The 51,769-nt window shown below is 60.9% G+C and carries 58 protein-coding genes, 1 pseudogene and 1 riboswitch; of the genes and pseudogenes, 27 read left to right on the top strand and 32 right to left on the bottom strand.

Annotated elements, in window-relative coordinates; all coding sequences use genetic code 11:
• The 4 genes and pseudogenes from ACIY1O_RS13455 to flhF all read left to right on the top strand — a co-directional run.
• Nucleotides 1-748: pseudogene (locus tag ACIY1O_RS13455) on the top strand (methyl-accepting chemotaxis protein); the annotation flags it as partial.
• A gap of 138 nt (nucleotides 749-886) precedes the next feature.
• Complete coding sequence (flhB, locus tag ACIY1O_RS13450; protein WP_397475605.1) at nucleotides 887-2,047, top strand: flagellar biosynthesis protein FlhB; 1,161 nt, start codon at nucleotides 887-889, stop codon at nucleotides 2,045-2,047.
• Nucleotides 2,044-4,158 (top strand): flagellar biosynthesis protein FlhA, encoded by a 2,115-nt coding sequence (gene flhA, locus ACIY1O_RS13445; protein ID WP_397475604.1) that lies wholly within the window; start codon nucleotides 2,044-2,046, stop codon nucleotides 4,156-4,158. Before flhB ends, flhA begins: the two co-directional genes overlap by 4 nt.
• Nucleotides 4,155-6,500 carry a flagellar biosynthesis GTPase FlhF gene (flhF, locus tag ACIY1O_RS13440; RefSeq protein ID WP_397475603.1) on the top strand — a complete coding sequence of 782 codons (2,346 nt, stop codon included), beginning with the start codon at nucleotides 4,155-4,157 and terminating at the stop codon, nucleotides 6,498-6,500. Before flhA ends, flhF begins: the two co-directional genes overlap by 4 nt.
• Before the next feature lie 12 nt (nucleotides 6,501-6,512).
• Here flhF and ACIY1O_RS13435 read toward each other — a convergent pair whose 3' ends face one another.
• From ACIY1O_RS13435 to flgA, 3 genes are all read right to left on the bottom strand, one after another.
• Nucleotides 6,513-6,986 carry a flagella synthesis protein FlgN gene (locus ACIY1O_RS13435; RefSeq protein WP_397475602.1) on the bottom strand — a complete coding sequence of 158 codons (474 nt, stop codon included), beginning with the start codon at nucleotides 6,984-6,986 and terminating at the stop codon, nucleotides 6,513-6,515.
• A gap of 25 nt (nucleotides 6,987-7,011) precedes the next feature.
• A complete protein-coding gene (gene flgM / locus ACIY1O_RS13430) occupies nucleotides 7,012-7,290 on the bottom strand; it encodes a flagellar biosynthesis anti-sigma factor FlgM (protein WP_397475601.1) in 279 nt (92 codons plus the stop codon).
• 113 nt (nucleotides 7,291-7,403) lie between these two features.
• On the bottom strand, nucleotides 7,404-8,117 hold the full coding sequence (gene flgA / locus ACIY1O_RS13425) for a flagellar basal body P-ring formation chaperone FlgA (protein ID WP_397475600.1): 714 nt from the start codon (nucleotides 8,115-8,117) through the stop codon (nucleotides 7,404-7,406).
• 148 nt (nucleotides 8,118-8,265) lie between these two features.
• Between flgA and flgB the strand changes: the two genes are divergently transcribed.
• From flgB to ACIY1O_RS13360, 13 genes are all read left to right on the top strand, one after another.
• Nucleotides 8,266-8,673, top strand: a complete 408-nt coding sequence (gene flgB / locus ACIY1O_RS13420) for a flagellar basal body rod protein FlgB (protein WP_397475599.1) — start codon at nucleotides 8,266-8,268, stop codon at nucleotides 8,671-8,673.
• Nucleotides 8,674-8,693: 20 nt separating this feature from the next.
• Nucleotides 8,694-9,110: a flagellar basal body rod protein FlgC gene (gene flgC, locus ACIY1O_RS13415; RefSeq protein WP_397475598.1), complete on the top strand. Its 417-nt coding sequence runs from the start codon at nucleotides 8,694-8,696 to the stop codon at nucleotides 9,108-9,110.
• A gap of 11 nt (nucleotides 9,111-9,121) precedes the next feature.
• Nucleotides 9,122-9,817 carry a flagellar hook capping FlgD N-terminal domain-containing protein gene (locus ACIY1O_RS13410; protein ID WP_397475597.1) on the top strand — a complete coding sequence of 232 codons (696 nt, stop codon included), beginning with the start codon at nucleotides 9,122-9,124 and terminating at the stop codon, nucleotides 9,815-9,817.
• A gap of 72 nt (nucleotides 9,818-9,889) precedes the next feature.
• A complete protein-coding gene (locus ACIY1O_RS13405) occupies nucleotides 9,890-11,356 on the top strand; it encodes a flagellar hook-basal body complex protein (protein WP_397475596.1) in 1,467 nt (488 codons plus the stop codon).
• A gap of 8 nt (nucleotides 11,357-11,364) precedes the next feature.
• Nucleotides 11,365-12,117, top strand: a complete 753-nt coding sequence (locus ACIY1O_RS13400; RefSeq protein WP_397475595.1) for a flagellar basal body rod protein FlgF — start codon at nucleotides 11,365-11,367, stop codon at nucleotides 12,115-12,117.
• A gap of 42 nt (nucleotides 12,118-12,159) precedes the next feature.
• Nucleotides 12,160-12,945, top strand: coding sequence for a flagellar basal-body rod protein FlgG (gene flgG, locus ACIY1O_RS13395; RefSeq protein WP_397475594.1), 786 nt, complete (start codon nucleotides 12,160-12,162; stop codon nucleotides 12,943-12,945).
• A gap of 21 nt (nucleotides 12,946-12,966) precedes the next feature.
• Nucleotides 12,967-13,656 carry a flagellar basal body L-ring protein FlgH gene (locus ACIY1O_RS13390; RefSeq protein WP_397475593.1) on the top strand — a complete coding sequence of 230 codons (690 nt, stop codon included), beginning with the start codon at nucleotides 12,967-12,969 and terminating at the stop codon, nucleotides 13,654-13,656.
• A gap of 50 nt (nucleotides 13,657-13,706) precedes the next feature.
• Entirely contained in the window at nucleotides 13,707-14,813 is a 1,107-nt protein-coding gene (locus ACIY1O_RS13385) for a flagellar basal body P-ring protein FlgI (protein WP_397475608.1), read from the top strand.
• Nucleotides 14,814-14,822: 9 nt separating this feature from the next.
• Nucleotides 14,823-15,806 carry a flagellar assembly peptidoglycan hydrolase FlgJ gene (gene flgJ, locus ACIY1O_RS13380; protein ID WP_397475592.1) on the top strand — a complete coding sequence of 328 codons (984 nt, stop codon included), beginning with the start codon at nucleotides 14,823-14,825 and terminating at the stop codon, nucleotides 15,804-15,806.
• Nucleotides 15,807-15,958: 152 nt separating this feature from the next.
• Nucleotides 15,959-17,602, top strand: coding sequence for a flagellar hook-associated protein FlgK (flgK, locus tag ACIY1O_RS13375; RefSeq protein ID WP_397475591.1), 1,644 nt, complete (start codon nucleotides 15,959-15,961; stop codon nucleotides 17,600-17,602).
• 68 nt (nucleotides 17,603-17,670) lie between these two features.
• On the top strand, nucleotides 17,671-19,221 hold the full coding sequence (gene flgL, locus ACIY1O_RS13370) for a flagellar hook-associated protein FlgL (RefSeq protein ID WP_397475590.1): 1,551 nt from the start codon (nucleotides 17,671-17,673) through the stop codon (nucleotides 19,219-19,221).
• A 3-nt stretch (nucleotides 19,222-19,224) separates the two neighbouring features.
• Complete coding sequence (locus ACIY1O_RS13365; RefSeq protein ID WP_487047374.1) at nucleotides 19,225-20,610, top strand: methyl-accepting chemotaxis protein; 1,386 nt, start codon at nucleotides 19,225-19,227, stop codon at nucleotides 20,608-20,610.
• On the top strand, nucleotides 20,610-21,125 hold the full coding sequence (locus tag ACIY1O_RS13360; protein ID WP_397475589.1) for a hypothetical protein: 516 nt from the start codon (nucleotides 20,610-20,612) through the stop codon (nucleotides 21,123-21,125). Before ACIY1O_RS13365 ends, ACIY1O_RS13360 begins: the two co-directional genes overlap by 1 nt.
• Before the next feature lie 17 nt (nucleotides 21,126-21,142).
• Here ACIY1O_RS13360 and fliR read toward each other — a convergent pair whose 3' ends face one another.
• From fliR to fliF, 13 genes are read right to left on the bottom strand one after another with little or no spacing between them, the layout of a single operon-like run.
• Nucleotides 21,143-21,928, bottom strand: a complete 786-nt coding sequence (fliR, locus tag ACIY1O_RS13355; RefSeq protein WP_397475588.1) for a flagellar biosynthetic protein FliR — start codon at nucleotides 21,926-21,928, stop codon at nucleotides 21,143-21,145.
• A 24-nt stretch (nucleotides 21,929-21,952) separates the two neighbouring features.
• A complete protein-coding gene (gene fliQ / locus ACIY1O_RS13350) occupies nucleotides 21,953-22,222 on the bottom strand; it encodes a flagellar biosynthesis protein FliQ (RefSeq protein ID WP_397475587.1) in 270 nt (89 codons plus the stop codon).
• An 18-nt stretch (nucleotides 22,223-22,240) separates the two neighbouring features.
• Nucleotides 22,241-23,023 carry a flagellar type III secretion system pore protein FliP gene (fliP, locus tag ACIY1O_RS13345; protein WP_397475586.1) on the bottom strand — a complete coding sequence of 261 codons (783 nt, stop codon included), beginning with the start codon at nucleotides 23,021-23,023 and terminating at the stop codon, nucleotides 22,241-22,243.
• A complete protein-coding gene (gene fliO / locus ACIY1O_RS13340; protein WP_397475585.1) occupies nucleotides 23,020-23,391 on the bottom strand; it encodes a flagellar biosynthetic protein FliO in 372 nt (123 codons plus the stop codon). The genes fliP and fliO overlap by 4 nt, the downstream gene beginning before the upstream one ends.
• Nucleotides 23,392-23,395: 4 nt before the next feature.
• The gene (gene fliN / locus ACIY1O_RS13335) at nucleotides 23,396-23,920 is read right to left on the bottom strand and encodes a flagellar motor switch protein FliN (RefSeq protein WP_397475584.1); all 525 of its coding nucleotides are present in this window, start codon (nucleotides 23,918-23,920) and stop codon (nucleotides 23,396-23,398) included.
• On the bottom strand, nucleotides 23,913-24,923 hold the full coding sequence (gene fliM, locus ACIY1O_RS13330) for a flagellar motor switch protein FliM (protein WP_397475583.1): 1,011 nt from the start codon (nucleotides 24,921-24,923) through the stop codon (nucleotides 23,913-23,915). The genes fliN and fliM overlap by 8 nt, the downstream gene beginning before the upstream one ends.
• Nucleotides 24,924-25,394, bottom strand: a complete 471-nt coding sequence (locus tag ACIY1O_RS13325) for a flagellar basal body-associated FliL family protein (protein ID WP_397475582.1) — start codon at nucleotides 25,392-25,394, stop codon at nucleotides 24,924-24,926. It abuts the gene before it with no gap.
• A 25-nt stretch (nucleotides 25,395-25,419) separates the two neighbouring features.
• On the bottom strand, nucleotides 25,420-26,739 hold the full coding sequence (locus ACIY1O_RS13320) for a flagellar hook-length control protein FliK (RefSeq protein WP_397475581.1): 1,320 nt from the start codon (nucleotides 26,737-26,739) through the stop codon (nucleotides 25,420-25,422).
• Nucleotides 26,740-26,758: 19 nt separating this feature from the next.
• Nucleotides 26,759-27,202, bottom strand: a complete 444-nt coding sequence (gene fliJ, locus ACIY1O_RS13315) for a flagellar export protein FliJ (RefSeq protein ID WP_397475580.1) — start codon at nucleotides 27,200-27,202, stop codon at nucleotides 26,759-26,761.
• Nucleotides 27,195-28,655 (bottom strand): flagellar protein export ATPase FliI, encoded by a 1,461-nt coding sequence (fliI, locus tag ACIY1O_RS13310; RefSeq protein WP_397475579.1) that lies wholly within the window; start codon nucleotides 28,653-28,655, stop codon nucleotides 27,195-27,197. The genes fliJ and fliI overlap by 8 nt, the downstream gene beginning before the upstream one ends.
• Complete coding sequence (fliH, locus tag ACIY1O_RS13305; RefSeq protein ID WP_397475578.1) at nucleotides 28,652-29,416, bottom strand: flagellar assembly protein FliH; 765 nt, start codon at nucleotides 29,414-29,416, stop codon at nucleotides 28,652-28,654. The genes fliI and fliH overlap by 4 nt, the downstream gene beginning before the upstream one ends.
• On the bottom strand, nucleotides 29,409-30,416 hold the full coding sequence (gene fliG / locus ACIY1O_RS13300; protein WP_397475577.1) for a flagellar motor switch protein FliG: 1,008 nt from the start codon (nucleotides 30,414-30,416) through the stop codon (nucleotides 29,409-29,411). The genes fliH and fliG overlap by 8 nt, the downstream gene beginning before the upstream one ends.
• Entirely contained in the window at nucleotides 30,403-32,079 is a 1,677-nt protein-coding gene (fliF, locus tag ACIY1O_RS13295; RefSeq protein WP_397475576.1) for a flagellar basal-body MS-ring/collar protein FliF, read from the bottom strand. Before fliF ends, fliG begins: the two co-directional genes overlap by 14 nt.
• Before the next feature lie 311 nt (nucleotides 32,080-32,390).
• Between fliF and fliE the strand changes: the two genes are divergently transcribed.
• On the top strand, nucleotides 32,391-32,723 hold the full coding sequence (gene fliE, locus ACIY1O_RS13290) for a flagellar hook-basal body complex protein FliE (RefSeq protein ID WP_397475575.1): 333 nt from the start codon (nucleotides 32,391-32,393) through the stop codon (nucleotides 32,721-32,723).
• Here fliE and ACIY1O_RS13285 read toward each other — a convergent pair.
• The 6 genes from ACIY1O_RS13285 to ACIY1O_RS13260 form a co-directional block, all read right to left on the bottom strand.
• Nucleotides 32,720-33,034, bottom strand: coding sequence for an EscU/YscU/HrcU family type III secretion system export apparatus switch protein (locus ACIY1O_RS13285; protein WP_397475574.1), 315 nt, complete (start codon nucleotides 33,032-33,034; stop codon nucleotides 32,720-32,722). The two genes, fliE and ACIY1O_RS13285, sit on opposite strands and share 4 nt — an antisense overlap.
• Nucleotides 33,031-34,290: a flagellar hook-length control protein FliK gene (gene fliK / locus ACIY1O_RS13280; RefSeq protein WP_397475573.1), complete on the bottom strand. Its 1,260-nt coding sequence runs from the start codon at nucleotides 34,288-34,290 to the stop codon at nucleotides 33,031-33,033. Before fliK ends, ACIY1O_RS13285 begins: the two co-directional genes overlap by 4 nt.
• Before the next feature lie 28 nt (nucleotides 34,291-34,318).
• Nucleotides 34,319-34,654 carry a flagellar protein FliT gene (locus ACIY1O_RS13275; protein WP_397475572.1) on the bottom strand — a complete coding sequence of 112 codons (336 nt, stop codon included), beginning with the start codon at nucleotides 34,652-34,654 and terminating at the stop codon, nucleotides 34,319-34,321.
• Between the two features lie 62 nt (nucleotides 34,655-34,716).
• A complete protein-coding gene (gene fliS / locus ACIY1O_RS13270; RefSeq protein ID WP_397475607.1) occupies nucleotides 34,717-35,145 on the bottom strand; it encodes a flagellar export chaperone FliS in 429 nt (142 codons plus the stop codon).
• On the bottom strand, nucleotides 35,145-36,524 hold the full coding sequence (fliD, locus tag ACIY1O_RS13265; RefSeq protein ID WP_397475571.1) for a flagellar filament capping protein FliD: 1,380 nt from the start codon (nucleotides 36,522-36,524) through the stop codon (nucleotides 35,145-35,147). Before fliD ends, fliS begins: the two co-directional genes overlap by 1 nt.
• Nucleotides 36,525-36,638: 114 nt before the next feature.
• A complete protein-coding gene (locus tag ACIY1O_RS13260; RefSeq protein WP_397475570.1) occupies nucleotides 36,639-37,031 on the bottom strand; it encodes a flagellar protein FlaG in 393 nt (130 codons plus the stop codon).
• A 188-nt stretch (nucleotides 37,032-37,219) separates the two neighbouring features.
• Between ACIY1O_RS13260 and ACIY1O_RS13255 the strand changes: the two genes are divergently transcribed.
• The 3 genes from ACIY1O_RS13255 to ACIY1O_RS13245 all read left to right on the top strand — a co-directional run bounded on the left by ACIY1O_RS13255 (nucleotide 37,220) and on the right by ACIY1O_RS13245 (nucleotide 38,952).
• Nucleotides 37,220-37,981: an RNA polymerase sigma factor FliA gene (locus tag ACIY1O_RS13255; protein ID WP_397475569.1), complete on the top strand. Its 762-nt coding sequence runs from the start codon at nucleotides 37,220-37,222 to the stop codon at nucleotides 37,979-37,981.
• A 129-nt stretch (nucleotides 37,982-38,110) separates the two neighbouring features.
• Nucleotides 38,111-38,743, top strand: a complete 633-nt coding sequence (gene ribA / locus ACIY1O_RS13250; protein ID WP_397475568.1) for a GTP cyclohydrolase II — start codon at nucleotides 38,111-38,113, stop codon at nucleotides 38,741-38,743.
• On the top strand, nucleotides 38,740-38,952 hold the full coding sequence (locus tag ACIY1O_RS13245; protein WP_397475567.1) for a hypothetical protein: 213 nt from the start codon (nucleotides 38,740-38,742) through the stop codon (nucleotides 38,950-38,952). The genes ribA and ACIY1O_RS13245 overlap by 4 nt, the downstream gene beginning before the upstream one ends.
• Before the next feature lie 56 nt (nucleotides 38,953-39,008).
• On the opposite strand, the gene dbpA is transcribed toward ACIY1O_RS13245, so the two are convergent.
• The gene (gene dbpA / locus ACIY1O_RS13240) at nucleotides 39,009-40,364 is read right to left on the bottom strand and encodes an ATP-dependent RNA helicase DbpA (RefSeq protein ID WP_397475606.1); all 1,356 of its coding nucleotides are present in this window, start codon (nucleotides 40,362-40,364) and stop codon (nucleotides 39,009-39,011) included.
• A gap of 180 nt (nucleotides 40,365-40,544) precedes the next feature.
• Complete coding sequence (locus tag ACIY1O_RS13235) at nucleotides 40,545-41,435, bottom strand: pirin family protein (RefSeq protein ID WP_397475566.1); 891 nt, start codon at nucleotides 41,433-41,435, stop codon at nucleotides 40,545-40,547.
• A gap of 257 nt (nucleotides 41,436-41,692) precedes the next feature.
• Nucleotides 41,693-41,886: riboswitch (yybP-ykoY riboswitch) on the top strand.
• Nucleotides 41,887-41,893: 7 nt separating this feature from the next.
• Between ACIY1O_RS13235 and ACIY1O_RS13230 the strand changes: the two genes are divergently transcribed.
• The gene (locus ACIY1O_RS13230; RefSeq protein ID WP_397475565.1) at nucleotides 41,894-42,469 is read left to right on the top strand and encodes a TMEM165/GDT1 family protein; all 576 of its coding nucleotides are present in this window, start codon (nucleotides 41,894-41,896) and stop codon (nucleotides 42,467-42,469) included.
• A 24-nt stretch (nucleotides 42,470-42,493) separates the two neighbouring features.
• Here the strand turns inward: ACIY1O_RS13230 and ACIY1O_RS13225 are convergent, their stop codons facing one another.
• A complete protein-coding gene (locus tag ACIY1O_RS13225) occupies nucleotides 42,494-43,060 on the bottom strand; it encodes an NADPH-dependent FMN reductase (protein ID WP_397475564.1) in 567 nt (188 codons plus the stop codon).
• A 159-nt stretch (nucleotides 43,061-43,219) separates the two neighbouring features.
• On the opposite strand from ACIY1O_RS13225, the gene ACIY1O_RS13220 reads away from it, so the two are divergent.
• Nucleotides 43,220-43,678 carry a hypothetical protein gene (locus ACIY1O_RS13220; protein WP_397475563.1) on the top strand — a complete coding sequence of 153 codons (459 nt, stop codon included), beginning with the start codon at nucleotides 43,220-43,222 and terminating at the stop codon, nucleotides 43,676-43,678.
• Nucleotides 43,675-44,175, top strand: coding sequence for a CinA family protein (locus ACIY1O_RS13215; protein WP_397475562.1), 501 nt, complete (start codon nucleotides 43,675-43,677; stop codon nucleotides 44,173-44,175). Before ACIY1O_RS13220 ends, ACIY1O_RS13215 begins: the two co-directional genes overlap by 4 nt.
• 95 nt (nucleotides 44,176-44,270) lie before the next feature.
• Here ACIY1O_RS13215 and ACIY1O_RS13210 read toward each other — a convergent pair whose 3' ends face one another.
• The 7 genes from ACIY1O_RS13210 to ACIY1O_RS13180 all read right to left on the bottom strand — a co-directional run bounded on the left by ACIY1O_RS13210 (nucleotide 44,271) and on the right by ACIY1O_RS13180 (nucleotide 50,202).
• Nucleotides 44,271-44,837 (bottom strand): hypothetical protein, encoded by a 567-nt coding sequence (locus tag ACIY1O_RS13210; RefSeq protein ID WP_397475561.1) that lies wholly within the window; start codon nucleotides 44,835-44,837, stop codon nucleotides 44,271-44,273.
• A 198-nt stretch (nucleotides 44,838-45,035) separates the two neighbouring features.
• Complete coding sequence (locus tag ACIY1O_RS13205) at nucleotides 45,036-45,158, bottom strand: hypothetical protein (RefSeq protein ID WP_397475560.1); 123 nt, start codon at nucleotides 45,156-45,158, stop codon at nucleotides 45,036-45,038.
• A gap of 168 nt (nucleotides 45,159-45,326) precedes the next feature.
• Nucleotides 45,327-46,688: an MFS transporter gene (locus tag ACIY1O_RS13200; protein ID WP_397475559.1), complete on the bottom strand. Its 1,362-nt coding sequence runs from the start codon at nucleotides 46,686-46,688 to the stop codon at nucleotides 45,327-45,329.
• Nucleotides 46,689-46,704: 16 nt separating this feature from the next.
• Entirely contained in the window at nucleotides 46,705-47,517 is an 813-nt protein-coding gene (locus ACIY1O_RS13195) for a thiosulfate oxidation carrier protein SoxY (protein WP_397475558.1), read from the bottom strand.
• Between the two features lie 18 nt (nucleotides 47,518-47,535).
• Nucleotides 47,536-48,543: a YeeE/YedE family protein gene (locus ACIY1O_RS13190; RefSeq protein ID WP_397475557.1), complete on the bottom strand. Its 1,008-nt coding sequence runs from the start codon at nucleotides 48,541-48,543 to the stop codon at nucleotides 47,536-47,538.
• 6 nt (nucleotides 48,544-48,549) lie between these two features.
• Nucleotides 48,550-49,845 carry an NAD(P)/FAD-dependent oxidoreductase gene (locus tag ACIY1O_RS13185; protein WP_397475556.1) on the bottom strand — a complete coding sequence of 432 codons (1,296 nt, stop codon included), beginning with the start codon at nucleotides 49,843-49,845 and terminating at the stop codon, nucleotides 48,550-48,552.
• A 3-nt stretch (nucleotides 49,846-49,848) separates the two neighbouring features.
• Complete coding sequence (locus ACIY1O_RS13180) at nucleotides 49,849-50,202, bottom strand: c-type cytochrome (RefSeq protein WP_397475555.1); 354 nt, start codon at nucleotides 50,200-50,202, stop codon at nucleotides 49,849-49,851.
• Nucleotides 50,203-50,460: 258 nt separating this feature from the next.
• Between ACIY1O_RS13180 and ACIY1O_RS13175 the strand changes: the two genes are divergently transcribed.
• The 3 genes from ACIY1O_RS13175 to ACIY1O_RS13165 form a co-directional block, all read left to right on the top strand.
• Nucleotides 50,461-51,120, top strand: coding sequence for a TetR/AcrR family transcriptional regulator (locus ACIY1O_RS13175; protein ID WP_397475554.1), 660 nt, complete (start codon nucleotides 50,461-50,463; stop codon nucleotides 51,118-51,120).
• Between the two features lie 11 nt (nucleotides 51,121-51,131).
• Nucleotides 51,132-51,563, top strand: a complete 432-nt coding sequence (locus tag ACIY1O_RS13170; RefSeq protein WP_397475553.1) for a VOC family protein — start codon at nucleotides 51,132-51,134, stop codon at nucleotides 51,561-51,563.
• 12 nt (nucleotides 51,564-51,575) lie between these two features.
• Nucleotides 51,576-51,769, top strand: a 194-nt coding sequence (locus ACIY1O_RS13165) for an SRPBCC domain-containing protein (protein WP_397475552.1), incomplete at its 3' end; no start/stop codon positions are given.

Here is a 51,769-nt window from a genome sequence, read left to right as displayed (position 1 = left end):
GGTCGACTTCGAACGCATGGATGCCCGCATGGCCGAGACGGCCCAGACAGTGTCCCAGGTGAACGTGACCAACCAGGAAATGAACGAAGCCATTGCCCGCATCGCCACCCTTAGCGCCCAGGTTCAGAACCGCATGGTCACCATGAGCGATCAGGTGCACGGAGTACGCAACAAGACAGAAAGCCTGCAGCGGCAACTGACTGTGTTGCGCACCGGCGACACCTCGTTCGACTGGCTCGCCCAGGTGTTGCAGCATCTGCGCTCGTCCTGCGTCAAGCTGTTGCGGCAGGCGCACGAGCAGGGCCTGGATATTTTCGATCGTCAGTATCGGCCCATCGCGGGCAGCAACCCGTCGCGTTATCACACCTTGTATGATTCGGCCCTCGAGCCCATGGTGCAGCCGGTGCTTGACCGCATCCTGGCTGAGATTCCCTCGGGACACTATGCGGTGCTACTGGACGAAAATGGATACTGTCCTACGCATAATTCCCGATATTGTCAGGAACCTACCGGCGATGTGGCGCACGATACCGTTCATGTCAGACATAAACGCATCTTTGCGGATGATTTCAGCCTCGCTGCCGTGAAAAACCCAAGGGGCGTGCTTTGCCAAACCCATATGCGGGATACGGGCGAAATCATAACCGACCTGTCGCTGCCCCTTGACATCGCGGGCAGGCGTTGGGGCGCGGTGCGCCTGGGCGTCGACTACAACAGCTTTGACGAAAAATTTCGCGGCAAGGGGTAGTTGTTGCACCCCCCTTCGCCGGCCGGCTCCGGGTCGGGCGAATTAAGCCGGTTTCACCGCCTTGCTTCGGCGATCACGATGCGGCCCAAGTTACTAGAATCTACCGTGATTATGGGTAATTTGCGCGCGTGACACTAAATGGCTGAGGACAGCGACCTCGAAAAAACCGAAGCCGCCACCCCCCGGCGCCTTGAAAAGGCGCGTGAAGAAGGGCAGGTGGCGCGTTCGCGCGAGCTCAATACATTCATGCTGCTTGGCTGCGGCGTGGCCATGTTATGGCTTACCGGGGCCTTTCTTTACCGCTCACTCAATGGAGTGATAAGGGCCGGCTTATGGTTCGATCCACGCATCGCCAAGGACACGAGCGTCATGACAGCGACTGCGGCCCAATCTGCGTTCCAGGCTCTGACCGGGCTGTTGCCCATATTCGGTGCGCTTGTGGTGGTGGCTATTTTCTCGTCCGTGGCATTGGGCGGGCTGGTGTTTTCCTCAAAGGCGTTGCAGCCCAAGTTCGAGCGGCTGAACCCTCTTAAGGGTGTAAAGCGCATGTTCTCCGCCCAAACCCTGGTGGAGCTGCTCAAGACTTTGGCCAAGGCGGCGGTAATCGGCGGCATCGGCGCGGCTGTCATTTGGAACTATCGCGAAGAGATGGTCTCGTTGATGCACACCACGCCGACCGAGGCGCTTACGGCCGGCATGAGGCTGGTGGCATTGTGCTGCGGCCTGATCGTTGCGGCGCTTATTCTTATAGTGGGAATAGATGCGCCGTGGCAGCTATGGAGCCATCACAAGAAAATGCGCATGTCGCGCCAGGACGTCAAGCAAGAGCACAAGGAAAGCGAGGGCGACCCGCACGTCAAGGGCCGTATTCGCCAGCAGCAACGGGCCATGGCACGAAGGCGCATGATGTCCGAGGTGCCGGCCGCCGACGTCGTCGTCACGAACCCCACACATTATGCTGTGGCCCTGGCCTACAGCGAACAAGGAACAGGCGCCCCTCGGGTGGTTGCCAAGGGTTCAGGCCTGATCGCCGCGCGCATCAGGGAAGTCGCCCTGGAATACAAAGTGCCTTTGCTTAGCGCACCGCCCTTGGCGCGGGCGTTACATCACCATGTCGAAATCGGCCATGAAATCCCCGCAGCCCTGTATGGCGCAGTGGCTCAGGTTCTGGCATGGGTCTATCAATTGCGCACTTGGCAGCCGGGCCATGGCGCGGCGCCCATGCGTCCGGAAGACCTGCCGGTTCCGCCCGATCTTGACCCGGCGAACAAGCGCGGCCACGAGCCGCTAGCCTCATGAATCAAATATTTTCGTTGTTGAGAACAGACGGCATGCATCACGCCCGGATGCTGGCGGGGCCGATACTGATCCTCATGGTCATGGCCATGATGATCCTGCCGCTGGCCCCGGTGGTGCTTGACCTGCTGTTCAGCTTTAATATTTCGCTGGCTGTCATGATTTTGCTGGTGGCCATGTTCACCAAAAAGCCACTGGATTTCGCGGCATTTCCGGCTGTGCTGCTGTTTGCCACGCTGTTGCGCCTGTCACTTAATGTGGCCTCGACTCGCGTCGTGCTGATGCACGGCCACAAAGGGCCGGACGCCGCCGGCCAGGTTATCGAAGCATTCGGCCACTTCCTGGTTGGCGGCAATTTCGCAGTCGGCATCATCGTTTTCGTCATTCTGGTCATCATCAACTTCATCGTCATCACCAAAGGCGCCGGACGCATTGCGGAGGTCGGTGCGCGTTTTACGTTGGACGCCATGCCGGGCAAGCAGATGGCCATCGACGCCGACCTGAATGCCGGCCTGATCGGCGAAGACGACGCGCGCCGTCGGCGCGCCGAAGTGTCCCAAGAGGCCGAATTCTATGGCTCGATGGACGGCGCCAGCAAATTCGTGCGCGGCGATGCTGTGGCTGGGCTCTTGATCATGGTGATCAGCATCATCGGCGGATTGATTGTCGGCGTCGCCCAGCACGGACTCAGCTTTTCCGAGGCGGGGCGGGTGTATACGCTGTTGACCATCGGCGACGGGCTGGTGGCCCAAATTCCAGCACTGATCATTTCAACCGCGGCAGGTGTGGTCGTATCCCGAGTGGCCACGGATGAAGACGTGGGCCATCAGATGGTCAACCAGTTGTTTGCCAACCCCACGGTGATGTTCATCACGGCGGGCATTCTGGCCGCCATGGGCGCCATTCCCAATATGCCGCACTTTGCTTTCCTGTCCTTGGCGGCGGCGTTGGCCGGCACGGGTTGGATGCTGCACAAGCGTCAACGCGCGGTGCTGGTCGAAAAGGCTCGAGAACCCATGAAGAACCAGGAAGCTGCAGACGCAGCCGCGGCTGAAGCAAGCTGGGATGACGTCTCGCTGGTGGACCCCCTGGGGCTTGAGGTTGGCTATCGGCTTATTTCCTTGGTGGACCATGCCCAAAATGGCGAGCTCCTGCATCGCATCCGCAGCCTGCGTAAAAAATATGCTCAAGACGTGGGTTTCTTGCCGCCCGTTGTTCACATACGCGACAACCTCGAGCTCAAGCCGAACGAATACCGCATTCTTCTTTCGGGTGTGGAAGTGGGTCGAGGCCAAGCCATGCCGGATCAGTGGTTGGCCATTGATCCGGGTGAGGCAGCGATGACGCTGCCCGGACAGATGACGACCGATCCCGCTTTTGGGCTGCCCGCGGTGTGGATCGACGTGTCATTGCGCGAACAGGCGCAGATCGCGGGCTACACCGTCGTGGATGCGGGGACGGTGGTGGCCACTCATCTGAATCATCTCATGCATCGCTACGGAGACAGCCTGCTGGGCCGTCAAGAGGTCCAGAGTCTTCTGGATCACGTCGGCAAAGAAGCTCCAAAGCTGGTGGAAGACCTGGTTCCCAAGACGATATCCCTGTCGCAGCTGCAAAAGCTGCTGCGCGGCTTGCTGCGCGAAGAAGTACCCATTCGCGATATGCGCACCATCATCGAAACGCTGGCCGAACACTCGCCGCGCCTGACGGCGGCCAATCCCAACGGCACCGGGCCGGATGCGGGCGAACTGCTTGCCGCCACACGGGTAGCGTTGGGCCGGGCCATCACTCAGCACTGGTTCCCCGGAGAAGGCGACCTGCGGGTCATTGGCCTGGATCCCAAACTGGAGCGCGTGCTGGGCCAAGCGCTTGCAACAAGCGGCGCTCTCGAGCCCGGCTTGGCGGAAAGCCTGCTGCATGACGCAGTCGCGGCGGTCCAGGCTCAGGAAGCGAATGGCGATGCCGCGGTTCTGGTGGTTCCGGGTCCGTTGCGCGCTTCGATTTCGCGTTTCCTGCGCCATCATTTGCCCCAATTGGGCGTGCTTTCCAATTTTGAAATCCCCGATGAGCGCGTCTTGCGCGTCACTTCGGTCATCGGCGGTAATGCCTCATGAATGTAAGTCGTTTTTTTGGCGCCACCAGCCGTGAAGCCATGCGGCAGGTTCGGATGGCGCTGGGGCCGGATGCCCTGATCGTGTCCAATCGGCGGGTTAACGGCGGGGTGGAAATCCTGGCGACTGATCAGACCAGTGTGCCGCAGGCTATTGCGTCCGCTACGGCGCCTACGCCGCCACCGCCGGTCGCAACACCGGCCGCAACACCGGCGCCCAGGCCGCCGGCGGTAAGCCCTGCTGATCTCATGCAGGCGCTCGGCGCCATGAAAGGCATGCTCGAGAACGGTTTCGACGAGTTGCTTTGGGGCGCCCAATTGCGCAAGGCCCCTTTGGCCGTCACGGTGTTTCAGAAATTGCTGGCCATGGGGTTCAGCACTGCATTGCTGCGCGCCATGCTGAAGCGCTTGCCGGACACCTCCTTGGAACGTGTCGCCATGCAGTGGTGCCGCGACGAGCTGGTGGAACACCTGCCGGTATTAAGCGATGAAGACGCCTTATGGGCTCCGGGTTCGGCGCTGGCGCTGGTGGGTCCCACCGGCGTCGGCAAGACCACCACTGTGGCCAAGCTGGCGGCCCGCTGCGTGCGCCGCTTTGGCGCGTCAAGCCTGGTATTGATTACTACAGATACCTATCGTATCGGGGCTCACGAGCAATTGAAGATTTACGGCCGCATGATGGGTATTGCCGTCTACGTCGCACAAGACCGTACCGAGCTTGCGCGGCTGATCGCAGCCACTGACCCCGATACGCGCATCCTGGTCGACAACGTGGGCATCAGCCAGCGCGACCGCCACGTGGGTGAGCAGGCTGCCATGCTGAACGGCTTGCCCCGTACGGTCGAGCGGCTGTTGGTATTGAACGCGGCCAGCCAGGGCGATACCCTGGACGAGGTGGCGCGCGCCTACACAACCGACGGCGGACGCCGTCCGGTGGGCTGCATTGTCACAAAGCTGGACGAAAGCACTCGGCCCGGCCCGGCTCTGGATATCGCCATACGCTATCAATTGCCCATTCATTACGCATCGACGGGCCAGAAGGTGCCCGAAGATTTGGCATTCATGGATGCCGAGAGCTGGGTGGATCAAGCCTTGACGCCCACGCAGCCGGCATCGGCCCTGTTTTCGCCCAGTGCGGCCGATCTGGCCGCGCTGCTGGAGGGGCCAGCGCCCGATCTGCCTTCAAAGCATTCGGCGACGCCGGCGGCCTGGGCTGGATCACAGCGACCCGGCCTATTGGCTTTGGCCGGAGGCAGCTCCATTTTGCCCAACGAAGCGCTGTTGCGGGCGGCTTGTGCCGAGCTGGATTCAGGCGAAGTCTATTCGGGCGCCTACGGCCAATGGCGGCGTATCGTTGCCGGGGCCGGCAAAGGCGCATCCTGGCGGCCGATGGCGGCGGCACGCAACGAATTGGCCTTGCTGGGTCAAGAGCGTATGTTGGCCATGCACGACGTTTTTGCTTCGCCTGTTCACCCCGAGCGGGGCAAGATGCACGCCATCGTCCTGGTGGCGGAACGGGGTCAAGCCCTGACCTCTCCTTGGCAGCAATGGCCGGTGGGCCAAGGGTGGCAGGCCTCGGACGGGACCTCCGGACCCGAGGCGATGTCGGCCGTTGGGCGCCTGCGCCGACAGATCGATTTTTTGAGCCAGGCATCCGGCGCCCCTTCCATCGTTCATGTTTTCGATTATCCGGGGCAGCCGCTTCTGCGCGATCTATGTTCGCGATCCATGCCTTGGCTGGCCCATAGCGCCGGCGCCACTCGTATAGAGGCGCAGGAATGCGCTACGACCTTGGCGGCACATGCCAAAACGATGGACTATCGCTGTCTCGATTCTGCGTTGTCGCGTTTGGATCATGCGGCATTCCAAGGGGTGCCGATTCAGGATGTCGCGCTTTGGGCGGCGGAAAGCCCGGTCGAGCTGACACGCCGCGGGGCGTATCCATTGCCGGTGCGGCAGGTATCCGTGCGCCTGATCGATCGGCGCGAAGGTCGTGTGCTTCGAACGATTCATGGCTTGAGCAACTTGCCGCCCGAACAAGACTCCTTGGATACCCTTGCGATCTGGCTGGTGTTGCGATCTGAAGCGCGAACGGCGTCGCGATTTTCTGCGGGGATGTGGACCTTGCTGCAAGAGGCGGGCGCCGGCCGAACTATTGGCGAACGGGCGGCCGCAGCCGTGCAGATGAGCTTGGCCGCTTGGCATGCCGTGCAGCAACAAAAATCCGTATGTGGTGCGCTGGCCGCGCTGGCCGGCGGCAAGGGTTTGCGCCCGGCGGCTTTGCCGGCGGTTATGTCGAGATTGTTCGCGGTAAAGGAACTGCTGGAGGACCCGGCGGCGCATTAGCCGGGAACGGCGCTATCCGGCAGTGATGGTTTTGCGCTGGCCTTTTATTGCGCCGGGCTTGCCGCTGGCATCGTAAAGACCGCTACCGCCGACCAGGGGCTGCAATGCTTGCAGCGCCTGTTGAGTGTGCCTGAGGTAGGTATCGATGGCGGCGCCGTTTGCCGCGTTGAGCCGGCTTGCCTCTTGACCCAGTTCAAATAGTTGTCGGCAGGCGGGGCCAAGCTCTGGATGCGTTTGTGCCGCCTCTTCAAGGCCTGCTCGACTGGGTGCGTAGTCTAATGCCATTAACGCGTTTTCGCGTGCTTTTCCTGCTTTGGCGAGTTGTTCGATACTGTTGTTTTTTTCTTGAGTCGAATTGTTGAGCAGATCGGTCTTGTCAGGCTGATCGAGCGCGTCGGCCTCGACGCGCAGAATATCGATGAAACGCTGGACCAGGTTCAGTTCATTATTGAGGCTGCTTTGCAGGGTTTCGAGCGCGGCGGTCATGGTTCGGGCGATGGGGATGTGAGGGCTATTTAAGCAGTTCGCGCGCGCTGGCCAACAGCGAATCGGCAATGCGGCCGGTATCCACCTTGAGCTGGCCCGAAGCGATGGCGTCGCGGATGGCCTGGACGCGCTCTACATTTACGTCGTTGTCGCCATTTTGCAAAACCGCAAGCTGGCGTGCCGCCGGGCTGAGTTCGACCGTGGCTTTTTCGGGGGCGTTCGAGCCGGCTTTTGCGCCGGTTGGGCTGCGCGAGCCGGTAACGGTGTTGACGGCGGGGTTGCTGGACGAGGAAGTGATCTTCAAGAGAGGCTCCGGTCAGGCAGTGTCACTGACAGTATGTTCAAGTATATGTTGTTACGGTACTGGCGAGAAAAAATTTAGTCGTGATAAGAACTTGTCAAACTATTTTCATATTGCTACATCAGCACCAATACGGTCTGGCCGTTCAAGACTGTGCCACTGACAGTTTGCCCTGACGCTGCACGAACCTGTATCTGGGTGCCTGGCTCGCCGCCTTGCAAGGCCGTGCCGTCGCTGGTTGCCACAAAACCGACTCCGCGCGCCTCCAGGCGCACCACTTGGCCTCGCGCAATCGAATCGGGGCTACGCAAGGCTCTCTCCCGCATGGGCGAACCGGTGCCGATTCTTTGGGTGGTAATGCTGCCGATCAGGCGACCGGGGTCAACTATCGTGCCGGAAGCCAAACGCAGCAAATCGCCGTCCCGGGCAGAGATGTCCGCCGCCGTGATGACAGTGCCGCTGTCCAGGCTACGGCCGGCGACATAATACTGGCCCTCAATGCTGAGTTCGACCTGGGTGTAGCTGGTCCAGGGCGACGGGGCAAGGCAACGCAGCCCGATTGTCATGCGCGGACGCAAACGGCCGTGCGAGGGCAGAAACACCTCGCTTTGGGAGCAGGCCGGCATGCGGCCAATGTCTGGCGGCGTAACGATGATGCGTGCTTCGCCTGCATGCGCGTCGGCCTGATCGCGCAGGAATTCCTCCGCTTGGCGGACAAGGTCTTCGTTCGTCAGGGCGGTGAAAGTTTGGGCCGAGACCGGGGCAAGGCCGCATGCGGCTAGAAAAATAGCGTACAGACAATGCTTGAGCATGCCTGAAATTGTATACACAGGGCTGCGCCGCCATCGGGGGAATTGGACGATAAATAGCGCCTTGTTTCGTAGTTTGTGTTGTCGCACCCGCCATTAACATGGCTTGCATGAGAGAAGGCTCGCCCTTAGGTTGGCCGGTTCCATTATTTATATAGGCAAAGTGCAGATGACAGATCGAATCGGTGCAGACCTGCAATTTTTTCAGAGCGCCATCAACCTGCGCCAGCAGAGGCAAGAGGTGCTGGCGTCCAATATCGCCAACGCCGACACCCCCAACTACAAGGCGCGCGACTTCGACTTCAGGTCGGCCTTGCAAAACGCCATGGGCGAAAGCATGCGCCTGGCCGATACGCACTTGACGCTGACATCCGGCCGGCATATTCCAGCCAAGGCGATAACGCCGGACCCGGCCGAGCTGCTTTATCGCCGGCCATTGCAGCCCAGTCTTGACGGCAACACCGTCGACATGGACGTCGAAAGGGTGCAGTTCGCCGACAACACGGTCAAGTACCAAACTGACCTCACCATCATTTCGCAACGCATCAAAGGCCTGATGGCCGCGTTGCAGCAATAACCGGACAGGACGGATACGCAATGTCTTCCATGAGCATATTCGAAATCGCCGGCTCGGCTCTTACGGCGCAGTCGCAACGCATGAACGTGTCGGCCAGCAATATGGCCAACGCCGACAGCGTGGCGGGCCCCGACGGGCAGCCCTACAAGGCGCGCGAGGTGGTTTTCCAGATGCAGCCCGCCGCAGGCCAACCCTATGCGCAGTCGGTTGGCGGTGTGCGTGTGGCCGGCGTGGTCGAAAGCGAGGCGCCGCCGCGCCTGCGCTACGACCCCAAGAACCCGCTGGCGGATGCCGACGGCTACGTCGTCATGCCCAATGTCGACGTGGTGGCGGAAACGGTCAACATGATCTCGGCCTCGCGTTCGTATCAGGCCAACGTCGAAGTCATCAACACGGCCAAGAGCCTGATGATGCGTACGCTTTCCATCGGCCAATAAGGAACCGCCTCATGAGCAACATCAATCCACTGGCCGGCGCGGGCAATGCTTCGCTGCTTGGCGGGGGCGCCGCCGGCGATCTTACCTCGGCGACCCAATCGCAATTCCTGACCTTGCTGGTAACGCAGCTTCAGAACCAAGACCCGCTCAATCCCATGGATAACGCCGAGGTCACTTCACAGATCGCGCAACTGTCCACGGTAAACGGCATCAATCAGCTCAACAACACCTTGCTGGCGCTGTCCGGCCAAATGGATATGTCGCAGTCGATGCAGGCCGCCAACCTGATCGGCAAAGACGTGCTGGTGCCGGGCGAGAAGATTTCGCTGGGCAGCACCGAGGTTGACGGCGTAAGAACCCCGGTGGCCACTCCTTTTGGGGTGGACCTGATCTCCGACGCGGCCAAGATGATCATCACCATCCAGGACGCCAGCGGGAAGGCGGTGCGGCAGATCGAACTGGACGAACCGCACAGCGCGGGCGTGCTGAGCATGCAGTGGGACGGCATGGACGACTCGGGCCTGCCCGTGGGCGACGGCGCCTACACCGTGCACGTGGCTGCCATGGACGCCGAGGGCGAGCTGGTGGCGTCCGAGGCGCTTAGGTCAGGCCGTGTGTCCAGCGTGGCTTATGCCTCCACGGGCTTGCAGCTCGAGCTTGGCCTGGCGGGCACTTATTCCCTTTTCGACATTCGCAAGATTATGTAGCACAGCGTCGATGCGACGGATTCGTCTCGTCGCGCGGCTTCATTTGAATTAAATACACAACGAGGTTAGATCATGGGTTTCGGACAAGGCTTAAGCGGGCTGAACGCAGCTGCACAGAATCTGGACGTCATCGGCAACAACATCGCCAACTCGGGTACCGTGGGCTTCAAGTCGGCATCGGCCACGTTTGCCGACGTATACGCCAGCAGCAAGGTGGGCCTGGGCGTGCAGGTGGCCAGCGTCAATCAGCGCTTTACCGTGGGCACCATCAGTTCCACCGGCAACCAGTTCGACATGGCCATCGACGGCGCCAAGGGCCTGTTCCGGGTGCAGGACCCCAGCGGCAACATCCTCTACACCCGCAACGGCCAGTTCTTCGCCAATAAAGACAACTACATCGTCAACGCTCAGGGACATCGCCTTACGGGCTATGGCGTCTCGGGCACCGACCTTGGCCCCATCATGGTGCCGGTGGGCAATATCCCGCCGCGCGCCACTGACGGTGTAACGACCAAGACCAACCTGGACGCGAACGCGCCGGTGATTCATCCGAATCCGTCGGCGATGGTGCCGGGCGCCATTGTGCTGGACGATGGCTCCAATCCGGCCGTCACTCACAGCTATACGGTCAACGCCGATGGTGAGGTCGTGTGGGGCGCGCCCGGGGCCCCAGCCCCAGGTGTTTATACGACGGGGGACGGGGCGTCGACTGTTACGGTCGTCGCTGCGACGCCCTTGGCCGCTGACACTCTGCCGGCGCCGGATACAGGCGCCGGTGAGGTTGCATTCGTTCCCGCCGTCGTCGGCCATCCGTTCGATCCGAACAATGCCGACAGCTTCACCCATTCGCTGCCGATCTCGGTTTACGATTCGCTGGGCAACGCCCATCAACTTACCCAGTACTTCGTCAAGCGTGAAAGCGCGACGCCGGGCGAGAGCTCATGGGAGGTCTACTACCGCTTGAACGGCGCCCCGATCGATTCGCATCCTGATACGAATCCTGCTCAGCTTACGTTTTCGAGCAGCGGCCTGCTGCTAAGCGGCGGCACGCAGCCGATCAGCATCAACAATCCCGGCGGCGCGAACTCGCCGGCCGAAGACCTGAACATCAACCTCAGCTATGCCGGCTCGACCCAGTTCGGCGGAGACTTCTCGCCCAACTTCACCCAGACGGGGTACGCCACGGGCGAATACGCGGGCATGTCCATTGCCGAGGACGGCGCCATCGTCGCCAACTACACCAACGGCGAGTCGCAAGCCATGGGCTACATCGCGCTGGCTGACTTCAACAACCTGCAAGGCCTGCAGCCCGTGGGCGGCAACGCCTGGGTCGAGACCGGCGCCTCGGGCGGTCCGGTCGTGGGCCGCCCCGGCAGCAACGGCCTGGCCACGCTGCAAGGGCAGTCGGTGGAAGAATCCAATGTGGACATGAGCCAGGAGCTGGTCAATATGATCATCGCCCAGCGCACCTACCAGGCCAACGCGCAAACCATCAAGACCCAGGATCAGGTGCTGCAAACCCTGATCACCATGCGTTAAAGCCGGCCATGGACCGCATCATCTACACGGCCGCCAACGGCGCCAACCGCGTGCTGGACCAGCAGGCGGTGTTGACCAATAACATGGCCAATATCGGCACCACCGGCTTTCGCGAGCAGTTGCTCAACTACCGCTCTGTGCCGGTGGTGTCAGAACAGGGTCTGCCGACCCGGGTTTCCACTGTCGCGACTACGCCCGGCAGCAATATGGAGCAGGGCGTCATGGCCGAAACCGGCAGGGCCCTGGATGTTGCGATAACGGGCGAGGGCTGGTTCAGCGTGCAGACCCCCAACGGCGAGGCCTTCACCCGCGCCGGCGAGTTCGGGGTCAACGCCGACAGCATGCTGGTCAACCGTGACGGCCACCTGGTGATGTCGGCCGACAACATGCCGATAGAGATTCCTGATCGCGGCATTGTGACGATTACCGGCGACGGCACGATTGCGGCGTTGGGCGCGGGCGACAATCCGAACGACATTCAAAACGTCGCTCAACTTAAGCTGGTCAGCCCGCAGCCGGCCGCCCTGGTCCGGGGCGACGACGGGTACTTCCGCGCCGACCCCGATGTCCAGCCCTTCGTGCCGGCCGACCCCAACGTTCGAGTGGTGTCGGGGTTTGTCGAGAAGAGCAATGTCAGCGCGGCCGAAACCATGGTTTCCCTGATAGAGAACGCGCGCCGCTTCGAGATGCAGATGAAGGTCATCCGTGATGCGGGCAGCAATGCGCAGCAGGCGAACTCGATACTTTCCGCCGGGAACTGAATTTAATTTGGATGCGGCAAGCCGCGTCACTGAGGAAAAGCAATGATACGCTCACTATGGACCGCCAAAACCGGCCTGGAATCGCAACAGACCCAGATGGACGTCATTTCGAACAACCTCGCCAACGTCAATACGGCGGGTTTCAAGCGCAGCCGCGCGGTCTTCGAAGACCTGATGTACCAGACCATACGCCAGCCGGGTGCACAGGTGGGCATGGCCAACCAGTTGCCTTCAGGGTTGCAGGTGGGTACGGGCACCCGAGTGGTGGCGACCGAGCGCGTGCACACCCAGGGCAACCTCAACAATACCGGCAACTCGCTGGACATCGCCATCCAGGGCCGCGGGTTCTTGCAGGTGGAAATGCCCGACGGCACCTTCGCCTATACGCGCGACGGCAGCTTGCAGGTGGATCAGAACGGCCAGCTTGTCACTGCCGGCGGTTATCCCATCCAGCCGCCCATCAATATCCCGGACAACGCGCTAAGCATCACCATCGCGCGCGACGGCACGGTATCGGTCACCCAGCCCGGCGCGATCGGCACCAACGTGCAGGTGGGCGAGCTTCAGCTCAGCACCTTCATCAATCCGACCGGTCTGCAAAGCGCCGGTGAGAACCTGTACGTGGAAACCGATGCATCGGGTCCCGCCAATTTTGCCGCGCCCGGCCTGGATGGCGCCGGCCTGGTGCTGCAGAACTATGTCGAGACTTCCAACGTGAACGTGGCTGAAGAACTGGTCAATATGATCACCACGCAGCGTGCCTACGAAATGAACAGCAAGGCGATCCAGACCTCGGATCAGATGCTGGCGCGATTGACCCAGATCTGACCCGCCGGGCCCCGCTTCAACATGCGCAATTATTTTCGCCTATGTCTTTGCAGCCTGCTTGCCGTCCTGGCTACAGGCTGCGCGATGATCCCCCCCGAGCCGGTGGTGACGGGGCCGCTGACCGCGCCGCCGCCCGCGGTGGTGCAAGCGCCGACGCCGCTGGCCAACGGCGCAATCTATCAGCCCACCGCCTATGGCAACTATCCGCTGTTCGAGGACAGGCGGCCGCGCAATGTTGGAGACATCGTTACCGTCGTCATCCAGGAACGGACCAATGCAGCCAAGAACGTCGCCACGTCATCCAATCGCAGCGGCAGCGCCAACCTGGGCCTTGATGTCGTGCCATCGTTCTTCCCGCCCGGACTGGGGCCGCAGCAAGGCTTCGACATAGGTGGCGGAAACAATGCCGAGGGCACAGGCTCAAGCCGCGCAGACAATATGTTCAACGGCTCGTTGACGACCACCGTCATCGGGGTCTTGCCCAACGGCAACCTCCAGATCGCGGGAGAAAAACAAATTGCCATCAATCGCGGCAGTGAGCACATCCGCTTCTCGGGCGTGGTCGACCCACGCTCGATCACAGGCTCCAATACCGTGTCTTCGACTCAGGTGGCCGATGCGCGCATCGAGTTTCGCAGCAAGGGGCGCATGGACGAAGTGCAGACCATGGGCTGGCTGCAGCGGTTTTTCCTGAATATTTCACCCTTCTGAGGACGGTTGTGCCGCTTAGATTCAACCAATTCTTCTCCTCGTCGGCCCGGATCGGGCGCATCGCCCTGAGCCTGCTTCTATTGGCCGGGCTGTTGGCGGTGTCGCCGGCCCAGGCCGACCGCATCAAGGACCTCGCTTCCATCCAGGGCGTGCGCGCCAACCAATTGATCGGCTACGGCCTGGTGGTGGGCCTGGACGGCAGCGGCGATCAGGTGCGCCAGTCTCCGTTTACCCAGCAGAGCCTGACCAATATGCTTTCGCAGTTGGGTGTCACGGTGCCCCAAGGCACCAATATGCAGGTCAGGAACGTCGCAGCCGTGATGGTCACCGCGCGCCTGCCCGCCTTTGCCAGGCCGGGGCAGATGGTGGATGTGGTGGTTTCTTCGATGGGCAATGCCAAGAGCCTGCGTGGCGGCACCTTGCTGATGACGCCTTTGAAGGGCGCCGACGGACAGGTGTATGCCCTGGCCCAAGGCAACTTGCTGGTGGGCGGCGCGGGTGCGCAGGCAGGCGGCTCCAGCGTGCAGGTCAACCAGCTTAACGGCGGCATCATCTCAAATGGCGCCATCATCGAGCGCGCCGTTCCCACCACCTTCGCCCATGACGGCCTGATCAACCTCGAGTTGAACACTTCCGATTTCAGCGTCACCGACACTGTGGTCGCCGCCCTGAACCGCGAGTTCGGACCGGGCACGGCCTCGGCCCTGGATGCTCGGCTGGTACAGCTGCGCGGCCCGCTTGATCCTGCCGGCCAGACTCGCTTTCTTTCCCGGGTCGAGAACGTGCAGGTCAAGCTGCCGCCCGCGCGCGCCAAGGTTATCGTCAACGCCCGAACCGGGTCCGTGGTCATGAACCGCAGCGTTACCATCGAGGAAGCGGCAATCGCCTACGGAAACCTGTCGGTGGTCATCAGCAACCAGCAACAGGTCAGCCAGCCGGATACGCCCTTCGGCGGCGGCCAGACCGTGGTCACCGAAAATACGCAGATTGAAATGCGCACCGACACGGGCTCCATCCACCGCGTGAACACCAGTGCCAATCTGGCCGACGTTGTCCAGGCGCTGAATGCACTGGGAGCGACGCCGCAAGACCTGCTTTCCATTCTGCAAACGCTCAAGAGCGCCGGCGCACTGCGCGCCGACCTGGAAATTATTTAGGCGGTCGTCATGAGTTTCGTGCGATATATACCCCGGCCAGTCGATACCCCACGCACGGCATTTGATACCCAGGCCTTGTCGCGCCTGCAGGGCAGCGTTGCGAAAACCGGTGGCACCGCCGACCAGCAAAAAGAGGTGGCGCGCCAGTTCGAGGCGCTGTTTCTGCAGCAACTTATCAAGCAGGCCCGCCAAGCCTCCAGCGGCATTCAGGGTTTGTTCCAGAGCGATCAAACGCGTATGGCGCAAAGCATGTCTGATGAACAGATGGCTTTACAGCTTGCCGACCCGGGAATGGGCCTGGCCCAGGCCTTGCTTGATCAGATGCAGGCAAACGGGGACGACAGGAACGTGATGCTCACTGCCGACAGCCCGCCGGAGCTTGCCTCGTCGCGCGACCCGGCACTGCGCTCCCGGGTAGGTCCTGATCGTACTGAGCATGCCTCGTCGATAGGGGCGCTGATCGAAATGTTGTCCGGCACCGCAGTGGGGCGCGCGGCCGGAGCCGCCGTTTCAGCAATACGGGGTGCACCCCAGCACATTGAACAGTTTGTGTCGCGCATGACACATGCCGCACGCCATGCATCTGCTGAAAGCGGCGTACCGGCCGAGCTGATTCTTAGCCAGGCCGCGCTGGAGTCGGGCTGGGGAAGGCGCGAAATTCGCGGTGAGGACGGCAGCTCGAGCTACAACCTGTTTGGCATCAAGGCTTCACCCAACTGGAAGGGCAAGGTGGTCAATATCATGACCACCGAATACGAGAACGGCGTTGCACGCAAGGTAATGCAGCCCTTTCGCGCCTACGACTCTTATGCAGAGTCGTTCGCCGATTACGCGCGCCTGATCAGCCGCAATGAACGCTACAGCGAAGTGGTCAGGGCTGAAAGCCCGCAAGAGGCGGCCCGCAGCATTCAACGCGCCGGTTACGCCACTGATCCGTCGTATGCCGATAAGTTGATTTCCATCATGGGCTATTTCGACAGCCGGAAGGCCTGATATAGCGCTTGGCCAGAAGGAAAGTGCTGCACATTTCGTTAGGGCGCCTCGACAAACGAAGATTAAACAAAGCCGGTTTCCAGCCGTAATACAAGCAGAAGTCTTGCCTGTGCCATCAATGCCGGGCATTAGCAACCAACAGCGGAATCACAATGAATCTAGCGAATCTTGGTCTATCGGGTCTGGCTGCCGCGACGGCGCGCCTGCAGACCGCCGGGCACAACATCAATAATGCTGACACCGAAGGCTATAACCGCCAAACCGTCGTGGTGTCGAGCGCCGGGGGCCGCAACATGGGCTACGGCTTCATCGGCCAGGGCGTACGCACAGACAGCATCGAACGCTCGTACAACAATTTCTTGTACCGTCAGTTGGTCAACGCCCAGACCACAGGGGCTTCCTTGCTGTCGTACGGCAATGAAATCACCCAGATCAATAACCTCTTCGGAGACCGCACGGTGGGCGTCAGCCCGGCCCTGCAGAACTTCTTCGACGGCATGCAGGCCGTGGCATCAGCTCCGTCTGATCCGGCCGCACGCCAGGAACTGCTTGGCCGCGCCGCGAGCCTGGTGGGGCAGATCAACGACGCCAACGCGTTCCTTGATTCCCAACGGCAAAACATCAACACCCAAGTTTCAACTGTCGTAACCCAAATCAACAGCCACGTTGAACGCATCCGCGACCTCAACCAGCAAATCGTCGTGGCCAAGGCATCAAGCTCGGGGCAGCCTCCAAACGACCTGCTCGACCAGCGCGAGCAAGTGCTGTCCGAACTGAACCAACTTGCCGGCGTGCGTGTTATCGAGCAAGACGGCAGCTTCAACATCACCGTTGGCAATGGCCAGGTGTTGCTGGGTGGTGACAGCGTATTCCCGCTGCAGGCCATTCCATCGGCCGACGACCCCACCCGCATCGTGGTGGCATATAGCGCTCCAACGGGCGCCGGCCGAACGACCCTGGTCGAGCTGGCCGACGAGTCGATCTCGGGCGGTAGTTTGGGTGGCTTGCTGCAATACCGCCGGGAAGCGCTCGATTCCGTTCAGAATGACCTGGGCCGGCTGGCTGCCGGGCTGGCCATGGCCGTCAACGATATTCATCGTCAAGGTTATGACGTCAACGGTGCGCCCGGCGAAGATTTCTTCTCTTTGGGTGCTCCCAACGTCATAGAGGCCTCGGGCAACAAGGGCAATGCCGTTGCCGCAGCCCAGCTCACCGATGCCGGCAAGCTCACCGCCAAGGATTACCGCATCGAATTTGATGGCGTGAATTATCAGGCCATCAGCGTGCCCGGCGGCTCGGTCGTGTATCACGGCGACAGCCTGCCCGCGTCGTTCGACGGCGTCGAATTCAATATCTCGGGCTCGCCCGTGGCGGGAGACTCATGGTTGGTGCAGCCCACGCGCAATGCCGCCGGCAGTCTCAAGCTGGCCCTCCAGGATGCAGCACAAATTGCCGCCGCGGGCAGCACGGCGGGTGAGGCCGATGGCGACAACGCCCTGCGGCTCGCCGAGTTGCAAACGGGCAAAACGCTTAACAACGGCACCATGAGCTTGAACGAAGCCTTCTCGCAGATTGTGAACAAGGTTGGCGTCATGACCCAGCAGAACGGCACTGCCGCCAAGGCCCAAGCCACGCTGATCCAGCAGAATTACGCCGCTCAGCAAGCTGTGTCGGGGGTCAATCTCAATGAAGAGTATGTCAATCTCGAGCGTTATCAAGAACAGTTCCGGGCCGCATCCCGTCTGATCGACGTCAGTTCCACCTTGTTCGACACCCTGCTCAGCCTGCGCTCCTGAGCAAGTCAAGGCTTCCGCCAATTTAAGGTTCCAGCCAATCCAGCGTCTATCAAATCGAGGCTGTCAAGATGCGTATCAGTTCTTCTCTTTTCTTTCAGACCGGGCTCAACTCCATCAACGCCCAACAGGCCGACCTGCTGCATTTATATCGGCAGGCGGCCAGTGGGCAACGCATGGTCACCCCGGCCGACGACCCGCTGGCCGCAGCCCAAGCGGTCAACCTCAGCCAATCGCAGTCCTTGAACGAGCGCTATGGCGCCAACCGGGATGTGCTCAAGATGAACCTGGGCAACGAAGAGAACACCCTCAACTCGGTCACTATCTTGCTGCAGGACATCAAGACCCGGCTGGTCGAAGCGGGCAACGGGACCATGTCGGATGCCGATCGGGCTACCCTGGCCGATGTATTGCGAAACTCCAAGGACACCCTGTTCGGCCTGGCCAACGCCACTGACGGAAACGGGCAATACATGTTCTCGGGTTTTGCGGGTTCGCAGCCGGCATTCGCCAAGGACGCAAGCGGCGCGGTAAGTTATGCCGGCGACAGCGGGCAGCGCCTGATCCAGGCCGACCAAACGCGGCGCATCCATGCCGGAGACCTGGGCAGCGACGTGTTCTCCCGGGCCGCCAGCGGTTCGCGAGCCTACATTACGCACGGAGACCCGGGCAATTCGGGCACCGGCGTCATCGGCGCGCCTGCCATCACCGATCCCCAGGGCGCCAATGTCGGCAAGCCATTTTCCATCGAGTTCGCCGATAACGGCGGCGTGCTGCAATATACGGTTCGCGCCTTTAATGCTGATGGCAGCGAAGCACAAGTGGACGGCCCCCACGACTACAACCCCGACACTGTGACGCTCGCGCTTCCCGGCGGGTTGCAGGTGGCGTTTTCAGGCCAGCCTTCGGCAAATGACAAATTCACGATCGAGCCTGCCAGTACTCCGGCCTATGTGGCTCGTGGCGCCGCGGGCAACACGGGCGACGGGGTCGTCGGCCAGCCGGTCATCAACGACCCCAAGGGCGAGCACGTCGGCAAGCCCTTCCGGATCGAATTCACCGACAATGGCGGTACGCTTCAGTACACCCTCCATGCCCTTGATGGCGCCGGTAACCCTGTAGCAACAGACGGCCCGCATGATTACGTTGCCGGCACCACCGAATTCATGCTGCCGGGCGGCGTACAGGTACCGTTCAGCGGAACGCCTCAGGTCGGCGACGAGTTCATGGTCGAACCCGGCTCTGGCATGGCGGCCGACCTTAATGTCTTCGATACGCTTGACGCCATCATTCATGCGCTTGACACGCCTGTCAGCGGCGACCCGGCCAGCCAGGCCAGGCTTGCCAACGCGCTGGCGTCCGCCATGCAGAAGATAGACGTCAACTACGACCAGGTACTGACCGTGCGCGCTTCGGTGGGTTCAAGGCTGGCTGAAATCGACGCCATAGACGCCAGCGGCAATTCGCGCAGCCTAAGCTATGCCAATCAGCTGTCCAAGCTCGAAGACGTTGATTACTACACTGTCACCACCCAGCTCGAGCTGCGCCGTTCCGCGCTGGAAGCAGCCGCGTTGGCATTCAAGAAGATTCAAGGCACCAGCCTGTTCAACATGGGGTCATAAGCGATGAAATCCACACAATGGGAAATTCGGGTCGGCGTTACGGTATTGGTGGTGTGCCTGTGCCTGTTGGTCGTTGTTTCGTCCGGCGCCGGGTGGTACATGCTCAACGAGAACGTTGCGGCATTGCAAGGCGCCGCGCTCGAGGCGGCCACCCAGCGCCTGGGCCAAGCCGTCTGGATCTTCATCATCATTTCTGTGTTGGCCGTCGTTTTGACGGCGGTTTCGTTGCGCATGGTTGCGCGTAATGCGGTGCGTCCGCTTAATTTGGTGGGGCGCCAGCTTGAGGCCTTGGCCGCCGGCGACCTTACCTATCGCGTCGATGCGCGCCCTGAAGAACTTGGCGGGCTGGCACTTGGCCTCAAGCGCGTGCAAGATAGTTTGGCCCGTAGCGTAGGCAACGTGCGTGCCGGCCTTGATCATATCGGCGATAGCGCACAGCGCATTGTTTCGGGCCATACCGACCTAAGCAGTCGCACCGAGCAGCAAGCGGCCGCATTGCAGCAGACAGCAGCCAGCATGGAGGAGCTATCCAGCACGGTCAAGCAAAACGCCGACAATGCGCGACAGGCAAACCAGTTGGCGGTCACCGCATCCGAAGTGGCCCAACGCGGCGGTTCGGCAGTGGGCGAGGTGGTTTCCACCATGCAAGGCATTTCAGCCAGCTCGCGAAAAATATCCGATATTGTCGGTGTCATCGACAGTATCGCTTTCCAGACAAACATCCTGGCACTGAATGCCGCGGTCGAGGCGGCTCGCGCCGGTGAGCAAGGCAAGGGTTTCGCCGTCGTGGCTTCCGAGGTTCGCGCCTTGGCCCAACGCAGCGCCCACGCCGCCAAAGAGATCAAGGACCTGATCGAAGACTCGGTCAAGAAAGTGGCCGAAGGTTCCGATCAGGTTGAGCGCGCCGGCTCCACCATGGAAGAAATCGTTTCCTCGGTCGCACGGGTCACCGACATCATGGGCGAGATCTCCGCCGCGACCGTCGAGCAATCCAGCGGCATCGAACAGATCAACCTGGCGGTGGCGCAGATGGATGGCGTAACCCAGCAAAATGCCGTATTGGTTGAGCAAGCCGCCGGGGCGGCCGAAGAGCTGCGCCGCCATATCGGCAGCGTCGGCCAGGCGGTATCCACTTTCCGTCTGGGTTCCGGCCATCGCGTCATCGATGTCTCGCCCAAGCCCGATGAGCGCCGCGCTGCCTCGCCGGCCAAGGTCGCGGCGCCCGCCCGCGCTTCGCTGGCCTCGCCGGGTGATGAAGCGCGCGGCAAATCCACGCCCGATAATGGGTCGGCGGCTACGGGCGCTTATGGCAGGGCGGCGCCGGCGGCCTTGCCTGCGGCTTCGCGCGCGTCCTCCAAAGCGGCGGATGATGATTGGGAAGAGTTCTGATGGCGGGTGCCCCGCAGGCATTTGGCAAGCGCCGCACGCCGCCGCGCGCTATGCGCGCCCTGGCGGTTGTGGGGCTGCTGGCATCGCTGGCTGCATGTTCCACAACGGGCCGCTCATTCGACACCTCGGAAATGAGCCGCATCATTCCGGGGCAAACCACTCTTGAGCAAGCTTCATCCATATTGAAGGCCCAGCCCGAGAATATCTATCGGCAGCTCGATGGTTCCGCCACCGCGCGTTGGGCAAGCAAAAGCACGCTGCTTACCGACGCGGTGTATTTTCGTCGCGAGCTATCACTGCGATTCGGCAGTGACGGCCGCTTTCAGCACGTGGTGGACAGTGTCAACGTCTTGAGCGAGCCGGGTACGGAACCGCAGGCCATACCGCCACGGCAGCCCGATAGCGTTCAGGCGGATAGCGTCGACCGGGTCATGCCGCGCGGTGTTCCCCCAAGCTTCCCGTATGGTCCGGCCAAATTCGGCGACGGCCCGGTAGTGGTGTACCCGGTGCGCTGATTTTTCCCCGGGCTTGTCTACAGCCCCGCCAGCGCGTGGACGAGACGCGCCATGGCCTGGTGGCCGGAATCGAAAAGCCGGCTTATGAAGGGCGCAGTTTGGGGCAGCACCACCGTAAGCAATATCAAGCCGACCATCAAACTGATGGGAAAACCCACGGCAAAGACCGATAGCTGTTGCGCCGTGCGATTCAGGATGCCCAGTGCCAGGCTGATGGTCAAAAGCACAATGATCAAGGGCAAGGCCAGAAGCATCCCGGACACCATCACTTGAGCGCTCCATTCAAACAGCACGCCAAGTCCGTCCAGATTGAAACCGGCCACCGCCGGCAAGATTTCGAATGTGCGCACCAGGCCGCCCAGCATCAGCAGGTGGCCATTCAGGGCCAGGAAAAGCAGCATGGCGATAACATTCATCAAGCGTGCGAGAACGGCAGTGTTGGCGCCCGTGGCGGGGTCGAAAAAAGAAGCGAACGACAAACCCATTTGAAGGCCGATGAATTCGCCGGCGGTCTGCACGGCAGCGAACACAATGCGCATGGTCAGGCCCAGGGCGATACCTATGAACACCTGCTGGGCGGTAATCCACAAGCCCTGGTAAGACGCGGGGGATATGTCCGGCGGGGCCGGCAGGGCCGGCGCCACGGCCATGGCCAGCAAGGCGGACAGCCCTACCTTCACCCGCAGTGGGATCGACGACTCGCTGAATAGCGGCGCCGTGCCCACCAGAGCCAGAATGCGCATGAAGGGCCACAGAAAGGAATTGATCCAGCTGTAAAGCTGTTCGAGCTCAAAGGACACCATCTCTTGTGGACTGGATATGACAGGTCAGGAGACCAGGCCCGGCAGGCTGGTGAACAGTAACTTCATATAGTCAACCATGACGCTGATCAGCCACGGTCCAAGCAGCACCAGGGCGATCCCCGCCGCCAACAGCTTGGGAATGAATGACAAGGTCATTTCGTTGATCTGGGTGGCGGCCTGGAAAATACTGATCACCAGGCCGACCAGCAGCACGACCAGCAATAAAGGTCCGGCCATGGAGAGCGCCACCTTCATTGCCATGTAGGTCATGGACATGACGGTATCGGATGTCATTGCGCGATTCCTATACGGTTACTGATAAAAGCTGCGGGCCAGAGACCCCAGCAGCAGGTGCCAGCCATCCGCCAGCACGAAGAGCATCAGCTTGAACGGAAGCGATATCGTTACGGGCGGCACCATCATCATGCCCAACGCCATCAAGACGCTGGCCACCACCAGGTCGATGATAAGAAAGGGGATGAATACCGTGAACCCGATCTGGAAAGCTGTTTTCAGTTCACTCGTGACGAAAGCCGGAACGAGCACTCGCAGTGGCACATCGGCCGGCGAGTCGAACTCGGGCGCTTGAGCCATATTGGCGAATAGCGCGAGGTCGGCTTCGCGAGTCTGGTTGAGCATGAAGGTACGCATCGGCGAGGCCGCGCGCTCAAGCGCCGACTCGAAGGTGATGCTCCCTTCACTAAGCGGTTGATAAGCCTGGGCGTAGACTTCGTCGAATACCGGCGACATCGCGAAAAACGTCAGGAAGAGCGCGATGCCGATGAGCACGGCATTGGGCGGCGAAGCCCCGGTTCCCATGGCGTTGCGAAGCAGGCCCAGCACGATGATGATGCGGGTGAAGCCGGTCATCAACAACAGCATGGCCGGCAGGAACGACAGCATCGTCAGCAGCAGCAGCGTCTGGATGCTTAGCGTATAGGTTTGTGCACCGCTCCCGTCGGTGGTGGCCGTGAGGGCGGGCAGTGCCTGGGTAACGGCGCTTTCCGGGTAAAGCAATAGCGCCAGGCCGAGCCACAGCAGTGCTTTTGGAAGCTTGAATGGGCTCGGACGGTAGGGCACCGATATATGTCTCATGGCCGCATATTGTCCAGGCCCGCATTGCGATTGACGGCCAGGGCGCCGCGCAGCGCCCGCGCGAAGCCGGCCTGTCCTGTCGGCGCAAGAGAAGATTGCCCGGCGCCCAGGCCGGTGTCGCCCGGCGGCATGGTATGCAGCAGGGTAATCTGTTGCGGCGTCACCCCTACGACCAGCCGCGCGTCGTCGACTTGTACGACGACGACACTGGAGCGCGCGCCGAGGCTCTGTGCTGCGATGATCTTCAGCGACTGGCCCGCGCCCGTACGCAACAAGCCGGCGCGGCGCATGAACCAAGCGCCGGCCAGGATAAGAAATACGATGAGCACCAGGCTGCCCACCATGCGCAGCACGTTCGCTTCGACCATGGCATCAGCGCCTGGTGTTGAGCCGGCTTAACCGGTCGGAGGGCGTGATGATGTCGGTCAGGCGGATGCCGTATTTGTCATCGACCACCACGACTTCGCCCTGGGCGATCAGATAGCCGTTGACGAAGATATCCATGGGCTCTCCGGCCAAACCGTCAAGCTCCACCACCGAGCCCTGGCCCAGTTGCAGGATGTTCTTGATGGTCAGGCGTGTGCGACCCAGTTCAACCGAAAGCTGGACAGGGATGTCCATGATCAGGTCGATGTCGCTTTCGCCATCGGCGGCTGTGCCGGCCAAGGGCTGGAAAAGGTCGGCGACGCTGGATGGCGCCGGCGCCTTGGTTGCGTTCTCGGCGGCGGTTTGCTCAGAGAGCGCGCTGGCCCAATCGTCGCTTTGCAGACCTTCGGCCTGGGTGGGGGCATCGGCTTGCCCGGCCGTTTGTTCGGCAAAGGCTGCAGCCCAATCCACGTCCGCCGGCGTCTCCGGCACATCGTTTTCTTTATCGGAATCTTGCTTGGGATCAGTCATGGGATGTCGTGGTTTTTTTAAATTCAGGCTCTGAATGAGACAGAACGTTCAGCACTCTCAGGGCGTACTGGCCGTTGAAGGTGCCATAAGTGCATTCCAGTACCGGCACGTTGCCGGCATGGGCGACAATCGTCCTGGGGATGTCCACCGGCAGGACGTCGTTGACCTTGAGCTTCATGAGTTCGCCCACAGTGGATGAGATAGACGCAAACTCTGCCGTCAACTCGACATCGGCGCTGCGCACCTGGCGCGACAACTGGTGTGTCCAGCGCTGGTCTACGGCGTCCAGCGAAGCTTCTTGCAGAGGCCGGGTCAGCAGGTCGCGCACCGGTTCGATCATGGAGTAGGGCAGGCAGATGCTGAGGTTTCCCCCTGACGCGCCAATCTCGATATTGAACGAGGTGACCACCACTATTTCGTTGCCGCTGGTGATGCTGGCGAACTTGGTGTGCATCTCCGAGCGTATGTATTCGAAGGTGATCGGATATACGTTTTGCCAGGCCTCGCCATAGCTTTCAAGTGTGAGGTTGAGCAGGCGCCGGATGATGCGTTGTTCGGTGTTGGTGAAATCGCGGCCTTCGATGCGGGTGGTATAGCGCCCGTGGCCGCCGAACAGGCTATCGATAACCAGGAACACCAGGTTGGGGTCGAAGGTGAACAAAGAGGCCCCGCGCAACGGCTTCATGGTGACCATGTTGAGGTTGCTGGGCACCGGCAGGTTGCGCTCGAACTCTGAGTATTTTTGCACCTTGATGGTAGAGACTGTAATGTCGGCGTTGCGCCGCATGAAGCTCAAGAGCGTCGAGCGCATCCGGCGGGCAAAGCGCTCGTTGATCAGCTCGAGCGTTTGCATGCGGTGGCGAACTACCCGGTCGGGCGAGCTTAGGTCGTACGGCCGGACGCCGCCGTGCTCTTCGACTTGCGATGCTTCGCTGCTTTCTCCGGTAACCCCGGCGATCAGCGCATCGACTTCGTCCTGCGACAGGAAATTCGAATAGGCCATTTATTGGATCACGAAGGCGGTGAACAACACGCTCGAGATGGCCGGAGAGGCCATTTGCGGATGATACGCAGCGGCGAGTACCGTTTTCAGGCTGCCGGCCATCTTGTTGCGGCCGCCGTTGGTCTGAAGGTCGGACGCCGAGTGCTGAGCCAGCTCGCCCAGAACTCGGTTGCGCACTTCGGGCATGTATTGCATGAGCTGGGTGTGGGACCGCGTATCGTCGAGGCGCAGGGTGATCTCGGTGTAAAGGATCTGGCTGTTGCGTTCTCCGTGGAGCGTAACCGTGAATGGCTCGAGAGTCAGGAAGATGGGCGCGGCCACGACGGGCTGCTCGGTTTCCTGCGTTGGCAGGGCCAGCTGACCGTTGTTGTTCAGGTAATAGTATGCCGCGCCCCCGCCGACGACGAGCAGTATCAGGACGAGCAGAATGGTGTTGAGAAAGCGCATGGCGATAGAGTCAGCGGAAGACAAGAGGTTTGGTCATGGTAAGCATGGTTCAGGCGAAAGTGTCCACCAGGGCGTTCGCGGCGACGGCGCGTCGGGGCGCCGCAACCGAATCGGCCGGGCCGCCGTCGCCGTCGGCTGAGCCAGTGCCGGGCATGCCCGGCCGACCGCCGCCTTCATTGAAGGCGAACCCCGCCTGGCCCTGGTCGCCGACGTGGGTTTCGCCCAGCGAGATGCCCGCTTGGGCCAGTTGCTGGCTCAATTGAGGCAAAGCCGCTTCGACGGCCTGCCGTACTGATGCATGGGCGGATACGAACAACGCACTGGCCATGCCCTCGTTTAGGCTCAGGGTAATGCGCAGCGGCCCCAACTCTGGGGGGTCAAGCCTCAGCTCAGCCGTTTGTGCGCCGCTGTGGGCATCACGGGCAAGCGTGATAACTTGGCGGCCGAAGTCGGCGTTCCAGCCTGATTGATGCATGGGCGTCGTAATGGCCATTGCCGGCCCGACAGGCGGGGCGGTGGTGATGCCTGCAACTGGATGAAACGGGTTGAAGTTCGCCGGGGAAGGCTGAGCGACAGTAGGCAGGTCGACCGAATGCAAACGCGCCTCGCGTGTCGCAGGGTCGTTCGATTCGAGATGGTTCTGGATGGCAGCGGCGGCGTTGAAGAGCTCGCCCTGTGTCGCAACTTTATCGGCGGGGCCGGCCGGTGTTCGCGCGGCGGTCTTGCTCTGCAAGGCCGCCATGGAGACGGTTGGTTTCAAGTCTGTTTGATGCGCGCCAGGGCGGTTAAAACCTGGCCGGTCTGTGTCTGCGGAAGCGATGCCTGGGGCGGCATTGCCCAGGCCAAGAGCGTTCGTGCCGGCGCCGGCTGGAATGCCTTCGACGCCGGCGTTGGTGTTTCCTTTGACGTGGTCGGCCTGCACAAGGGCTGCATCAGTTTGCATGGCGGCTGTCAGTACCTCGCGCCGGCTCTGGCGGCCTTCACGGATATCTGGTGAGTTTCGAGCTTCAGCCATAGGTGTTTTCGCACGCGCTTGTTCGCGTGCATGCAGGGCGATTTCAAGCGCTATCTGGGGTAATGCCGAGGCGAGATCTTCAGGTTCAGGCTTATCTTTGACGTCAGACGCAAGCTCTTGTGCTTTCGGTTCATCAGTGCTGGGGCCATGGACAGGCGGCCCGCCCGATGCCGCGTCGTCGGGGGCTGCTTTTGCCGTGTCTGCGTGCGCGTCGCCCCGCGCCGGTGAGGACTGCCCCGCAAGCACGTCGGCAAAGCTGCCGTCTTGCGGCGCATCGTGGTCGGTGGATACGGCCGAACGTTCGGCCTGCGGCTTCAGGCCAGGAACCAGGGCGGCGATGTTCGGTGAATTCATGGCGGTGACCAGGTGGTTGCTAACGGCCCAACCCGCGAGGGCCGCGGGCGGAAATCTCATCGTTCAGGCGCTGTTCGCGGCGCGACTCGAGAACAGCCTGATGGCGCAACTGCCGAGTTTGCAGGGTTTCAAACGAACTGAGGCGCCGTTTTTCGGCCTGCCAGGAGTCTCGTCCCTGCTGCAGCTTGGCGTCAAGTTGCTCCAGTATCTTATTTTGCTGCGAGATCGCGTCATCCAAAGTGGCGATAAACTGCCTAAAATTGTGATAGTTCGAAGCGGTGAGCCCCGATTTGGACACTTGCTGCAGCCTTTCGGCGTAGTCCTGGCGGTAAGTATGAAGGGCCTCAAGCTGCTGTTCGGCGTCTTGCCGAGACTTCGCCAGCTGCGCCAACTCGCGGGCGGCTTCGTCCGCGTCGTTGCGCGCCAGGTCGATCAGCATGTCCAATGTCGAGCTTTTAGCCATGGTTGGTTTCCGTTGTTTCGCGGCCTAATACGGCCGCCAGCTCGCGTGTTGCGCGGTCGTAATCCACACGCTGTTCTATGCCTTGCTGTAAAAAGGCTTCGAGCCAGGGGTATTTTTCGATGGCCTCGTCGATGCGCGGGTCGTTGCCTCGGGTGTATGCGCCCACGGCGATAAGGTCGCGATTGCGCTGATAGCGGGACAGCATTTGCTTGAATTCATGCACCATGGCGAACTGCGCCGCCGGCGCCACCGCCGGCATGACCCGGGAAATCGACGCCTCGATGTCGATGGCGGGATAGTGGCCCGCCTCTGCCAGGTTGCGCGAAAGCACAATGTGGCCGTCGAGAATGGCCCGTGCCGAATCGGCGATGGGGTCTTGCTGATCGTCGCCTTCGGTCAGCACGGTGTAGAAAGCGGTGATGGAACCGGCCGGACAGCCTTCGTTCGGAGCACCGTTGCCCGCGCGCTCGACCAGCGCGGGAAGCTTGGCAAATACGGAAGGCGGATAGCCTTTGGTGGCGGGGGGCTCGCCTATGGCCAGGGCGATTTCGCGCTGCGCCATCGCGTAGCGCGTCAACGAGTCCATGATCAACAGCACGTGTTTGCCCTGGTCGCGAAAGAATTCGGCCAGCCGTGTCGCATACACCGCGCCTTGCATTCTAAGTAATGGCGAGACGTCTGCCGGAGCAGCCACAACCACAGAGCGCCGCAGACCTTCCTGGCCCAGATTGTTCTCGATGAATTCCTTTACTTCGCGGCCGCGCTCGCCGATCAGGCCCACCACTACGACGTCGGCCTGCGTGTAGCGGGCCATCATCCCCAGCAGGACACTTTTTCCCACGCCCGAGCCGGCGAAAAGGCCCATGCGCTGGCCCCGTCCGACCGTCAATAGCCCGTTGATGGCGCGCACGCCCACATCCAGCGCGGTGTCGATGGGTGCGCGCTCAAGCGGATTGATGGGCTCCGCAACGAGCGGAGCGGGGCGTACCTGCTTGAGCGGCCCGAGATCGTCGAGTGGGCGGCCGGCGCCGTCCAGTACACGGCCGAGCAGGGCGTCGCCCACAGGCAGATGGCGAGTCTGGCCGGTGACCGGGTTTTCACTGGTGTCGTGAGAGGGAAGCGGAATTTGTGTCCGCAGGCCGGCCTCTACCGGGACAACCCGAGCACCGGGCGGCAATCCGGAAATATCGCTTTGCGGCATGAGGTATAGCGTATGGCCATTGAAGCCCACGACTTCGGCGTCCGCCCAGTGGTTCTGGCGGGGTGCGATTTCGATCTTGCACGCAGCCCCGACGGCAAGCCTGAGGCCAGTGGCTTCAAGCACCAAGCCTGTGGCGCGCGTGACGCGGCCCGTGGCATGCCAGGATTCCACGTGGGCGACGCGCCGGCTGCCTATGCCCAATTGCATGCGCCAGCGATCGGCAGCGCTTTCGAGGCGTGACGTGGCATTCATGACGACGATGTCCAGGGTATGTTGTGGCCCAATGCGCCCACCACGCGTTGCCAGCGGGTCTGCAATGTTGCGTCGATGCTGCCCAGGGTGGTTTCGGCGACGCAGCCGCCGCGCTCCATGGCCGGGTCCGCCTGCAAACGCCATTGGCGCGCAAGCGGATCGTCGGAAATGTGGTCCTGGACCAGGGCCAGGTCTTCGGGGTTCAGACGCAGGCGCAGCAACCCTTCCTGGCCTCCATCCAAATGAAGAATGTCGTGTATTGTTTCGAGGATGCGTTCCGGCTCAAGCGTCAGGGTGGAGCGTATGACCTGTTGCGAAATACTTATCGCCAGCCGGATCAGCGCCTGGCCCGTTTCCTCTTCCACCTCGTGCAGTGCTTGGGCGCAATTTTGCAGCAGGGCCGCCAGCCTTTGAGCCTCGGTTTCATTCTGGACACGGCCTTCGTCGAGGGTCTGCTTGAGGCCCGCCTCGCGCCCCTCGGCACGGCCTTCTTCGACGCCCTGTGCACGGCCCTCGGCCAGACCTTGCTGATGGCCTTCTTTGTATCCTGCTGCATGTCCTTCTGCGCGGCCCGCCTCTTTCGCCTGTTTTTTCAACTGGGCGATTTCTTCCAGCACGTGCGTGGGCAGCGGGATTGCTTGCCGGTCCAGGCCTTCTTCGCCTTGCCCGACACTTTTGGCCGGTTCGACGGAGTCCATCTCCCAGCGGCGCCAGGCTTCGGATTCGTATGCGCGCAGTGCCTGGCGGGCCGGGTTAGACATATTCGTCGTCTCCTCGGCGGCTTAGCGAGAATTGGCCGGCTTCGGCCAGCCGCCGAGCCACTTGTAGAATGGATTTCTGTGCCTCTTCGACACGGGACATGCGGATCGGGCCTTGTGCCTCCAGGTCGTCGCGCAGCATGTCGGCGGCGCGATTGGACATGTTCGACATGAACGTGTCGCGCAACTCTTCGGGCGCTCCCTTTAGCGCGATCGTCAGCGTGGCGGTGTCGATTTCCTTCAGGATGAGCTGGATGGCCGAGGGCTCGATTTCCATCAGGTTCTCGAACACAAACATTTCGTCGACAATGCGCTGGGCAAGGTCCGGGTCCAGTTCGCGCAGGTTGGTGACAACCGCGTCTTCGTCGGCCGAACTCATGTAGTTGATCAGTTCAGCGGCAGCGCGCACGCCGCCCATCTTGCTGCGCTTGGCGCCCTGGCCGGAAAGCATGTCGGTCAATACGTCGGTCAGCTCATGTAGTGCGGTGGGCTGGACACCGCCAAAGGTGGCGATGCGCAGCACCACGTCGTTGCGCAGGCGTTCGTCAAGCAGGGCCAGCACGGCGGAAGCGCGGTCGCGCTCGAGGTGGACCAATATCGTGGCGATGATCTGTGGGTGTTCGTCGCTGATCAGCTCGGCGACGCTGTTGGCGTCGAGCCAGTTGAGGGCGTCGATACCGTTGCTGGTGTCGCCGGCTTCGAGGATGTCTTCTATCAGGCCGGCGGCGCGGTCGTTGCCCAGGGCCTTGGTCAGTACGCTGCGGATATAGTCGTCCGAGCCCACGGTAACGGCCATGAACTGGTCCGCCTCCTGGCGGAAATCCTCGAGCACTTTGTCCACGTCGCTGCGAGTGATCTGGCTCAAGGCGGCCATGGCGCTACCCACCATTTGCACCTCGCGGGCCGAAAGATATTTGAACACCTCGGCGGCGGAGTCTTCGCCCAGCGACATCATCAAGATGGCACAGCGCTGCAATTGTTCGTCAGAACTAGTCCTTGGCATTTTGCTCCATCCATGAACGCAACACCATGGCGACGGCGCGCGGATCCTTAGAGGCCAAGTCTCGGGCGACCTCCAGGTTGTCTTCGTATCGGTTGATCTCGGAAGCCCGGCGGGCGGCGGCGGCTGCGGCATTGGCTGCGGCATCGCGGGTGGCGGCGTTCTCTTGAGCCGCTGCCAGTTCGGCCTCTTGACGGCTGGCCAAGTGCTCAAAGAGCGGCTTGATGATCTTGCGCCAAATGAGCCAGGCGGCAAGCGCCAGAAGCAGGTAGCGAAGCAGTTGCATGGCCATTGACTGATATTCGGGGTTTTCCCAGATCGGCATCGGGGCCGACGTGTCGCCGGTGAATCGACTGTTGACGATGCTTAGGGTATCGCCGCGCACGTCGGAAAAGCCCATTGCATCTTTGACGAGGCGATTGAGGTTGTCGATTTCTTCGGGTGGCAAAGGCTCGGCCTCGCCATCTTCGCCGGGCCGGTAGTTGACCACCACAGCGACCGACAGCCGGCGCAGTTTGCCAGTCGCCTCTTTGACGTGGCTGATGGTGCGATCCACCTCATAGTTGACTGTGGCGTCGTGGCGTGTGTTGGCCGGAACCGAACCGTTGGCTTCAGCATCGTTCGTTGCGATCTGGTTCACACCTTGCTGGCCGACGCCAGCCTGGCCGGCCGCAGGGGCCGGGGCGGGGAGGTCGATGGGCGCCGTGGGGTTCGGCGGGGGCTGGTTGGTCAGTGCGCCGGGCACGCCCGCGGCCGGCAGGACGTTGTATTGTTCGGAGCCGCTGGTTTGCTTGCTGCGCACGGCGGCCTCGCCGGGCTCCTGGTTGGGGCGATAGACCTCGGAAGTTTGTTCGCGTTGTGAGAAATCGACGTCGGCGCTTGCCTGGGCTCGGACGTTGCCGGCGCCGACCAAGGGCGTGACCAGGGTAAGAATGCGTTGTACGGTGCGCTGCTCCAGGTCGTTGATGAAGTTGCGCTGGGTGCCTTCTGCACCGGCTTCGCCCGTTGGGGTGCTGAGCAGGCGGCCATTCTGGTCTACGACGGACACGTTCTCGGCCGCTAGTCGCGGGACGCTGGACGAGACCAGCCAGCCTATCGCCGAGACTTGCGCGGCGCTGAGCGCCCTTCCGGGGTAAAGGGTCAGCAGGACGGATGCGGTGGGCTCTTGCCGATCGCGCACGAAAAGAGATTCGCGGGGTATGGCCAAGTGGACACGCGCCTGCTGCACGGCATGCAGCGAGGCAATGGAGTTGCCCAGCTCGCCTTCGAGCGCTCTTTGATAGGTGACCTGTTCGGTGAATTGGCTGGCGCCGAAGCGGGTGTTGTCCAGCAGCTCGAAACCCACGCTTCCGCTTCGGGGCAGGCCTTGGGTGGCAAGCTGCAAGCGGGTCTCATGCACCCGGTCTTCCGGGACCAGGATGGCGCTGCCGTTGTCGGACATGCGGTAAGGCACGTTCATCTGCCCAAGCGCGGTCACGATGGCGCCGCCGTCGCGATCTTCAACGTTGGAGAACAGTACACGGTACTCGGGTGCGCGTGACCAGAGCAGCAACACCACGATAGCGGCGATCAGCGCCGAAGCGGCGCCAAGCAGGATCGGGCGCGGCACAGTTTGCAGCCTGCCCAGTGCCGGGAAGCGAGCCATCACGGCTTGCGCTTGGCTCATCGCTGGCCTCCGGCCGGCTCTGCGCAGAGCCGCAGCAATGCCGGAAACTGCGTATATACGATATGCATGCGACGGAATACTAGAAGGGGAGTCGTCATTATTACTTGCCTTGGGGCAGGACCAATTGCCGAAAAGCGCGGGTTTTCGAGCGCAGTTCGGCTTTACGCCGTGCGTATGGCGCCCAGGACGCGGATTGGTGGTCGATGCAGATGGTAATCGAGAGCGGCGCCAGGTGTATGAGCGAAATAGCCGGGTATTTTGACGGCTAATGCCTCGCTTGCATCCCGGCGGACTCGGCTAAAGTTAGCGCCATGGCTATCTCGAACTTAAGCAATATCGAATCGATCCTGGCGCAGATGCGCGAGGTTGCCCGAGCGGCGTCCGGCGCCGAGGCCCGTGCGGCCGAATCAGCGCCGGCATCGGGCGGCTTCGCCGCCGAGCTGCAACGCTCTTTGGAAAGAGTATCGGCCATGCAGCACGATGCAACGCAACAAGCCAAGTCGTTTATGGTGGGCGACCCGGATGTTTCCCTGAACAATGTGATGATAGACATGCAGAAGGCCGGCATTGCGTTCCAGGCCACGGTCCAGGTGCGCAATCGCCTGGTTGCCGCGTATCAGGAAATCGCCAGCATGCCGGTCTAAGGCTTGGCAAGGTCCGGATTTTCGGACCCTGATTCAAGTTTATAGAGCCAGGCCAACAATTGCGCCACTGCCTGATACAGTTCCGGCGGAATGTGTTTGTCCAGATCCACCTGCATCAGCAGCCCGACCAGCTCCGGAGATTCGTGTACATACAGGCCGTGATCCCGAGCCGCACGCATGATGTTTTCGGCGACCGTCCCATACCCCTTGGCCACGACACGCGGGGCCGCGTCCGACTTATCGTAGGCAATGGCGACCGCGCTGGTCCGCTGCAGCGCCGGCTGGCCGGAGCCTGGCGTGTCTGCCGTCATGTTTTCTTTTCCTCGAGTATGGTCAGTTGGCTTAGCGTCAACCCGGCGTCGTGGAAACCTGCACGCAGGGCCTGGTCATTCTGAACGAGGGTCTGCGCGCTTTGCGGCGCAACCAATCGCATGACCACCTGTTTGTCATGCAGGGAAAGTCTGGCCTCGACTTCACCCAACGAAGGCAGTTGCAGTCGGAGGCTGGTGGCCCAATGAGTACCGGCTTCGTCGGGCAGGCCATCTTCATTTTGGCGGGCTATCTCCCACTCCATTGACGCATCCGGCCAAGCATCGCCACGCCAGTTGAAGACTTGTCCGGCCAGGATCTCAAGTTGTTGTCGTACGATGGGTTGCGTGTCGGGATGCAGTCCTGTCAGTGATTGTGAGGAAGAAGCGCTTGCTTGAGCCGCGGCGGTAGTGGGGCTGCGTCCTTCGGAAGATGTGCCTTCAGTGGCCTGGTTCGGAGTTTGTGTGGTGGTTGCCGCAGCATTTGGCGCAGTAGCGGCCGCTTGGTGAGTTGCGGTCTGGCCGGCCGGGGCGCTTGGGCGCGCTTGCGGCTCTTGGTTCAGTTGAGCCGCGCTGCGCTTGCCCAAGGCAAGATCATGCAAATGAGATTCGTAGAAGGCTCCGCTTTGTTGCAAGGCCATCGAAAGAGCTTGCATGATCTGCGCCGACAGGCCGCCGGTGGCGCCGGCCGAGGCCGCTACGGGTACGCCCTGACTTGCCGCGGAAGTGGAGCCCGCGGCGGTTGTCGCGCTTCCTTGAGCGCTGGGCGCGGATGCGCCGCCTGGCGCTCTGGTTGAAGTTCCAGCGGACGCTGGCGATGCGTTCGCGTGGCCCGGGCCCGACTGAAGCAACGGATTGCGGCCGCGTACCGGCGGGGCCTGGTCGGGGAAAAGCGAAAGCAGGGCCAGGATGGTTCTGGCGGCACGACCCAGCGTCGTGGGCGCAGAGGGCGTGCTTGATGTGTCGATTACGGCACGCGTGTGCCGCGAGCCAGGCGGCAGGTGTTGCAACCTGCCGCTTTCGGCCGGTTGGCGTGCCTGGCGCCCGACCTGGGCCTGGGCTTTTTCTATGGTTTCCGGTAAAGGGCGACCGCCCTCATTGTGTACCGGGCTGATACGGGCCGCGTCGGCAAGCTGCGCGACGGCATCCGACCGGGCCGCATTGACGATCTGGCTTTGTTGCGAAGCTTGTACGCTTAGGGCGGTGTCGAGCCGTCTGATTAGGAGCGTACCAAGATTTGAAGACCCGCCGATGCTCATGGGTGGGCTCCTGTGGGTTCAGACCGCCTCAATGCCGGTCTGGAGAGGTATTGCAGTAGGCCTCCAGCACGTTCTGGTGGCGCTTCATGGCGCCCAGCATAGCACCCAATCTTGCCATTTCGGGTGCGGCCAGATTGCGGATGCGCGCATCGTCATCGAGTATTTTAGTCAGGAGCGATTTGCGCGCGAGCTTGTCGTCGCTGCCCAACTGCGCCAAAGGCCGAAGTAGCTCGACCGCAGCGCAATACTGCTGGCTGAGCGCGATGACGGAATCCCAGTCGTTGGCTTCGGCCAGTTTGAGCATTTCTCCGGAGATTTCCGCAATGCGTTGGTAGCGGAGCACGATGGCAGATGAGTCGGGCATGATGAGTTTGTGTCTATGGAACCTGGCGGGTTCGCAGGCTGAGCCGTTCGGGCGGTTTTAAATTAGGCGGGGGTTGTTTCTTTCGCGGTGCTGGCTGTTCGCCATGCGTCGCCGATGTCGCCGAGCAGCTGTTTGGCAAGCTCGAGCTTTTCGGCGTCTGCATGGAGGTTGGCCTGAAGCAGGTTATAAACGATAAGCTCGTAGGTGGCCGCCAGGTTGCGTGAAAGTTCACCGCCCGCTTCCATGTCGAGGCTGGCCTTGAGGCCCGAGTCGACGATGTCGATGGCCTTGGATATGGCGTTGCCGCGACCCTGGATATCGCCATTTTGCATGTACAGCCCCGCCTTGGCGATTGCCGCCAGCGCACCGTCGAACAGCAGGGTGATCAGTTGCTCGGGCGTTGCGCTGAGCACTTGGGTTTCGAGGCCGATGCTGGCGTAGGCGCCGACGGAGCGGGAACCGCGCGCGCCGCGCGGCGAAGAGTAAGTCATCATGATTTCTCGTTGAGATTGCCCAGCATGGATAGTTGCTGGGCAAGATAGCTGCTTACCGAGCTCATTTGCGCCATCATGCTGTCAAGCGCCGTGAACTGGCGCCGGTAGCCTTCCATTTTGGCGTCGATGCGAGCCGATGTGTCGTCGTACTGCCGCTGCAGCTCGGTGATGTTGCGGTCGGTGCCATCTTTGGCGCCCTGGATATAGCCTTTGCTGCCCAGGAAGTTTTCGGTCATGGCTGTAAAGCGCTGCGCTAACCCGCCTTCGCCGGCCAACAACTGCCTTACGTCGCCCAGATGGTCTTTGATGCCCGCCGCCAGCTTGTCGTCGTCAACTTCCAGAAGGCCCGATGACGGGTTGGTCGTGATGCCCAATTGCGACAAGGTGCGCACGACCCCTTCGGATGTAAAGCCATTGAGTGCATCGCGTGCCTGTGATTGGGCCCGGCGCGCCAGAGAGTCGCCGGTTAGGGCGCTGCCTTCTTGAGTCTCGAGGTTGTACGACGTGAGCGATTTGATGGTGTTCTGCAGGTTGTTGTAGGCCGTGACGAAGGCCTTGACCGCCTGGGTGGAAGAGGCGTTGTCGCGCTCTACATTCAGGGTGCCGGACTCGCCTGCCTTTGCCAGTGTAAGGGTGACGCCCTCGATGGCGTCCTCGACCTGATTGGCCTGGCTGCTGATCTTGATGCCGTTGATGAACAGGACGGCATTTTTGGCTTGCTGTTCCTGGATGTCGGGGTTGCTTCCTTCGCTGTCGAAACCAATAAGCGTCTGCAGTTCGGTGTTGCCCGCGACAACGATGCTTTCGACCGCGGCCTTTTCGCCGGTGGAGGTGGCTGTCAACATGAGGCGGTGCGGCTGGTCTTCGCCGTCGTTGATGACGGTTGCGCGCACGCCCAGGCTGGGGTCGGCTTCATTGATGGCTTTAATAAGGCCGTTTATAGAGGTGTCGGCGCCGTCGAGGTCGAGCGTTTGCTCGGTGCCGTCGGCCAGCTTGATGGTGACGACGCCGCCTGCGCCAATGGTCTGGCTGCGGTCGGCCACGCCTTTGGTGACCAGGGTCTGGGCGCTGGCCAGCGTATCGACCTGAATGTCGTATTGCCCGGCGATGGCCTTGTTGGTGGCCGAGGCGGTATAGGCGTCGGTGGAAACCGTGGTTTTGAGGGCGCCGTAGGTGTCGTCTTTACCGAGCTTTTCGGCAGCGGTTTTGAGCGCTTCGATGGAAGACTGGATTCGCCCGTAGGCGGTGAGCCGGTTTTGGGCTCCTACCTGCTTGCTTTGAATGAGCGCCAGCGCATGATTTTCGCTATTGCGAAGATCGGACAGCAGCTCTTCGAGTGGCAGGCCGGACCCCACCCCGATAGAAGATATGGCCATGGTTGAACTTCTCCTGATGAAGGTATTGTGGGGCAACCGCCTGGGTTCCAAAGTGCCCGACAAGCGCAATATGTATGCCTAAATTAGCTCTTTGCCGTGAAAGAGCAAGGTGTTTCAGGCGCTGGTGCTGACGCTTTGCCCTTGTAACTGGACGATCATTTTGGCGATTTTTATCACTGCGTCGCTAGGCACGGTGCGCAACACCTCGCCCGACACGCTGTCCACGATGGAAACGACCACTCGCTGGGCATCGGGGTCGATGTCGAAGCGCATGCCCGTCGACCATGCCTTGAGGCTGTTGTTGACGTCTTCAAGGGCTTGCTCCAGCGGTTTTCCGGTGGAGTCTTCGTGGCCCGCCTGGCGCGAGGCAGAGTTGCTCGTGCCGACCGTCTCCGCCGCGGGGGTAACCTCGCGGGCCGGTTCCGGCAGCGGTGGGCGCTCGATTTCAAGCGAAACCGGGTTCATGGGAATAGAGGCTGAAGAGGCCGGCGTAAGTGGATTGACCATCAGGAAAGCTCCCGAGCAGTATTGATGGCTGAGGTTACGGCGCCCGCGACGGATTCTTTAATTCTTCGCAGTGGGATCGTGGCGTCAATAGGTCGAACAGGCCGTTAAAGTCCTACTTGATCCGGTCGTTTGATGTTGCATGTCGGGCGAAAATAGCATTTGTCGCTAGTTCCCGCCTTTTTTCACGAATGCTTAACTCTGAAGATCTGCTCGTCAGGCAGCACACTCCATTGGTGCGTAGAGTGGCCTTGCAGCTTGTTGCCAGGCTGCCGGCCAATGTCGAGCTTGACGATCTGATGCAGGCGGGAATGATGGGCTTGCTGGATGCTGCGCGCCGCTATCGAGAAATGGCCGATGCCCAGTTTGAAACCTACGCGACCACGCGTGTTCGGGGCGCAATGCTTGACGAACTGCGCAGCCAGGATTGGCTGCCGCGCAGCGTTCGCAGTAAGTCGCGCCAGATAGAAACCGCCATTCATGAGCTGAATCATCGGCTGCTGCGGGCGCCCACCGAAACCGAAATCGCCGATGAGCTTGAGATTTCCCTTGAAGATTACCAAGGCATGCTCGAAGAGGCGAGGGGCGTCCAGATTCTGCATTACGAAGACCTGGCGCGCAATCAAGGCGAGGTCAGTGAAGGCGCCGATGCGGCGTTGGCCGGCGCCCAACAGCCCACTTGGGACAACCCCCTTGAGCGATTGGTGTCGCAAGGCCTGCGCGTGGCCTTGGTCGAGGCGATCGAAGCCTTGCCTGAGCGCGAACAGCTTCTTCTTTCGCTCCAGTTCGAGCACGATCTTAATCAAAAAGAAATCAGCCACACGCTGGGGGTCACCGAAGGGAGGGTATCGCAGTTGCGCACGCAGGCGGTAGGCCGGATCAGGGCTTATCTGGCGCAAAGCGACTGGAGCGTCGAGCCCAACGAGGGTTACGCCGAGTCCAAGCTGATTTAAGGCGGCTTTCAAAGCGGACGCCATCCGCCCGTGCCGGCCATTTGCGGGTTATTGCTGCTCCGAACAGTGTTAATCTTCTATCTGCGGAACCAGGTCGGTGCACCTTCGCGCCACTAGGCCCTCTGTTCCGTGCGGGAACAGATACCGGAAGAAAAATTGGATTACGTCGCATCGTGCAACCTGCCCACTCCATGGGCGGTGTTTCAACTACATGGTTTCGTCAAGCCTGAAACAGGCAAAGAGCATCTTGTTCTAACCCTCGGAGACGTGGGCGACGGACAAGCTGTGCTCGCTCGCGTCCATTCCGAGTGCCTGACCGGCGATGGCCTGTTCAGCCAGCGTTGCGACTGCGGCGCCCAGCTCGAGACGGCTCTCAAGACCATCGCCGAGGAAGGCCGAGGCGCGTTGCTTTATTTGCGCCAAGAGGGGCGCGGCATCGGTCTGCTTAACAAAATTCGGGCATACAACCTGCAGGACCAAGGAGCCGATACGGTCGAGGCGAATGAGCAACTGGGCTTTCCGGCCGACATGCGCCGCTATGAACTATGCAAGCCCATGCTCGATCATTTCGGAATGGCAAGCCTGCGATTAATGACAAACAACCCGCGCAAGGTGGATCAGTTGCGTGCCGCCGGCATTGATGTGGTCGAGCGCATTCCATTGCAAGTCAATCGCAACCCCCACAACGAAGGCTATTTGCAAACCAAGGCCCTAAAGCTGGGGCATTGGCTCAAAGCCAACTTGACCGAGCCCGACCGATGAGCGGCTGGTACATTTTGCCCAATGGCAACATTCGCCACATTGACGGACTTGAGATCCAGCCCGAGCGCGAGTGGTTTCCCACCGAACAAAGCCTGCTTGCCTATGCAGAAGCCCAGCGCGCCGCGGGCAATTCGGAAGTCTGGATTGCCCGGCGGGTTATGAGCTTGGCGGTGGAATGCGAACTCTGGGTGCGGGACAACCTGACGTAAGGCCGGTTTGCCGGGAGGCAGAATCTCCGCATGAGGCTTGCCGCAAGGCAAAGCGCCTACATGAAGCGCATTTTGAAACGCCGGCCCTTGATGGTGCCGTTGGCAAGCTTGTCATAGGCTTCGTCGGCCACAGAGCGCTTCAGGGCGACAAAAGTCACAAAATCGAATATGTCGATTTTCCCCAAACTGTCAAAGGGCAGGCTGGCGTCCTTGGTCAGGGCGCCGACGAGGTCGCCCGGCCGCAATTTGTCCTTGCGGCCTCCTTGTATGCACAAAGTGATCATGGGGGCTTCGGCCGGGCGGGCCCCAGAGCGCGGAATTGAATCGGCGCGACGCCAGGGAAGGGGGCGGCCCTGGTATTCTTCGATGCGCTGGGCGCGATACAGTTCGCCGGAGTCGGCCAGGCTCAGCGCCAGTCCGTCGGCGCCGTTGCGGCCGGTGCGTCCGATGCGGTGTACATGTACCTGAGCTTGGGCGGGAAGTTCGACATTGATGACGGCGTCGATGGTTTCGATATCCAACCCGCGCGCGGCAACATCGGTTGCTACCAGCACCGAACAGCTTTGGTTGCCGAATTGCACCAGGATGTCCTCGCGGTCGCGCTGCTCCAGATCGCCGTGCAAGGCTAGCGCCGAGAACCCCCGCGCTTGCAGAAACTCAGCCAATTCGTGCACCTGGGCCTTGGTATTGCAAAATGCCAGGGTGGACACCGGCCGAAAGTGCGTGAGCAGGCGGGCGACCGTTTCCAAGCGCTGATCAGCTGTGATTTCGTAAAAATGCTGCTCTAGCCGACTTTCGGGCAACTGCCCCTCTACCCGCACTTCGATCGGGTTGCGTAAAAAGCGGGCGGCGGCTTTCTGGACATTGTCGGGGTAGGTGGCGGAAAAAAACAGGGTCTGCCGCTTTTTTGGGCAGGCCGCGGCGATTTCGACCATATCGTCATGGAAGCCCATGTCTATCATGCGGTCTGCCTCGTCCAGGACCAGGGTGCGAAGACCGGATAGATCGAGGGTCTCGCGACGCAGGTGGTCGCAGAAACGTCCCGGCGTCGCGACGATGATGTGGGCGCCATGCCGTAAAGAGTCGATTTGTCGTTCAAGCGATGCACCGCCGGCCAACACCAGCACTTTGATGTTGCCGGCATAGCGGGCCAGCCGCCGCAGCTCTTGCGCCACTTGGGCAGCCAGTTCACGCGTGGGACACAGCACCAGCGCCTGTATCCCGAACCAGGCCGGCTTGAGCGTATGCATGATGCCCAACCCAAAAGCGGCGGTTTTGCCGCTGCCGGTCATGGCTTGCGCGATAACATCACGCCCTTCGAGTATGGGCGGCAGGCTGTGCTGCTGGATCGGCGTCATGTGCCGATAGCTGAGTTGGTCGAGATTTTCGAGCATGGCCTCTGAAAGCGCCATGCTGCGAAATGGAAGGGGAGAGCTCACCGGAGGCCTGGTCAAGTTGGCGATGGAAGCCTGATTTTAACAGGCGCGCCTGGCGGGCCCGCTTTGGCGGCAGCCGTTCAGGGCTCCACGCTACTGAGCCGACCGAACGGGCTTGCTTAGATTGCTACCGCTTACGCGCCCCGATCCTTGCTGCTATTTGTGTTGCTGATTGCCGAACATGCCTGCCTGGAAGTCTTCAAACGCCTCTATGAGCTCTTGGCGGGTGTTCATCACAAAGGGCCCATGCTGTGCGATCGGCTCATTCAGGGGTTTGCCGGCGATCAAAAGGGCTTTTGCGGGCCCGTCAGTTTCCAGGAGCACGCCGTCCGCCTCGGGGTCGTTGCGCAGCAGGCCCATGGTCTGCTCGGGGACAGCTTGTTCACCCACGCGCACATTGCCCCGATATACATAGATGAAGGCGTTGGCGCCTGCCGGCAGGGCTTGTCTGAAGGCCCCCGGCCCTTCGAAGTGGATGTCGAGATACAAAGGTTCCGTTACGGCTCTTTGCATTGCCCCCTGAATGCCGTGGCTGGCGCCGGCTATGACACGGACACGGGCATTCTCGATTTTGATTTCCGGAATGTCCGGGCTTTGGATGTCGCGATACCAGGGATCAATCATCTTGTCCTTGGCAGGTAGATTAAGCCATAGCTGGAACCCCTCCATGCGGCCCTCTGCTTGCTCCGGAAGCTCGGAATGGACAACGCCCTTGCCGGCGGTCATCCATTGAACGCCACCGTTTTGCAGCAGGCCTTCATTGCCATAGCTGTCGCGATGCCGCATCTGACCGGCGATCATGTAGGTGACTGTTTCGAAGCCTCGGTGCGGATGGTCGGGAAACCCGCGAATATAGTCATCGGCTTCGTCGCTGCCGAAGGCGTCCAGCATCAGGAAGGGGTCGAGACGGCGTTGCAGGTCTTGGGTCAGCACCCGGTTCAGTTTCACGCCGGCGCCATCGGAGGTGGGCACGCCGGATACCAGCCGCTCGACGGTGCGAGAGCGTACGACTTGTTCGCTGCGGGTTGCTTGTACGGCTTGGGTCATGATGGATACTCGCTTGATGTGTCCGGCGTGGCCGGGGATATGGGCTTTAGGAAGACGAGCGCCGTGCGCTGCGAATGCCTTGATTGCCCTAGGATGATGGTTTTTATTATATGAAGCGGGAAACACAGCGGGAAGCGCCTGAGGAGGAACACATTGTTCCAGTTATGAGCTATATGAAGCCTGCCAGCCGGCGCGGTCGGCGCGTCGGCGCCGTCAGACGGAGCGGCAGGCGGCCGATTTTCCACGTCGTGTACAATCTTGGCGTCATCAGGGAGTAGCCGCGCCCCGCAATGGGGCGGTCTGCGTCAACATACTTGGCCGTACAAGGCCATGGCGCTTACAGCTTCCGGGTAGTATTACCCGTACATGGCCTGGCAAGACTTTTGACTGTCGCATCCCGTCGTCGGCCGGGGCGCGGCAGTCGATCGTGCAAAGCCGGCTATGGAACCTCAATCAACATGCAAGCTTTTTTCGTTTCCACCGGCGTGGTGGCATTGGCTGAAATCGGCGATAAAACGCAATTGCTGGCCTTTATTCTGGCTGCGCGTTTTATGCGGCCGTGGCCGATTATTGCGGGGATAGCCTGCGCGACCCTGCTGAACCATGGCCTTGCCGGTGTGTTGGGAGCATGGATACCGTCGGTGGTCCAGCCATCGACCCTGAGATGGCTGCTGGGGTTCTCTTTCATCGCCATGGCGGTTTGGGTGCTTATCCCAGACAGAATCGACGATGACCATACGCCTTCAGCTGGCCGCCTGGGCGTGTTCGGCGCCACGGTGGTGGCATTTTTTCTGGCTGAAATGGGCGACAAAACGCAGGTGGCGACCGTGGCGTTGGCGGCCAACTATGCGTCAGTGACAAGCGTAGTGTTGGGCACGACGTTTGGAATGCTTGTTGCCAACGTGCCGGCGGTTCTGCTTGCCCGCAAGTTCGTTGAGCGCGTGCCGATGAACCTGGTCCATGGAATTGCGGCGTTCATCTTCCTCGTGCTGGGCATACTGACCCTGTCCGGCGTCGGACAGGGTTTGTTCTAGGACAGCTGGATCAGTGGATGCTGATCAGGCGCGCAGTGTCTTGAGCGCCTCGGTCCAACGATAAAGTTCGTCCAGCATGGTGTTTGCGGCGTTGTCGATTAAGTCGTTCGACATGAACTTGCGGTTTTCATCCAGCAAGGTGGCGACCATCGGAACAGCCACGCCTTCAACCATGGGCATCATCTTCAATGTGGTGACCAGTTGCTTTTCCAACTGCACGGCGCGCATGCCGCCCGAGACTCCGCCATAGCTGACAAAGCCGCAAGGCTTGTAGTTCCATTCTTTGTAGACAAAGTTAAGGGCGTTGACGAAAGAGGGCGGTGGGCCGTAGTTGTATTCCGGAGTGACAAAGGCGTAGGCATCGGCCTGCGATACGCTCGCGCTCCAGGCCTTGGTGTGTTCTTTTTCATACTTGCGCTGCACGGGATGATTGGCTTCGTCGTACAGAGGCAGATTGAAATCGGCCAGATCAATCAGCGAGACGTCGAACTTGCCGTGCCGGCCGGCGAAATCCTTGAACCAGCTTCCGACCGAGGGGCCCACGCGGCCGGGACGAGTGCTGCAAATAATGACTTGAAGCTTAAGCGACATTTTTGAGATCTCCAATTGGGCTTGATGCAATCTACCCGCCATGGCGCACAGGCCAAAGCCGTGTCGAGCGCGGACGGGGGTATATCCGGCATTCTACACACCCTTTTGGGCGCGCTACTTGCTGGGTAGGCGATGCGATCATTTCGAGGAGCCATACTCATGAACAAAACGCTCATCTCCGCCACCGTAGTGCTTTGCGCAGGCTTGGCGGCGTGTGCCGCCCCACGGGACACTACCCAGCTATCGCAGAAGACGGTGCATTATGCTTGCGGGCCCCAAGGCGCCCAGCAGCCTTTGACGGTGCAATACACTTTTCAGGGAGCCGAAGCGCTTGCGGCTAAAGTCATATACAACACACAGGCTGTGGATTTGACACGAGCCACCGCAAGTAACGCCGACATGGTTGGAAACACGTTCAGAGGCAACGGCTATACGTGGACCACCGATAAGTTCAACTATGACACTGTGGGCCAGACCCAGGGCAATATGCTGACGCAAGACGTCGTGCAAACCGTCAATGGGCAGCAAACAACCGTGAGCAATATCATCGCGAATAACTGCATGGTTGCCGGCCCGGTCAGGACTCATCCGGACAACACCGACAACACGCCACAATGAGCGAGCTTCACGCCGTGGCGCGCTTCATGGAGCACTGCGGCCTGGTGCTCGTCACGGCCGAGTCCTGCACAGCGGGGCTGATCGCCGCGCACTTGGCCGATGTGCCGGGGGCCGGCCGACTTCTTGACTGTGCGTTTGTCGTCTATTCGCCGGAGGCTAAAGTGCAGTGCCTCAATATCAGTGAAGACACTTTACGCGCACACAACCTGACCAGCGAGCCTGTAGCGCGCGCGATGGCCTTGGGGGCTTTGTCCAATAGCAGGCGGGCGAATGTGGCAATTGCCAATACCGGGCTGGCGGATGGCAGCGACCCCCATCTGCCTGCAGGCACCCAATGCTTTTCCTGGGCGTTCAGGGGGCACCCGGGTGAGCCTGCCCGCCTCTTTTCGGAAACGCGGCGCTTCACCGGCGACCGCGTTCAGATCCGGGAAGCCAGTGCCATGTATGCGTTGGAGCGCCTTCCGATCTATTACGAAAAGGCGCATTCGGACGGATAAGAGCCGCTGTGGTCTTTAGCGGCGAGTGTGTGGGCGAAGTTAACGCCGGCGACCTGCGGCGGTCGCCCTCCGGCGCGGTCGGTGCGCCGCACTGCTTATTGGGGACGAGGGCTGCGGGTTGGATCGAAGTCTTCCCAACGACCCTGGCTCCATCGCCCATGGGCGCGTTCCACCTCTTTTCCGCCCGCATTACGCAGCACGGCGGCGACGTCCGCCTGGTTTTCAGCAGTCGTATGTACCGCCAGCAGCACGCCTGCCCGGCGTCCCTCGGTCGCTTTGGCGCGGGCGGCTTCGAACCGCCCTCGTTGCCGTGGGCGGCCCAGCGAATACATGGCGCCGGCAAGAGAGCCGATGTACGCGCCCACTGCCATGCCGCCGACAATGAATAGGGCCGGAGCAGACAGCAACCAGATCACGACTCCGCCCAGGGCGGCGCCCACAATACCCAGCAGCGCCGCGCCGACCACCGCGGTTGCCGGCGCACCTTTGGAATCCGGGTCGGCGGCGCGGTCGCCGCCCAAAGGATAGCGATCATGCCATCCCGCAGGGTTGACGAAGAAAGTATGCAGTTCATCTCCGGCCACGCCTTTCTCCATTAACGAGGCCGCGGCCCTTTCGGCTTCTTCAAAGGTGTCGAATCGGGCGGCTATGATTAGTGCCATGCTGCGTTCTCCTTCTTGTGTCACGTCTCACGGCGTGAGTTGCGTTTTTTTGCACTTAAGAAGGAGCAATAAGCATGCCGACTTTCAAACGCCGGATAACGAACTTTCCGGGCGAGAGGGCGTCAAGTCCGGCAAATGGGGCGGACGGCCTTAAGCGCGCCCGGTTCGCGGCCCGCTTTTTTTTGACCATGGCCGTCCTCACCGGCGGGCGGAGGCCGCAGTTATCTTTTGCGCCTGCTCGGATCTGTCCATCCACGCCAGGATGAGGAGCAACGTAGCGCCCAGACCATATAGAATCAATGGAATGCTTTCATGCGACATGACGGTCTCCCTTTCAGTAAAAAAGCACAACGTCGCTGCTTCAGCAATTAGCATGCCTGGGAAAAGGCCGGGTCGACTCGGATGATCGATTTACGTCAATGGGCCGGTGGTGCGCGTGAAAGGAATCGGAGGTGTATTCGTGTATTCGACAGCGCAGGCCGCCTGGCATCAGTGTGTGATGTCGACTTCCTTGGTTTCCTTGCCCAATAGCAGGGCTATCAGCGTAAGGGCGCTCATGGCCGACAGATACCAGCCCACCAGGGTTGGGCTGCCTTCGCCCATATTCCATAGCCATACCGCGATGAAAGGCGCCACTGCCGCACCCAGGATGGACGAAACGTTATACGACACGCCTGAGCCGGTGTAGCGCACATTGGTGGGAAACAGCTCGGGCAATAAGGCGCCCATCGGGCCGAAGGTCCAGCCCATCAGGCTGAAACCGATAATAAGCCAGGCCATCACCCCGATGAAGCCGGCGCTTAGCAACGGCGTCCAGAAGAACCCGAAAAGCATGATGGCCAGCGTTACGGCGATAAGGGTTTTGCGGCGGCCGAAACGGTCGGCCCACGGCCCGGACAAGAGCGTGAAGATACCGAAGAACACCACGCCCGCGATCAACATCAGAACGAAATTGTTATAGCTGTAACCCAGCCCGGCAAGCCGGCCCACGCCCGGATCGACCGGAGCCCGCCCGTAGCTGAGTGAGAATGTGGTCATCAGGTAGAACAGCACATAGGTGGCAAGCATGTAGAAGGTGCCCAGGATCAGCTCACGCCAGTGCGTGCGCGCCACTTCACGCAAGGGCAGCTTGACCACCTTGCCGGTGGTTACGGCCTTTGAGAACGCTGTGCTTTCAACGAGGTTCAGCCGCACCCACAAACCCACGATGACCATCAACGCCGAGAACAAGAAGGGAATACGCCAGCCCCAATCAAGAAATGCTTGAGACGGACGCGAGGGGTCTTCCGAAGGCAGCAGGGCGGCCACGATCAGGAACAGGCCGTTGGCGATGATGAAGCCCAGCGGCGCCCCCAGTTGGGGGAACGTGCCATACAGGGCGCGTTTCCCTTTGGGCGCATTCTCGGTGGCCACCAGCGCCGCGCCGGACCATTCACCGCCGATGGCAAAACCTTGCGCCAAGCGCAGCACAACCAGCAAGGCGGGCGCGAACCAGCCGATGGCGTAGTAAGTGGGGAGCAAGCCTATCAGGAAGGTGGCGATGCCCATCGTAAGCAGGGCGGCAACCAAGGTGGTCTTGCGCCCTACCTTGTCGCCCAGATGGCCGAAGAATACCGCGCCCAAGGGGCGGGCGATCATGGCGGCGCCAAAGATGGCGAAGGAAGACAGCAAGGCTGTGGTTTCGTTTCCGGGCGGGAAGAATAGGTGCGGAAAGACCAGCACCGCAGCCGTGGCATAGACGTAGAAATCGTAGAATTCGATGGTGGTGCCGATGAGGCTGGCGAAAATGACACGAGAGCGGGAGTTGGCCGGTTGTGCCGGCGTCGCGTCGGATGATAGGGTGGTGGACATGATGTGTGCGCTGTCTTTATGACAAGCGAACCGTTTCTGTTTCTTCTACGGTTTTGCCGGTGTCTTCCACCCACTTGAAGAGCAGGGTGCCGGCCTCGTGGGGCGCGGCATCGAAGCGCAGATAGGGGTTGGCCGCCAACGACCGGAAGAAGGACGAACGCAGCACCAGCCTGTCATCCAGTGTGATCTCAAGCGATTCGATAATGCGTTGTTCAGGTGTATTGCCTTGTGCGTCTTCGGCAAGCCCCGTGATCATGGGGTGAGAGATCATGGTTGTCACTTCGTTTGTAGACCCTACTTTCCACGCCTTGGGGACACGCACGCGTGCGTTCATTTCGTTCGAGGGATCGGACTGCGCGGGCGCGATGCAGCCGCTGGTGGTGACGCGCACGTCGCGCTGTGCCAGCAAGACCCGGCCATCTTCGGCATGAGCCACCGCTACGACCGTTTGCGACTCGCTGAGCCTGATGCGGGTGGAAAGGCTTAGGGTGGGCACTTCCGGGCCAAACTCGAACACCGCCACTTCGGGCGTGGGATTGCCTGTCGCGAAAAGGCTTAGGCGTGTAATGCGCCCGCCTTCAACAGCCTTGATGGAAAGCGGCACCGACGAGCCGTCTTCTGCAACCAGCGGCAAAGAAAGTTCGAGACCTTGTGTCTCGACCTGTGCGTCGCCCACCGCATCAGCAATAGCCGGCGTTTGCCGCCATGCGTTCGCCAGGACGGTGGACGGGGCCAAGGCAACTGCCGCGCCGGCGACCGCCAACCCCAGCAGGCGCCGCCTTGCCGGTGAGGCTGCAAAATGAGAGGGAAAGGATGAAGCCGTTTTCATGGAAGCAGAGTAAAGCAATTACGCGTAGGTGCGTAAAAAATTCAGGCGTGCGCCGATTACGATGGCGGCGGAGGCGATCATTGAGCTGTAGGCCAGTGTAGACAGCCCGGTAAGGCCCTGGCCTATGGAGCACCCGAACGCCAGTGCGCCGCCCGAACCCATGAGCAGCCCGCCAACCACGTAGCGCGGCATCTGGCGTGCAGTGTCGAAGCCTTCAAGTCGGCATTGTCGACGCAGCAGCGAAGAAAAAAACGACCCGGCGACCACGCCCAGCACCACCGCAATGCCGAAGCGCAAGCTCATGCCCGTGGCGATCATTGCATATTGTATTGTATCGCCGATGGGTGCTACGAAGGTTAGCGATACAACCGGCACCGGGTCGAAATCATCGGCGCCCAGCCAGCCGGTGGACGCCCAGCCGGCCATAATTAACAGGCCGATGACGGCCCCGGCGACAAGGTCGGTTGTGCGCCGGCCCGACTCACGTCGGCGCAAGGCAAACCAGAGCAGCGCCGCTGTCGCAAGCAACGCCACCAGGGTTCGCGGCAAGCCTTCCGGCAGAGTTACAGAAGAAGGTGTGAAAGTGGTGTCGCTCGCCAGCCACAGACGCAGCGGAGCAACAAGCCCAGTCAGCGTCATGTAGGCGGCAATACCCAAGCACAGCAGCACCACCAGCGAACGCAGGTTGCCCTGACCCAGCAGCACCAGCGCTCGGGCGCCGCATCCGTTGGCCAGAGACATGCCGTATCCGAACATCAGGCCGCCCATTGGCAGCAACAGCCAGGAGTACGAAGGCATGTAATACAGTGATTGCGTCAGGTCGATGACGCCCGCGCCGGCAAGCATTTGGGTGCCCGCCAGCGCGACCGCAAGCGCCATTGCAAAGCCATGCAGCTTGTAGCCATGGTTGCCGGACCAGAATTCGGTTAATCCGCGGTGCAGACAAAAGCCGGATATCTGCCCGCTGGCCCCGAAGACCAGCCCGATGGCCAGCCCGGCCCACAGTACAAGTTCAATATGCGTCATGGCTCCTTAAGCGCGCGTGCCCCATGTATCCAGTGCAATGGCGTTGTACCATGCCTCGCCATACTCTGCTTCCAGTTTACGGAACTCGGCATCGCCGTCCATGGGGCTGACTCCGCCCGAGGCCTCGGCCAGTTTGCCGTCCTTCAATTCGTAAAGGTGGGCTACCGAGATGCCGTAGTCGGGGGCGATCAGGCTGTAGCAGGTGTTGGTAAACGAGGCCTGAGCCGGCTCTTTGCCTTCCAGCGAGTTGACGATGGCGGCGGCCGCCACCTTGGCTTGCGCGTTGGCCGAGAAGCCCGACTTTGGCATGGGGGCGGCAAGCGTGGCGTCGCCAACAACATAGATGCCTGGCACACGCTCTGATTCAAACGATTGGTGCTTGACAGGCACCCAACCGCTTTCGTCGGTAACTCCGGCCAGCTCGGCGATGGCGCCGGCCTTTTGCGGCGGAATCACGTTAAGCACGTCAGCCTTGTGAATCTCGCCGAACTCGGTTTCCACCGACAAAGTCTTGGCGTCGACCCGTACCACCTTGCCGTCTTTAGAAAGGGGTACCCACTCGATAATGTCACTGTAATGCCTTTCCCAGCCTTGCTGGAACAGGCCCTGCTTCGAGAAAGCGTCCTTGGCGTCGAGGATCAGCAGCTTGGATTTCGGTTTGTTGTGCTTGATGTAGTGCGCAACCATGCTGGCCCTTTCGTATGGCCCCGGAGGGCAGCGGAAAGGGTTGTCGGGGGCGACCATCACGAAGGTGCCGCCATCGCGCATGTCTTGCAGCTGCTTTTTAAGTAGAACCGACTGCTCGCCAGCCTTCCAGGCGTGAGGCGCCAGCTTGGAGGCTTCTTCGTCGTAACCTTCGAGCGCATTCCAGCGAAAATCAATACCCGGGGAAAGCAGCAGCTTGTCGTAGCCGAGTGCTTCGCCGCCGGCGAGACTGACCTTGCGTTTTTCGGCGTCGACGCCCGTGGCAAAGTCGTGCACCACCTTCACTCCCAGCGAGCGCAGTTCGTCAAAGCCGTGGCCTTGTTGCTCGAACGTGCGCAGGCCGCCGAAATACAGGTTGGTGAAGGGGCAGGTGTAATAGGTTTTGGCGGGCTCAACCAAAGTTACGTCGATGGCCGGGTTGCGGCGCTTGATGTATTTGGCAGCCGTGGCTCCGCCGAAGCCCCCGCCAATTACCACCACACTGCCGCCCGAGGCGCGCACGTAAGCGGGGAAGGACAGCAGGGCGGCGCCGGCAGCGGTGGCCTTGCCGACATTCGCCAGCCATTGGCGGCGTGAAAGCTTGATGGGATTGTTCATGGCTTAGCGGGCTCCCTGGCTGGATTGGGCTTTGATCTGCGAAAAGTGGTGTGCCAGCGCTTGCAGCTCTTCGTCGCTGAAACCGCGCGTCAGGCGATCCATGATGGTGGTTCCGGGCGGAGGCGCTTCCGATTTGAACGCCCGCAAATGGCCCAGAAGCACGCTTTCGGGACGACCGGCGATAGAAGGAATACCGCCTGGCGAGCGGCCGTCGGTGCCATGGCAATTGGCACAGGCGCCGGCCAGCACCGTCACGTCGAAAGTGGATTGGCCTGCAGTGGCGGACAAGGGCGCCGAGCCCGCAAGCACCAGCGCAAACGCCGCAACTGCGCGCGCCGCATTCATTGCTGTACGCATAGAGTCATGCCTTTAATGGTTTTGTAAGGTAACGCATAGTAACGACGGAAATCTACTCTGCAAACAACCATTTGGGACGAAGCATATTACTTTTAGAAATAATGGCCAGGATTAATACGAAAGGCTAAGGCGGAACTCAGGCTTTTGATCCAGCTTAAAACGTTTGATCATACCAACTGGTTGGTTTAATATTAGCCGAGCCCTTGGTATGTTTTCTTTAAAAAAATCGGCTTGGGGAAAGTTTCAGCAAAGAATGTGATGAATCAGAACAACGTAAAAAATCAATCGGAAGCGTCGCCTGCCGCGACCCGTGTTTCTGCCCGGGGTGCTGCGTCCCGCCTGCGCATCCTTGATGCGGCTTTGGAGACGTTCCGCGCGCAAGGTTACGCCGCCACCACAGTCGACGACCTGTGTCGTGCCGCCGGCGTCACTAAAGGTAGTTTCTTCCACCATTTCGAAAGCAAGGAAGCCGCAGCGCTGGCAGCAATCGTCCATTGGAATGAAGTTACGTCCGAGCTGTTTTCAAACGCGCCTTACTGGGGAATTCAGGACCCACGCGAGCGCTTGCTTTCTTATCTTGATTTCCGGGCGGTGTTGGTCCAGGGCGAGCTTCCCCAGTTCACATGCCTGCTTGGAACCCTGGTGCAAGAAACCTTTGCCAGTCATCCGCATTTGAGGGCTGCGTGCGATGCCGGTGTTGAAACTCATGCGCAAACATTGGTGTCTACCATTGAAGACGCCCGCAAGCGTTATGCGCCTGATGCCCGGTGGAGCGCTGAGAGCCTTGCCCGCCATACCCAAGCCGTGCTGCAAGGCGCCTTCGTGTTAGCCAAGGCGGCTGGCGAACCGGGCCGCGTCACCGACTCCATTTCCCACTTACGCCGTTACGTAGAGATGTTGCTTCCCACACCCACCTGAAGGAGAGACCCATGAGGATAGAACCCTATCTTTCATTCAACGGCCGGGCCGAAGAGGCCATGGATTTTTATGAACACGCACTGGGCGCTCGGCGCGAGACGGTGATGCGCTACGCAGATTGCCCCGAGCCCATACCGCCCGAACACATGCCACCGGGCGGTTCGCAAAAAATCTTGCACGGCAGCGTGTTGATTGAAGGGCAGCGGCTGATGCTCAGCGATGGTTCACCGGCAGAAACCGAAGGCTTCAGCGGTTTCAGCCTGACGCTTCAATTTGACGCTGAAGCTGAGGCGCGCCGCGCTTTCGACCAATTGTCGGACAAGGGGCGCGTGACCATGCCGCTCGGACCCACGTTTTTCTCGCCTTGTTTCGGCATGCTTACCGATCGTTTCGGCGTGCAGTGGATGGTGATGGTTGTGCCAGAATCCTCGCCCCCAGCTTGAAGGAACTGATAAATGCCTTATTCATTGACCCAAATCCGTGTCTTCAATGCTCCTTCAGAACGCGTGTACCGAGCCTTGATCGACCCTGCCGCGATCGCCAAATGGAACCCGCCCGACGGCTTCACCGCAATCGTTCATGAGCTGGACGCCCGTGTAGGAGGGCGGTTCCGCATCTCTTTCATCAACTTTACCAACGGCCAGGCGCA

Source organism: Pusillimonas sp. (assembly GCF_044464525.1).
Lineage (GTDB): Bacteria > Pseudomonadota > Gammaproteobacteria > Burkholderiales > Burkholderiaceae_B > Pusillimonas.
This window is presented reverse-complemented; position numbering and strand designations above follow the sequence as displayed.

Bases quoted from the DNA above. Each gene is read 5' to 3' on its own strand.
- flhB (WP_397475605.1), top strand. From the start codon at position 887: ATGGCTGAGGACAGCGACCTCGAAAAAACCGAAGCCGCCACCCCCCGG.
- flhA (WP_397475604.1), top strand. From the start codon at position 2,044: ATGAATCAAATATTTTCGTTGTTGAGAACAGACGGCATGCATCACGCC.
- flhF (WP_397475603.1), top strand. From the start codon at position 4,155: ATGAATGTAAGTCGTTTTTTTGGCGCCACCAGCCGTGAAGCCATGCGG.
- ACIY1O_RS13435 (WP_397475602.1), bottom strand. From the start codon at position 6,986: ATGACCGCCGCGCTCGAAACCCTGCAAAGCAGCCTCAATAATGAACTG.
- flgB (WP_397475599.1), top strand. From the start codon at position 8,266: ATGACAGATCGAATCGGTGCAGACCTGCAATTTTTTCAGAGCGCCATC.
- flgC (WP_397475598.1), top strand. From the start codon at position 8,694: ATGTCTTCCATGAGCATATTCGAAATCGCCGGCTCGGCTCTTACGGCG.
- ACIY1O_RS13410 (WP_397475597.1), top strand. From the start codon at position 9,122: ATGAGCAACATCAATCCACTGGCCGGCGCGGGCAATGCTTCGCTGCTT.
- ACIY1O_RS13405 (WP_397475596.1), top strand. From the start codon at position 9,890: ATGGGTTTCGGACAAGGCTTAAGCGGGCTGAACGCAGCTGCACAGAAT.
- ACIY1O_RS13400 (WP_397475595.1), top strand. From the start codon at position 11,365: ATGGACCGCATCATCTACACGGCCGCCAACGGCGCCAACCGCGTGCTG.
- flgG (WP_397475594.1), top strand. From the start codon at position 12,160: ATGATACGCTCACTATGGACCGCCAAAACCGGCCTGGAATCGCAACAG.
- ACIY1O_RS13390 (WP_397475593.1), top strand. From the start codon at position 12,967: ATGCGCAATTATTTTCGCCTATGTCTTTGCAGCCTGCTTGCCGTCCTG.
- flgJ (WP_397475592.1), top strand. From the start codon at position 14,823: ATGAGTTTCGTGCGATATATACCCCGGCCAGTCGATACCCCACGCACG.
- flgK (WP_397475591.1), top strand. From the start codon at position 15,959: ATGAATCTAGCGAATCTTGGTCTATCGGGTCTGGCTGCCGCGACGGCG.
- flgL (WP_397475590.1), top strand. From the start codon at position 17,671: ATGCGTATCAGTTCTTCTCTTTTCTTTCAGACCGGGCTCAACTCCATC.
- ACIY1O_RS13365 (WP_487047374.1), top strand. From the start codon at position 19,225: ATGAAATCCACACAATGGGAAATTCGGGTCGGCGTTACGGTATTGGTG.
- ACIY1O_RS13360 (WP_397475589.1), top strand. From the start codon at position 20,610: ATGGCGGGTGCCCCGCAGGCATTTGGCAAGCGCCGCACGCCGCCGCGC.
- fliR (WP_397475588.1), bottom strand. From the start codon at position 21,928: ATGGTGTCCTTTGAGCTCGAACAGCTTTACAGCTGGATCAATTCCTTT.
- fliQ (WP_397475587.1), bottom strand. From the start codon at position 22,222: ATGACATCCGATACCGTCATGTCCATGACCTACATGGCAATGAAGGTG.
- fliP (WP_397475586.1), bottom strand. From the start codon at position 23,023: ATGAGACATATATCGGTGCCCTACCGTCCGAGCCCATTCAAGCTTCCA.
- fliO (WP_397475585.1), bottom strand. From the start codon at position 23,391: ATGGTCGAAGCGAACGTGCTGCGCATGGTGGGCAGCCTGGTGCTCATC.
- fliN (WP_397475584.1), bottom strand. From the start codon at position 23,920: ATGACTGATCCCAAGCAAGATTCCGATAAAGAAAACGATGTGCCGGAG.
- fliM (WP_397475583.1), bottom strand. From the start codon at position 24,923: ATGGCCTATTCGAATTTCCTGTCGCAGGACGAAGTCGATGCGCTGATC.
- ACIY1O_RS13320 (WP_397475581.1), bottom strand. From the start codon at position 26,739: ATGAATTCACCGAACATCGCCGCCCTGGTTCCTGGCCTGAAGCCGCAG.
- fliJ (WP_397475580.1), bottom strand. From the start codon at position 27,202: ATGGCTAAAAGCTCGACATTGGACATGCTGATCGACCTGGCGCGCAAC.
- fliI (WP_397475579.1), bottom strand. From the start codon at position 28,655: ATGAATGCCACGTCACGCCTCGAAAGCGCTGCCGATCGCTGGCGCATG.
- fliH (WP_397475578.1), bottom strand. From the start codon at position 29,416: ATGTCTAACCCGGCCCGCCAGGCACTGCGCGCATACGAATCCGAAGCC.
- fliG (WP_397475577.1), bottom strand. From the start codon at position 30,416: ATGCCAAGGACTAGTTCTGACGAACAATTGCAGCGCTGTGCCATCTTG.
- fliF (WP_397475576.1), bottom strand. From the start codon at position 32,079: ATGAGCCAAGCGCAAGCCGTGATGGCTCGCTTCCCGGCACTGGGCAGG.
- fliE (WP_397475575.1), top strand. From the start codon at position 32,391: ATGGCTATCTCGAACTTAAGCAATATCGAATCGATCCTGGCGCAGATG.
- ACIY1O_RS13285 (WP_397475574.1), bottom strand. From the start codon at position 33,034: ATGACGGCAGACACGCCAGGCTCCGGCCAGCCGGCGCTGCAGCGGACC.
- fliK (WP_397475573.1), bottom strand. From the start codon at position 34,290: ATGAGCATCGGCGGGTCTTCAAATCTTGGTACGCTCCTAATCAGACGG.
- ACIY1O_RS13275 (WP_397475572.1), bottom strand. From the start codon at position 34,654: ATGCCCGACTCATCTGCCATCGTGCTCCGCTACCAACGCATTGCGGAA.
- fliS (WP_397475607.1), bottom strand. From the start codon at position 35,145: ATGACTTACTCTTCGCCGCGCGGCGCGCGCGGTTCCCGCTCCGTCGGC.
- fliD (WP_397475571.1), bottom strand. From the start codon at position 36,524: ATGGCCATATCTTCTATCGGGGTGGGGTCCGGCCTGCCACTCGAAGAG.
- ACIY1O_RS13260 (WP_397475570.1), bottom strand. From the start codon at position 37,031: ATGGTCAATCCACTTACGCCGGCCTCTTCAGCCTCTATTCCCATGAAC.
- ACIY1O_RS13255 (WP_397475569.1), top strand. From the start codon at position 37,220: ATGCTTAACTCTGAAGATCTGCTCGTCAGGCAGCACACTCCATTGGTG.
- ACIY1O_RS13245 (WP_397475567.1), top strand. From the start codon at position 38,740: ATGAGCGGCTGGTACATTTTGCCCAATGGCAACATTCGCCACATTGAC.
- dbpA (WP_397475606.1), bottom strand. From the start codon at position 40,364: ATGGCGCTTTCAGAGGCCATGCTCGAAAATCTCGACCAACTCAGCTAT.
- ACIY1O_RS13235 (WP_397475566.1), bottom strand. From the start codon at position 41,435: ATGACCCAAGCCGTACAAGCAACCCGCAGCGAACAAGTCGTACGCTCT.
- ACIY1O_RS13230 (WP_397475565.1), top strand. From the start codon at position 41,894: ATGCAAGCTTTTTTCGTTTCCACCGGCGTGGTGGCATTGGCTGAAATC.
- ACIY1O_RS13225 (WP_397475564.1), bottom strand. From the start codon at position 43,060: ATGTCGCTTAAGCTTCAAGTCATTATTTGCAGCACTCGTCCCGGCCGC.
- ACIY1O_RS13220 (WP_397475563.1), top strand. From the start codon at position 43,220: ATGAACAAAACGCTCATCTCCGCCACCGTAGTGCTTTGCGCAGGCTTG.
- ACIY1O_RS13215 (WP_397475562.1), top strand. From the start codon at position 43,675: ATGAGCGAGCTTCACGCCGTGGCGCGCTTCATGGAGCACTGCGGCCTG.
- ACIY1O_RS13210 (WP_397475561.1), bottom strand. From the start codon at position 44,837: ATGGCACTAATCATAGCCGCCCGATTCGACACCTTTGAAGAAGCCGAA.
- ACIY1O_RS13205 (WP_397475560.1), bottom strand. From the start codon at position 45,158: ATGTCGCATGAAAGCATTCCATTGATTCTATATGGTCTGGGCGCTACG.
- ACIY1O_RS13200 (WP_397475559.1), bottom strand. From the start codon at position 46,688: ATGTCCACCACCCTATCATCCGACGCGACGCCGGCACAACCGGCCAAC.
- ACIY1O_RS13195 (WP_397475558.1), bottom strand. From the start codon at position 47,517: ATGAAAACGGCTTCATCCTTTCCCTCTCATTTTGCAGCCTCACCGGCA.
- ACIY1O_RS13190 (WP_397475557.1), bottom strand. From the start codon at position 48,543: ATGACGCATATTGAACTTGTACTGTGGGCCGGGCTGGCCATCGGGCTG.
- ACIY1O_RS13185 (WP_397475556.1), bottom strand. From the start codon at position 49,845: ATGAACAATCCCATCAAGCTTTCACGCCGCCAATGGCTGGCGAATGTC.
- ACIY1O_RS13180 (WP_397475555.1), bottom strand. From the start codon at position 50,202: ATGCGTACAGCAATGAATGCGGCGCGCGCAGTTGCGGCGTTTGCGCTG.
- ACIY1O_RS13175 (WP_397475554.1), top strand. From the start codon at position 50,461: ATGAATCAGAACAACGTAAAAAATCAATCGGAAGCGTCGCCTGCCGCG.
- ACIY1O_RS13170 (WP_397475553.1), top strand. From the start codon at position 51,132: ATGAGGATAGAACCCTATCTTTCATTCAACGGCCGGGCCGAAGAGGCC.